Below are 54,270 nucleotides of genomic sequence, written 5' to 3' on the forward strand. Positions count from 1 at the left end.
GCCCGAGCAGGCTTTCCAGCAGTTCCAGCGGTTCTGCCGCACTGATTCCGCTGGCCTCGCACAATCGCCTCAGCTGGTCACTCAGACGATCGGAAAGGGAAACCTCGTCCATCAGTTCTCTCTCCTGATCATGCCGGCGACCAAAATAGACCTTAAGAAGCATTAATCAATAAGGTCAAGATTGATCACAACTTGCAATGACATAACAGGATCGAGACTGGCAAATCGCCCTGATTGATCACTCAGAGTCGCGTACAGGATACGTCACACCGAGTTGACGTCCGTCGGCGAGGTCACCGTTGCGGTCCGACCCCGGCCGCCGGCACCCCATCGGACGGCACGGCCCGACACATTCATGTGCGACACTGGCGGTCACTGTGCCCACACCTGACGGAAGGGCAGGCGATGGCCACCGCTGCGGCACCCTCAGTGCTGATCGGCGCGGTCGTCCGGGTCATGAGGGACCTGGCGGTCCACCCGCTCGCCCTGACGATCGACCGCGCCGGTGCACACGTGCTGGCCACCATGCACGCGGACGCGCTGCGGACCCGCAGCCGGGGCCCGTACCGGCAGGACGACCTGCCGCCCGAGGCCCTGGCGATGATCGACCGGCTCAGCCTGCGGCTGTCCCTCGACCCCCAGCGGGTGGACGTCACCATCGAGGGCGGCGGACCATGGCCCCGCCTGCTGCTGGAGTTGCCCGCCAAGCAGGTCTCCGTGCGGTTCGTGGTGCCCGAGGACGCCCCGCCCGGCTACCAGCCGGACGCGAACAACGTCGGGCTGTCGAGCGACGTGAACATCGCCCTGGAGTTCCTCGCCGGGTCCCTGCGCGCCCTGAACGGGCGGCTGCGCGGCGAGCCACCCGTCACGCTGACCCTGACCTATCCGGACGATCCCCACTACGAACGCAACATCGCCGGGGTGCCGGCGGAGTTCCACGAGCTCATCCCGCCGGTCGTGGCCGACCTCGCGGTCGACCGCCGCCGGTTCTCCCGCAAGCAGCGGGCCGCCCACGACGACGCGCTGCGCGCGGCGGCGTACACCGACCAGGTGATCGAGCCGATGGCCGGCGGTGGGCTCAGCACCCGGCTCGGCTCGGCCCGGCTGCGGATCAGCCCGTGAAGTCGTAGTCCCAGTCCAGCTCCCACCGCCGGATCGCCGGTCGGTTGTCCGTCGACACCAGACTGCGGCCGTCCGCCGTGAAGGCCACCGACGACACCGGCTCCGGATGGCCGTCGCAGGTGTGCAGGCGTCGTCCCGTCCGGACGTCCCAGATGCGCAGCGTACGGTCCGCATCGGCGGTCACCGCGTGCCGCCCGTCCGGGCTCACGTCGAACACGTCCGCCTCCGAGTCGAGTGTGCACACCACCCGCCCGGTCGCCGCCTCCCACGCCGACACCACCCGGGCGTACGACCCGCCGTACGCCCGGACGAGCCCGATACGTCCGTCCCGGCTCAGCGCCATGGCGTCGCCCCGGCTCGGTACGGCGTACCGCTGCCGCCCGGTGTGCACGTCCCACGCGGTCAGCTCCCCCGTCGAGTTGACCAGGAGCAGCCGGCTGTCCGGGGTGAACCGCACCGGCACCCGTCCGCCGAACCCGACGGGGACGGTGAGCACCGGCCTGCCGGTGCCCGTCCGCCACACCCGACACGTCGCGTCCTCGGCGCCGACCGACGCGGCGTACCGGCCGTCGTCGCTGAGTCGGACCGTCCACACCGGCCCCCGGTGCGCCACCATCGTCCGGATCAGATGGGACTGCTGCAGGTTCCACAGGCACAGGTTCCCCTCGGCGTCACCGACGACCGCGTACCGGCCCGCGCCGTCCATCGCGACCGCCCGCACCGCGCCCTGGTCGCCGTGCAGTTCGGCCCGCCGTCGTCCGGTCGTCAGGTCCCACAGGTGGGCGGTCCCGACCCAGTCCGCGCTGACGGCGAACCGGGCATCGGTGGACAACACGATGGTGTGCGTGTTGCCCACCCGCTCCGCGAAGGTGTGCCGTTGCCTGCCGGTCCGCAGCTCCCACACCCGGAGCAGGCCGTCGGTGCCAGCTGTCACCGCCAGGTCGCCGTCGACGCTCAGCGCCGGGGGCAACCCGGCCACGAAGGTGAACTGTCCGCCGCGCAGTTCGTACCGTTGCCAGATGCCCAGGGGCGCGGTCCGCTCGCCCGCCGTCCGCCCCAACCGCTCCCACAGCTCCCGCAGCTGCGGGTGACGCTCGAACCCGACCAGCTCGCGGGCGGCCCGCACCTCCCCGGCCGCGTCGGCCGTCCGGCCCTGGCGGGCGAGCGCCTCCGCACCGGCGATCCGCTGCCGGACCTGCGCCTCGGCCGCCAGCACCGCTCCCGCCGCCAGGGGCCGCTCGTAGCTCCACGGGGCCCGCAGGTCGGGGCGGGGCAGCCGGTGGACGTGCAGCCCCCCGTACTCGTCACCGACGACGGCCAGCGCGCCGTCCCCGCTGACCGCCACGCAGGTGGGCGACACGAGACCGGCCAGTTCCGGGGGCAGCCCGTCGGTGCGCATGGCGACGGTACGCAGGCACCGGCCGGAAACCGTGTCCCAGACCCGGGCCGGTTGGTCGGGGGTGCCGAGCCCGACGGAGACCGCCCGCTCACCATCCCCGCTGAGCACGATCTCCGCGTGCCGGTTCAGGTTGTTCGGCACCGGCCCCCGCACCCGGTTGGGCCGGGTCTCCCACAGGTGCACCATCCGCGTCTGGTGCCCGATCAGCAGGGCGTACCGGCCGGACCCGCCCAACGCCACCTGGTTGACCCCGGTCATCCGCATGTCGGCGGCCTTGACCAGACGGTGCATCCAGCGCCCGGTGTCGACCTCCCAGACCACCACACTGCCGTCACCTGGCGCCGCCGACACCGCTACCGCGCCGTCCTCGCTCAGGCCCAGCACGGTGACCCTGGCGGGACTCTCCCGGATCTCCGGCAGGATCCGGCCCGCCGCGTCCAGGTTCTGGTAGGTGCTCGGCGGATGTTCCAGGGTGCGCCGCAGCCGCCCGTCAGCCGTGTCCCGGATCTCGATCCGGCCGTTGTCGTACCCGATGGCGGCCGTGCCCGCCGCGGTGAGCGCCACCGCGGTCACCGCGGCCCGCTGGTCGGCCGGCACCCGGACACACCCGGCCCGCGCCAGGTCCCAGCACTCGACCCGGTCCCCCTCGCGGACGACGAGCGCGGCCCGGCCGTCCCGGTCGACGGTCAGGGCCGTGACGGCGGCACCCGCCCCGTCCGCACCGAGTTCGCGGACCCCGGGCTGCCCGGTCGGCGACCACACCCGGAGGCTGCCGTCCGCGCCGCCGCTGACGATCACCCGACCGGCGTGGTCGACGGCGACGGCTGCCACTGCGCCGCGGTGGCCGGGCAACCGCCGCGATCCGGGTTCCGTGCCGCGCCGGGCCACGGCGGCGGCCACCTCGGCGACCTCGGGGCCGGTGGGCGCGGCGGCCAGCAACGGCCGGGCCGCCTCGTCGTCACCCCGTTCGGCGTGCACCAACCCCAGCAGGTGGTCGGCCCGCCAGTCCTCCCCCGCGATCTCCCGCGCCGCCTGCAACTCCCCGAGCACCTGTTCGTCGGTGATCCGGCCGTGCCGCCACCGGTACAGCGCCCAGTTGTAAACGGCGGCAGGATGGTGCGGGTCGACGTCGGCGGCGGACCGCCACAGGTGTTCCGACTCCGCCGGCCGGTCGAGGTCGAGCAGCGAGAGCGCCTGGTTGGAGAGGCTGCCGGCGAGCAGGCCCGCCGCCGACGGCGGCACCCGTGGATAGTGGACGCCGAGGACGTCGGCGTACGTTCCGACGAGAGCCGTGGCCAGGTCGGCGAGGCTGTGCGGGCGGGTCGACGGGTCGACGTCGAAGCACTCCCGGAGCAGGTCGACGACCCCCTGCGGCATCGGCTGTGCCGCCGGCCCGGTCTGCCCCGCGGCCAGGTAGTCGGCGAACGCCTCCCGCGCCGCCTGACCGTAGCGGCAGGGGCGGCGACCGGCGAACATCTCCCACACGCACAGCGCCCACGACCAGACGTCGGTGGCCCGGGTGAGGGTGACCCGCGCGCCGGCCGCCGCCTCGGCCTGCTCGGGCGAGCAGTAGGCGGGGGTCATGCCGCCGAAGCTCGCGCCCAGGCTGGCGTCCACCGCCGTGCCGGTGTCCCCGTCGGCGGCGGCGCGGGCGCCGGCCAGCCCGAAGTCGGTGACCTTCGCGGTCCAGTCGCGGTCGAGGCCGACCATGATGTTCGCGGGTTTGACGTCCTGGTGGATCAGGCCCTGCCGGTGGGCGTGGTCGATGCCCCACGCCGACTGCACCGCGAGGTCGAGGGCACGGGCGAGGAACCCGCCGTCGGGGGCGTCCGGTCCCTCGTGCAGCCGCCCGGCCCGGACCAGGTGGTCCAGTGACCCACCGGCGACCCACTCGGCGAACACGCAGGGCAGCCCGTCGACCCGGCGCACGTACGCGCAGCTGACCACGTGGGGGTGCAGGCCCAGCCCGACCCAGGTGCCCGCCTCGGCCTCGAACCGGGCACGGTGCGCCTCGGTGGACAGTCGCCCGGGGCGCGGCACCTTGACCGCGAGATCGATGTCCCAGCCGGGGTGCCGGACCCGGTAGACCAGGCCCATGCCACCGGCGAGGGGCTCGTCGAGCACCTCGTAGAGATCCAGAATCCGGTCCCCGGGACGCCACGGCATGGTCTGAGCCTGGCACCCGCCGGCGTACGGGACAACTGCCGGTTGGTCGCGGACGGTAACCTCGGGGGTCGGACCGCGTCGTCAGGGAGTGACCGTGAGTTTTCGTTACTACCTCTATGTCAGCGACGCCAAGGTGGACATGCTGCTGTCCCAGATCGACCCGGGTCACCAGCGCAGGCGGGCCGCCGAGTTCAGTGTGAACCTCACCGTCGTCGGGGTGAAGCGCAGCGTCGAGAACCCCGGCACCGACCGGTTGGCCCGCCTGGAACGGGTCACCCGCTACCTGGACGAGCACGCCGACGTCGGTTCCGTTGACGAGCCGGGGCAGTTCTTCAGGGGGTTGCTGCCGATGCGGTGGGGAGTCGTCCCGACCACGGGCGAGCAGTCGCTGGTCTACTTCGGTGGCCGCACCGACGACACCGTCGTCGGGCTCGGCGGGTCGCCGTTCCACCTCGTCGGCGCGACCTCGACGGCCGAGTCCGCCGCCCGCGGGTTCGCGGGATCGTCCACGATGCCGGCGCTGCTCGCCGGGCTCGTCGACGAGGGGGCCGCACCGGTGCCTGACACCCCGCACGACACGGTGGACGGGCCGGACCCGGCCGAGGCGGCGGCGCTGGCCTCGGTGCACCAGGCCGGCAGCCGCCTGCGCGGGCCCACCCAGAACGTCGAGTTCCTCGCCAAACGGTTGCTCCACGGGCCCAGCCCGTACCCGGAACTCGACGGGCGGCCCGGCATGACCGTGCTGCTGGGCAGCCCGCTGTACGTGGCGCTGGTCGACTGACCGGGCAGCCGGGCGTGGGCACCGACGACGCAGCGGCCGGGCGACCCACCGGGTCGGAACCGGTTCCGCCGCCGGTCACGATGACCGTCCGGGCCGGGTCAACCGTCGACACGTACGTCTTCCCCCGGCCCGTCTCGGTCGTGGTGGGGCGGGCCGCCGACTGCGGGATCCGGGTGGACGACGGGCAACGGCGGGTCTCCCGCCGGCACTGCCGGCTCGACGTCGACCCGCCGCACGTGTGGGTACGGGACCTCGGCAGTCGGCACGGCACCTGGCTCGACGGCCGACCCGTCGACGGTGCGCGGCTCCTGTCGGCCGGTGCCGAGGTGCGGATCGGGCTGGCGACGTTGACCGTCGACCCGCCCGACGACGGGTCGTGGGGGGCCGCCGGGCCGGACCAGGACCTGGCGCTGCCGGCGCTGGCGGCGGCCGCCGCGCACGGGGCCCCCGGCATGGAGGGGTTCACCGACCACCGGGTGCTGCGGGAGCTCGGACGCGGCGGTCACGGCGTCGTCTACCTGGCCCGACACGAGCCGTCCGGCCGGCTCGTCGCCCTGAAGACGCTGCTCGCCGACCGGGCGGTGGACCCCGCCGCGCGGGACGCCTTCCGCCGCGAGATCGCCTGCACCCGCGGGCTGCGGCACCCCAACATCGTCGCCCTGCACGGCAGCGGCGCGGCCGACTCCGCGTTCTTCTTCACCTGTGAGTACTGCCCGGGTGGCAGTGTCGCCGAGTTCGTGACCCGGCGTGGTGGCCGGCTCACCGTCGACGAGGCGCTGCCGATCACGCTCGACGCGCTGGACGCGCTGGCCTACGCCCACCGGGCGGAGCTCGCGGTCGTGCTGGCCGACGGCCGGACCCGGACCGCCCATGGGCTGGTGCACCGGGACGTCACCCCGCACAACCTCCTGCTCGGCACCGGGCCCGCAGGTGGGACCGTCACCAAGGTCGCCGACTTCGGGCTGGCGAAGGCGTTCGAGAAGGCGGGCCTGTCCGGGCACACCGGGACCGGTGCGACCGGCGGCAGCCTCGCCTTCCAGCCCCGCGCCCAACTGGTCGACTACCGGTACGCCCGCCCGGAGGTGGACCTCTGGGCGGTCGCCGCCTGTCTCTACTGGATGCTGACGGGGGCGACGCCCCGGGACTTCCCCGCCGGGGCCGACCCGGTCGCGGTGGTCCTGCGGACCCGGCCGGTGCCCGTCCGGCAGCGGACCGGGGCCGTTCCGGCGCGGCTGGCCGAGGTGATCGACGAGATGCTCGTCGACCAACCCCGGGTCACCGCGACGACGGCCACCGAACTCGCCGACGCGCTCCGGCAGGCCCGGTGACGGTCCGCCGTGGCGGCACCCACCGACCTGCCGGGCCCGCCGGGCCGGTCACTCGTGGATGACCTCCTGTTGCAGCACGCCGAGGTAGCCGTGGGCGGCGATCCGCTGCGCGCGGTCGGTGTAGAAGTCCGGGTCGTCAGGCAGGACGGTGGCCAGCCCGTCGACGTAGCGGTTGAACATGCAGAACGCCGCCGCGATCAGCACGGTGTCGTGGATCTCCACGTCGGTGGCCCCTTCGGCCCGGGCGGCGGCCACCAGGTCTGCGGTGACCTCCCGGCCACCGCGCTGCACCGCGCCGGCCACGTCCAGCAACCTGCGCATCTTGGCCGACACCGGCGCGCTGTCGACGTCGTCGTGCACCTGCTCGACCAGGGGCATGCCCTCGGGGAGTTGCGCCGCCGCGTACGCCGCGTGAGCCGAGTAGCAGTACCGGCACTCGTTGAGGCCCGACACATAGGCTGCGATGAGTTCCCTTTCACCCCGAGTCAGGGTGCCCGGGCCACACAGCAGCGCCTCCACCAGGCCGTTCAGCGGCAACGCCGTCTCCGGCCGGAAGCGGAACAGACCGCGAATTCCGGGTTCATCGGTATTGAGCGTGATGTGTGGCATCTGAACTCCTTCGCCGACGCGGGGAAAGCCCGGATCTTTCGACCCGGCCGGCGTCAGATTGAGCCATCGCCATGGTCACCGTCAATGTTGTGCGGATTCTTGCCGATCGGATGGCCGAGTACCGGAAACGCCGCAGCCCCCGGGAGGCGTGACGGGGCGGTGAGCTGCCCGGATCAGGCACGCTAGCCTCTGCCGGCATGTCAGCATTCGGCAACTCGCCCAACGTCCTGTTCGCGACGACGGTGACGGCGACCCGGCGGCTGTCGCCCGGGTTCGTCCGGGTGACGCTCGGCGACGAGCGGCTGCGGGAGATGGCCCCGCACCACCTCGACCAGCGCATCAAGATCATGCTGCCGGTCGACGGCGGCTATCCGGCCGAGCTGCGGGCGGGGCTGCCCGAGCAGACGTGGCGACGCGAGTGGCGGTCCATTCCCGGCGATGTGCGCCCGAGGCTGCGCAGCTACACCGCGTACCGGACCCGGCCGGCGGCGGGCGAGCTGGACCTGGACTTCTACCTGCACCGGCCGCACGGCCCGGCGAGCGGCTGGGCGGCGGCGGCCCGGCCGGGTGACCGGCTGCTCCTGTCGGGCCCGCACGTGGCGGCCGGCCAACCCGGGTACGGCGTGCAGTGGGAGCCGGGGCCGGCGACGCGGGTGCTGGTCGCGGCGGACGAGACGGCGTACCCGGCGGTGCGCGGCATCCTGTCCGGCCTCGGCCCGGGGGTACGGGCGACGGTCCTGCTGGAGGCCGGCGACGCGGCGGACGCCGGCACCCTCGACGACGTGACCGCCGGCCACCGGGTCGAGGTGCGGCTGCGGGGCGACGCCCGGGGCGGGACGACGCTGACCGGGCTGGTGGCCGACTGGCTGGCCGGCGACGGTCGCACGGCGGCGACGGCGGGAACGGACTTCTACGCCTGGGCAGCTACGGAGAGTAGCAATATTGCCGTGTTGCGCCGACTGTTCACCGAAGCGCACATCGATCCGGATCAGGTGCACACCCAGGGCTACTGGCACGACCGACCGGCCCGCGAAGAGATCGATGATTAGGTAATGCTAACCTAAAAATCGCCGTGATTAGTCACTGTCAGTAGCCAGACGGGAACCTGCACCATGCGTACGCCGACCCCTCGAACAATCCGCCGACGTCTCCTCGCCCTCACCGTCGCCTCGGCGGCGGTGCTCGCCGTGGCCGCCTGCGGCTCCGACGACTCCGACCCGGCGGGCAGCGTCGGCGACACCCGAACCGTCGAACACGCACGCGGCAAGACCACCGTGCCGGACAAGCCGACCCGCGTCGTCGTCCTCGAACCGGTCCAGCTCGACACCGCCGTCGCCCTGGAGCTCACCCCGGTCGGCGCGGCCGTGCTCAGCGAGGCCGCCGGCGTGCCCAAGTACCTCGGCGACAAGGCCGCCGGCATCAGCACCGTCGGCACCGTCCAGGAACCCAACGTGCAGAAGATCGCGGCCCTCAAGCCCGACCTGATCATCGGCACCGAGTCCCGGCACTCCGCCCTCTACGACCAGCTCACCGACGTCGCGCCGACCGTGTTCATGGCGTCCCAGGCCGACCCGTGGCAGGACAACGTGAAGTTCACCGCCACCGCGCTCGGCGGCGCGGACTCCGCCGACAAGCTCCTCACCGGCTTCCGGCAGCGGTGCGCGGAGATCGCCGAGAAGTTCGGCACCGCCGGGAAGACCGCGCAGCTCATCCGCCCCCGCGACGGCGTCCTCACCCTCTACGGGCCCACCTCGTTCGCCGGCAGCGCCCTGGAGTGCGTCGGCTTCACCACCCCGAAGCGCGACTGGGAGAACTCCATCTCGGTCGACGTCTCCCCGGAACGGGTGCTGGAGGCCAAGGCCGACCACGTCTTCGTCACCACCGTCGACGTCAACGACCGCAGCACCATCCCCGCCTCGGTCACCGCCAACGCCGCCGCCTTCCCCCGCCTGCACCTCGTCGACCAGTCGTTCTGGATCACCGGGGTCGGCACGGTCGGTGGGCAGGCCGTCCTCGACGACCTCGAACGCATCCTCACCGCGTCGCGTTGACCGCCACCACACCCGCCCGCGCGGTACGGCCGGACACCGGCCGTACCGCGCGTCGTCGTACCACCCGGCGGTGGCTGGTGGGCGCGGTCGTCGTACTCGTGGGGTCGGTGGTGTTGTCGGTCTTCGTGGGCGCGAACCCGGTGCCGCCGGCGGACGTCTGGGCGGCGCTGCGGGGCGCGGGCAGCGACACCGCGCAGTACGTCGTCTGGGGGCAGCGCCTCCCGCGCACCCTCGCCGGGCTGCTGGTCGGCGCCGGCCTCGGCGTCGCCGGCGCGCTGATGCAGGCGTTCACCCGCAACGCGCTCGCCGAACCGGGCATCCTCGGCGTCAACGCCGGTGCCGCCGCGTTCGTCGCCGCCGGCATCGCCTTCTTCGGGATCACCTCGCCGGCCGGCTACATGTGGCTCGCCCTGCTCGGCGCGCTCCTGGTCGCCGTCGCCGTGTACGCCGTCGGCGGTGCCGCCGACCTGCGGGCCACCCCGACCCGGCTGCTGGTGACCGGGGTGGCGACCGGTGCCGTGCTGGCCGGCCTGACCACCGGGATCACCCTCACCCACCCGGACACCTTCGACCGGATGCGCGGCTGGAACGCCGGCAGCCTGCTCGAACGCGACACCGCAGTGGTGCTGCCGGTGCTCCCGCTGATCGTGGCCGGGCTGCTCGCCGCGCTCGTCGCCGCCCGCAGCCTCAACGCGCTGGCGCTCGGCCCCGACCTGGCCGCCGCCCAGGGCGTCAGCCTGGTCCGGACCCGGCTGCTCGTACTCGGCGCGGTGACCCTGCTCGCCGGCGGGGCCAGCGCCATCGCCGGCCCCATCTCGTTCGTCGGGCTCGTGGTGCCGCACCTGGTGCGCTGGGGCGTCGGCACCGACCAGCGCCGCATCCTCGCCGGGTCGCTGCTGGCCGGCGGGATGCTGGTGCTGCTGGCCGACGTGCTCGGCCGGATCGCCGTGCTGCCCAGCGAGATGCCCGTCGGCATCGTCACCGCGTTCGTCGGCGCGCCGATGCTGATCGCGCTGGCCCGACGCCGACGGGCGACCGCGCTGTGAACCGGCCGGTCCGCCGCACCGCCGGAGGTCGCCGGCTGCTGCTCGGCACCGACCACCGGCACGTGACCATCGGCGTACGCGAAGCCGCCGTCTGCGCCGCCGCCGCGCTCGTCGTCGCGGCGCTGGCGGTGGTCGGCCTCTGGCTGGGCGACTTCCCGCTGCGCCTCGACGAGGTGCTCGGCGTGCTCGGCGGCCGGATCGACGGGCTGACCCGCACCGTCGTACTGGAGTGGCGGCTGCCCCGCATCGCCGCCGCCGTCACCTTCGGCGCGGCGCTCGGCGTCGCCGGGGCGATCTTCCAGACCATCACCCGCAACCCGCTGGCCAGCCCGGACATCATCGGCCTGGCGAACGGCTCGTTCACCGGCATGCTGATCGCCCTGCTGCTGCTCGGCGGCGGCTGGCACCTGCTGATGCTCGGTTCCCTGGCCGGTGGCCTGCTCGCCGCGCTGGCGATCTACCTGCTCGCCTACCGGGACGGGCTCTCCGGGTTCCGGTTCATCGTCGTCGGGGTCGGCGTCTCCTCGATGCTCGCCGCCACCAACACCTGGCTGCTGCTGCGCGCCGACCTGGAGACGGCACTCTTCGCCGCCGCCTGGGGTGCCGGCTCGCTCAACACCGCCACCGCCGACGTGGTCTGGCCGGCCGCCGCGATCATCCTGGTGCTGCTGGCGGTCACCCCGCTGTGGGCGGCGGCCCTGGCCCAGCTCGAACTGGGCGACGACGTCGCCGCCGCCAGCGGAGTCGCGGTCGAGCGCAACCGCGCCCTCCTCGTGGTCATCGCGGTCGCCCTGGTCAGCGCCGTCACCACAGTGGCCGGCCCGATCTCCTTCGTCGCCCTGGCCGCCCCGCAGATCGCCCGCCGGCTCGTCCGGGCACCCGGCCTGCCGCTCGCCGCCACCGCCGGGGTCGGTGCGCTGCTGCTGCTCGGCGCCGACCTGATCGCCCAGCACGTGATCCCGCTGACCGTGCCGGTGGGGGTGGTCACGGTCACCCTCGGCGGCGCGTACCTGCTCTGGCTGCTCGTCCACGAGATCAGGAGGACCCGATGGTCGACCAGCTGACCGCGCGGCTACGGGCCGAGAACGTCACCCTCCGGTACGACCAGCGGACCGTCAGCGCCGACCTGTCGTTCGCCGTGCCCGACGGCTCGTTCACCGTGCTCATCGGGCCCAACGCGTGCGGCAAGTCGACGCTCCTGCGGGCACTGTCCGGGCTGCTCCGCCCCGCCGGGGGCCGGGTCACGCTCGACGGATCGGACCTGGTCACCCTGCCGGCCAAGGAACGTGCCCGGCGGATCGCGCTGCTGCCGCAGACCATGACCGCGCCCGAGGGGATCACCGTCCGCGAACTGGTCGGCCGGGGCCGCTACGCCCACCAGCGGGTGCTACGCCGTTTCTCCCACGCCGACGAGGAGGCCGTCGAGTCGGCGCTCGACGCCACCGGCACCACCGACCTGGCCGACCGGCGGGTCGACGAACTCTCCGGCGGGCAACGCCAACGGGCGTGGATCGCCATGGTGCTCGCCCAGGAGACGCCCCTCGTCCTGCTCGACGAGCCCACCACCTACCTGGACGTGGCACACCAGATCGACGTGCTCAACGTGCTGCACCGCCTGGTCACCCGGGGACGCACCGTGGTGGCCGTGCTGCACGACCTCAACCACGCCGCCCGGTACGCCACCCACCTGGTGGCGATGCGCGACGGCCGGATCGTGGCCGAGGGACATCCGGCGTCGACGGTCGACGCCGGGCTCGTCGCCGAGGTGTTCGGGATGTCGAACCAGGTCGTCCCCGACCCGGTCACCGGAGCGCCCATGGTCGTACCGGCCGACACCCGGGAACCGGCTGCCGGGTGAGGTGGGCGACGGGAGCCCGGCCGTCGGGGCTGCCCGTAGGCGTACCCGACCCGGAGGGCGTGGTCGGGTAACCTGTGGGCGAACGGGCCGCTAGCTCAATGGCAGAGCTGAGGACTTTTAATCCTTAGGTTCAGGGTTCGAGTCCCTGGCGGCCCACTCTTCACCGCCTCCGAGCTGGGAACGCGCCAGACAAAGATCATCGGGCACAGCCAGGGCACAACTCAGCTCGAATGTTGGTCGCCGCGAGGTTCCCGCCGGGTGCTGTCTGCGTTCCGCAGGAGGCCACCGACGAGGCCGCGCGGACGGTCCTTCTTAGGCATCCAGTGGACGTAGGTTTCCAGCGTGATCCGCAGGTTGGCGTGTCGGAGCGCGTTCTGCACCTCCTGGGGCTCGACACCATTGCTCATCAGGGTGGTGGCGAAGAAGTGGCGCAGGGAGTGAAAGGTGCCCTCCTTCGGCCAGCCGGCGGCTTCGCGCCAGCCCGCCCACAGCTCTGACCAGTAGTTGTCGGTCAACAGCTTCCCCCGGGACGAGGTGAACAGGAAGGCGACCGAACGAGTCCGCCGCTCCCCCGCAGTGATGTCGGGAAGGATGAACTCGACGGGGCCGACGTCGCTGATATGGGCGGTCAGTTCCTCGGCGACGACCGCGTCCAGGTCGCCGGTGCCGGTGGAACCGCTCTTGGGTGTCGAGAGGTAGAAGCCGCCGAAGTCCCCATCGCCGCCACCGCCGGACAACGTCGCTCGCGTCGAGATCGGTCGCTTCCGCGATGTCCGTCAGGTCCGCGCCCGCCCGTAGAGCGGTGTGGATTGTCGAGGGTTGCCAGCGAGTCCACCAGGACACCATCGCAGCGGACAACGCCAGCTCCGCCAAGACGTCATCGAGTCCGTATGCCGGCGTCCGAGCGACGGCATGGGCATGAAGATCGAGAAGGCGTTGGAACGGGTTGATCTCTTCCGCATCGGCGAACCGCAACGGCGGGTCGGTCGGCCCGGGTTCATCGGGCACCGCCTGACGCCCGTGAGCTGGGCAAAGTCAGCGGTAGCGAATCACCGGCGATCGTGGCGGCGTGGTTCGCATGGTGGTACCTCCGGCCCACCGCATATTCGGTTGTCGCCTGTGCCACCAGTGCACGGTCGAAGGGATCACGGTGATGCGATGGCAGTCGTCCGGCGGCGACGGCGTGGGCGTGGGGCACCGGTAGCTCCCGGAAGCCCATGTCTCTCACCCGCTCGGCAAGGTCGGGAGGTCCACCAACTTTCCCGCCGGGAGCCGCGTGCGGTGCGGTTGGCCCGCCGTTCAGGCGGGCCTCCGCCCGAGCGACGCTTCGCCGGGAACCACGTGGCGGCGACGGCTCGGCAACATCCAGGTCGGGTGCGACATGCTCCAGGCCGCGCCCCGACAGATCAGTTCCTTGACGCGTGCGGCCGGCCGGCCGGTGAGCGCCGACGGTTTGGGCTGGTCGTCCGGGGTCACCCATTGCACGACCGCGTCGCGGCGGCCGAGGCTGACGCACTGCGCGGCGTAGTGGATCGTGTTCGGGGGGACCCGGCGACCGGTCAGTCGCGCGGCGATGACGTCGGCCGCCAACTGGGCGGACGGAATCCCCGAAGCGCAGGACATCCGCAGTGGTGCGCCGTTGACGCCGGGTGCGGATGCGGCATCACCCACGGCGTACACGTCGGGGTGGGAAACCGACCGCATGGTGTCGTCGACGACGATCTGCCCGGTCGCGGAGACCTCCAGGGTCGTGGCCGCGGCGATGGGGTGGACGCCGAATCCGGCGGTCCAGACGGTCACCCGGGCCGGGATCATCCGGTCGCCGTCGGTGACGACGCCGGTCGGCTCGACGCCGACGACGTCGGTGTGCTCGTGCACGGTGATCCCGAGCCGGTCGACGACCGTACGCAGGTGGTTGCGGGCCTTGTCGCTCAGCCAGTCGCCGAGGCCGGCCCGGGTGGCGAGGGAGACCTCAAGATCCGGCCGGGCCCCGGCGATCTCGGTGACGGTTTCGATGCCGGTGAGACCACCACCGACGACCAGCACGGTGGCGCCCGCGGGGAGCTCACCGAGGCGGCCACGCAGTCGGAGCGCGGCCTGCCTGTCCGCGACGGAGTGGGCGTTCTCGGCGACCCCGGGAACTCCGTGGTCCGTGGCGGTGCTGCCGAGGGCGTACACGAGCTGGTCGTAGGCGATCTCGCCGGGACCGTCGGCCTCGACGAGGGCGACGGTCCCGCGTTCGGCGTCGACGGCCGTGACCTGTGCGATCCGCACCTGCACGCCGGTGCCGGCGAAGACGTCGGTCAGCCGGCGGGGCCTCAGGTGCTGGCCGGTCGCCAGCTGGTGCATGCGGACCCGCTCGACGAACTCGGCGTCCGCGTTGACCAGGGTTATCTGGGTGTCGGAGGGGTGCAGCCGCTTCGCCAGGCGTGCTGCGGCGTTGGCTCCGGCGTACCCGGCTCCGAGAACGACGATGCGGTGCTTCATGGTTCCGCTCCTGTCCGGTCGGTGTTGCTTCCTGAACCGGACGGCGGGGCGAAACCTGACAGCTGCCGTACGTGACCCCGGTCACCAGTCGCCGGTCAACGGCTCCCCGGGCCGGGCCAGGGCCCACTGACGGGTCGCCCGCTGGAGCTTCTCCGGGTTCACCTGGGCGTGGACCGCCGCGATGCCGTCGGTGGTCACGTCCAGCGACAGGATCCCGACGACCCGGTCGTCGACCACCATCACGAGCGCGGGCACACCGTTGGCGAGCGCGGCGAACACGTCGGGGCGACCACCCACCAACTCCCACTTGGCATCGCCGGGCGTGAACAGCGTGCGCAGGAACCTCGCCACCCGCAGGCCACCGGTGATCGGCTGGCGCACCGCGAGGACCGTGCCGCCGCCGTCGCCGATGCTGACCGCGTCGTCGGTCAGCATCCGTACGAGCGAGTCGGTCCTGCCACTGAGCGCGGCGGCCAGGAACTCCTCGACGACCTTGCGGGCCGCGTCCGCGTCGACCGCCACCCGGCGTCGGCCGTCGGCCACGTGCTGCTTCGCCCGCCGGTAGATCTGCTGACAGTTCGCCTCGGTGAGGTCGAGCACCTCGGCGATCTCGGCGTGCGGGTATCCGAACGCCTCGCGCAGGACGTAGACGACCCGTTCCCTGGCCGAAAGCCGCTCCAGCAGCGTGAGCATCGCGATCGACACCGACTCCCGCTGCTCGACGGTGTCGGACGGGCCGAGCATCCGGTCACCGGCGAAGACCGGCTCGGGCAGCCACTGACCCACGTAGGTCTCGCGCCGGGCCCGTGCCGAGGTGAGCCGGTTGAGGCAGATGTTGGTGAGCACCTTCGTCAGCCACGCCTGGGGCGTCTCGATCAACTGCCTGTCGGCGGACTGCCAGCGCAGGAACGTGTCCTGCACCGCGTCCTCGGCGTCGCTCGTCGACCCCAGCATGCGGTACGCGAGCGCCTCCAACCGGGCCCTGGCTTCCTCGAAAACCTCGACCTCGTGCTCCCCCACCGGCATGGCCCCCAGTCAACCATCCACACCCGAGGGCGCTACGAGCCGACAGCCGGCGGGGGCGCGGCGGGGACCCGGCAGGTCGGCAGGGAGTGTCGCGGTTGACGCGGACGGGGTGTCGTGGTGTGCTCACCACGTTAGCGCTAACGACAATCATAATCGTTATCAGCTGAGGAGCACCCATGTCTCTCACCGTGCCATCCGCCCTGCTGGAAGCCGCCGAGGCGGGCCCCGTCGACGACCGGGACTTCGTCGCCTGCGTACGGGAATCGCTGCCGTACGCCTGGCAGACCGTGAGTCGGGTCGTCGCCGACCTGGAGTCGTCAGGCGCGGACCGGGCGGACAACGTCGTACCGCCGCCCGGTGACGCGGAGCGGGGGCAGTTGCTGCGCGCGATGGCCAGCGACGCCATCCGGGCCAGCCTGGAGCGCCACTTCGGGGTGAAGCTGGCGTTCCAGAACTGCCACCGGGTCGCCGCGTTCCGGCCGGCGGCTGTCGACTCGGAGCCCTACCGCCGGTTCGTCTCCACCCGGGGTCAGCTCCTGAACCAGTCGCCCGAGCTGCGCAACTGCTGACCCGTCGCCCGGGTGCGCCGGAGCGGGAAGAACCCTCCCGGTCCGGCGCACCCGGCGGCCCTGGTCGTCAGCGGGCGCACTCCGCGCAGGTGCCGAAGATCTCGAAGGTGTGCCCGACCTCGGTGAAACCGTGCTGGGCGGCGACCTGGTCGGCCCACCGCTCGACCGCCGGCCCGGCCACCTCGACGGTGCTGCCGCACCGGCGGCAGACCAGATGGTGGTGGTGGCGGCTCTGGCTGCACCGCCGGAACAACTGCTCGCCGCCGGGCAGCCGGGTGGAGTCGATCTCCTGGGCGTCGACGAGCAGCTGGAGGGTGCGGTAGACCGTAGTCAACCCGACCCGGGCCTTGCGGGCCAGCAGCATCTGGTGGAGCTGCTGCGCGGTGTGGAAACCGTCGACCTCGCGCAGCAACGCCAGCACCTCGCCGCGCTGACGCGTGTTCCGGGTCACGTTCGGCATCGCCTGGGTCACCGTACCGCCGTCTCCGCTCGTCGCCCCGGCCCCGCCCGGCGGCCGTCGCTGCTCCCCACCCCCACCGGTCCACGCGGAGGCCGTACCCATTATGCGCTGCGGATACGGGCACCCCACGACCCGTGCGGGCCCGGGCGGCGCGGACGGCGAGCAGTCCGCTGCGCACCTGTTCGGTGGCGGCGAAACCCATCCGGGGGTGCTGCGGGCGCTGCCGCGACGCAACGAACGGGTCGGCCGGTTCTGGTTGGCCTCCGACCAGCCCGGCCCCGGGGCGTCGTACCCGGGCGGTGGTGTCGGGACCCGGCCGGGGTGACCCGCGCGACGGGGCCGATCCGCGGGTACGGCTGCGAAGCTAACCAGGACGTGTAATATCCTGGTTATGCGGATGAGCGAGCAGGTCGAGTGGGGGCTGCACTGCTGCCTCACCCTCGCCTGGATCGGCGGCGAACACCCGATGCCCGCCGTCCGGCTCGCCGAGTGGTTCGAGCTGCCCCCGGCCTACCTCACCAAGTGCCTCCAGGCCCTCACCAGGGCCGGCATCCTCCAGTCGGTGCCCGGCGCGCGCGGCGGGTTCCGGCTGGCCCGCCAACCGGCGGACGTGACCGTGATGGACGTGACGGTGGCGATCGAGGGCGCCGACAACCCGTTCCGGTGCACCGAGATCCGCCAACGCGGCGCGGGGGTCGACCCCTCCGCGCCGGAGTTCCGCACCCCGTGCGCCATCAGCACCGTCATGCACCGCGCCGACCTGGCCTGGCGACGCGAGCTGGCCGGCCACACCCTGGCCGACCTGCTCGCCTCGGCACCGGCGGAGGCGGCTGAACGCACCCGCCGCCGCTACGCGCTGCTGCGCGGCTGACGCCCCGCCCACCCCCTCCGCGGCCGCCGACCGACCGTCGGCCCACGCACCCGCCGGCCACCGGTCCACCCGCGACCGGCCGGAGGCCACCCGCGCCCGCACCACCGGCCGCCGGACCGGACCGACCCCCCGCCGCCCGCACCCGGTGGTCGTCCACACCCGAATCCGTGCCCGGCGTACCCCGCCGCGCCGCCGCATGCCGTCCCGCATCCGGAGACCTCATGTCCCACCTGCACACCCGTACCGGCCCGGGGCCGGACACCGCCGCCAGGCCCGGCCGGGGCCTGCGCTTCACCCTGATCCTCGCGGCCGGCACCTTCGCCGTCGGCACCGACGCGTTCGTGGTCGCCGGGCTGCTGCCCGACATGGCCGCCGCGCTGCGGGTCTCCACCGCCGCCGCCGGGCAGTCGGTGACGGTCTTCGCCATCTCGTACGCGATCCTCGCCCCGGTGCTGTCCACCCTGACCGCCCGGCTGCCGCGCCGTACCCTGCTCGTCGCCGCGCTGCTGGTGCTCGCCGCCGGCAACCTGGTCTCGGCCGCCGCCGACACGCTGCCGGTCCTGATCGTCGGGCGGATCGTCGCCGCCGCCGGTGCCGCCGCGTACACCCCGAACGCGGGTGCGGCAGGCGCCTCCCTGGTCCCCCCGGCGCTGCGCGGGCGGGCGCTGGCGGTGGTGATCGGCGGGCTCACCGTCGCCACCGCGCTGGGCGTCCCGTTGGGCGGGCTGACCGGCCGGTGGCTCGGCTGGCGGGCCGCGCTCGTCGCGGTGGCCCTGCTGGCGCTCGCCGTCGCGGTGGCCGTCCGGCTGGCGATGCCCGCGCTGCCCGGCGCGGCGGCGGTGCCGCTGCGCGCCCGGTTGACCGCGCTGCGCCAACCGGCCGTGCTCGCCGTGCTGCCGCTCACCGTGATCGGCATGGCCGCCTGCTACACGGTGTACGCCTTCGCGGTGCCCACCCTCGGCACGCTCGGCGTCGGCGCGTACCAGGTCAACCTGATGCTGCTGCTCTACGGGCTGGGCGCGGTCGCCGGCAACGTCGCCTCCGGCTACGCCACCGACCGGTGGGGTGCGGTGCCGGTGCTGGTGGTCGGGTACGCCGCGATGGTCGTCGCGCTGGGCGTGCTCGGCGCGCTCAGCACCGCCGGGTCCGCGCCGATCCTCCTGGTCGGACTGCTGGTCGCTGCGTGGGGCGCGGCGAGTTGGTGCCAGACCCCGGCGCAGCAGCACCGGTTGATCGCCGCCGCGCCGCAGCAGGCCCCGCTGGTGGTGTCGCTGAACTCGTCGGCCATCTACCTCGGCATCGGCCTGGGCACCACCGCCGGTGGGGCGGCCCTCACCTCCGGCGTGCCCACCATGTACGCCCTCGGCGCGGCCGGGGCGGTGCTGGCCCTGCTGGTGCTCCACCTCGGACGGCGGATCACCGGGCGCACCCCGGCGGTGCCGTCGTGACCTGCTGCCCACCCCACCCTGACCACCACCGGAGGGCCGGGTGGGGCGGCAGCCCGGCCCGGCCGGGCGTCGGGCGGGGCGGCCCGGCGGTCAGCGGCGCAGGCCCATCCCGGCGTAGCCGTGGGAGATCCGCTCCCGGGGTTCCCCGTCGGGCCGCCACTCGGCTACCCGGACCAGTCCCGGGTCGACGAGGTCGTAACCGTCGAAGAAGCGCAGCACGTCGGCGTGCGGACGGGGCACCAGCGGGGCGCTGCTGCGTTGGTAGACCGCCCGCCCCTGCTGGGTGGGCAGCGGCGGGGCCCCGTCGGTGGTGAGATGGGAGATGACCAGCGGGCTACCGGGGACGGTCGCGTCCCGCAGCCGGGCGACCGAGGCCCACGGCTGCTCGTCGTCGGTGACGAAGTGCAGCACCGCCACCAGCAGCACGGCCACCGGGCGGTCGAAGTCGATCGCCGCCCGCACGTCGGGGTGGGCCAGCAGTTCGTCCGGCCGGCGCAGGTCGCCGTGGACGACGGTGGTCCGCCCGTCGGCCGGCAGCAACCGCCGGGCGTGGGTGACCGCGACGTCGTCGTAGTCGACGTAGACCACCGTCGAGTCGGGGGCGACCTGACGGACGATCTCGTGCACGTTGCCCTGGGTGGGCAGCCCGGCACCGATGTCGAGGAACTGGCGTACGCCCAGCTCGGCGGCGTGCCGGACGGCCCGGCGCAGGAAGTGCCGGTTGGCCTGGGCGGCGATCCCGGTGTCCGGGAAGATCCGCAGGATCTGCTCGGCGGCGGCCCGGTCGGCGGCGAAGTTGTGGCACCCGCCGAGGTAGTAGTCGTACATCCGGGCCACGTTCGGCCCCTGCTCGGCGTCGGTCGGCGCGGTCACCGGCCTCTCCCTCCACTCGGTTCGTCGCTGCGGGGCGTCCCGCCGCCGGGCGACGGGCACCCGCGCCCCGATTTCTAGCACCCGGGGCGACGACATGTTGACCCCCCGTGTCGGCGAGCCGGCAGCACGCGGGGGCCACCTGCCGGTATGACGGTGACACCGACTGTCGGCGAGGAGGCACCCGATGAACCCTGCCCGGGAGACCGTGGAGGTGGACCCGGCCCTGTTCCGGGCCGTGTACGACTCACCCGCCTCGCTGCCGGGGCGGCACCGCTGGACCACCCCGGAACACGACGTACGCCGGCTGGAGAAGCTGCTCGGCATGCCGGCACAGAGCATCGGCGCACCACTGTGGGTCAGCGGCGACCAGCCGGACTGCCCCAAGTGCGGACGCCGGACCACCTGGCTGGACATCGTCGCCTCGGCCCTCAAGGGGGTGCACGACCCGCTGATGATCGCCACGGTGATCCTCGGCGAGCGCCGCTACGTCAACACCGAGATTCCCGACGCGATCGCCGGGGTGCACTGCCTCGACTGCCACACCCCGGTCACCGGCCTGCGCAGCTTCAAGTGCCACAACTGGGCGTACGCCTTCGAGGAGCTGGCGGTGGTGCGGGAGCGGATGCGTAGCGGGTCAGGCCCGGCGGGCGGGCCGCCGACCGGGCGGTGACGGCGGTTCCGGCCCCGGGTCGGGCACCTGCGGCAGCGGCCGGGTGACCGCCGCCGCGCCGGTGACCGTGACCGGCTCCCCGGCGTGCCGCAGCGCGACTGTCGTCTCCGGGTCGGCGTCGGGCAGCTCGTAACGGGCCCCGTCGCGGGTCAGCGTGACCCGCAGCCGCTGCCCGTGCCAGCGCAGGTGGAACGCGAGCCGGTCGATCCGGGCCGGCAGCCGGGGGTCGAACGACAGCTCGCCGGTGTCGTCGCGCAGCCCGCCGAAGCCCTCCACCACCGCCGTCCACGTCCCGGCCAGGGCCGCCAGATGCAGCCCGTCGCTCGTCTTGTCGCCGAGGTCGGCGAGGTCGTGCAGGGCCGCCTCGGCGAACAGGTCGTACGCCAGGTCGAGGTGGCCCAGTTCGGCGGCGAGCACCGCCTGCGAGCCGGCGGACAGTGACGAGTCGCGGACGGTGCGGGCCTGGTAGTAGGCGAAGTTGCGGGCCTTGTCCTCGGCGGTGAACTCCCCCGGGCAGCGTTGCATGGCCAGCACCAGGTCGGCCTGCTTGACCACCTGCCGCCGGTACAGCTCCAGGTAGGGGTAGTGCAGCAGCAGCGGGTAGTCGTCGTCGGTCATCGCCGCGAAGTCCCACTCGGGTTGCTCGGTGAAGCCGGCCGCCTGCTGGTGCACCCCGCGCTTGCGGTCGTAGGGCAGGTGCACGGCGTCGGCGGCGGCCCGCCAGCCGGCGATCTCCGCCGGGTCGACGCCGAGCGCGGCGGCCCGCTCCGGGTGCCCCTCGGCGGCGTCGGCGGCGCCCCGCAGGTTGCGCCGGACCATCAGGTTGGTGAAGACGTTGTCGTCGACGAGGGCGGCGTACTCGTCGGGGCCGGTGATGCCGGTGACGTGGAACGCGCCGTCGTCGGACCAGTGGCCGTAGCCGGCCCACAGCCGGGCCGTCTCGACCAGTAGTTCCAGCCCGGTGTCGGCGAGGAACTCCTGGTCGCCGGTGACCGTGACGTAGCGCAGCACCGCGTCGGCGATGTCGGCGTTGACGTGCAGGGCGGCGGTGCCGGCGGGCCAGTAGCCGGAGCACTCCCGGCCGCCGATGGTGCGCCAGGGGAAGGTGGCCCCGGTGAGCCGCAGCTCGGCCGCGCGTTCCCGGGCCTGCGGCAGGTGGGCGTGCCGCCAGCGCAGCGCGCCCCGGGCCACCCCGGGCAGCAGGTACGTCAGCACCGGCAGCACGTAGCTCTCGGTGTCCCACAGCACGTGCCCGTCGTAGCCGTTGCCGGTGAGTCCCTTCGCCGCGATGGTCCGGTCGCCGTCGACCCGGCCGGCCTGGAGCAGGTGGAACACCGAGAACCGGACGGCCTGCTGGAGTTCCGGGTCGCCGTCGATCTCCACGTCGGCGGTGCGCCACCGCTCGTCGAGCACGGCCCGCTGGTCGGCCAGGAGCGCGTCGAACCCGTGCCGGCGGGCGGCGTCGGCCTCGGCGGTGACCAGGTCGGCCAGTTCGTCGGGGGTGCCGTCGTCGACCGGGGCGCACTCGTACGCGGCGTACTTGGTCAGTCGGAGCCGCTGCCCGGGGGCGAGCCGCCCCTCGAGGGTCGTGCGCAGCCGGTCCGGGGTGTGGTCGTCGCCGTCGGTGAACCCGGCCGGCGCGTCCGTGTCGTGGGTGACCGCGACGGCGACCCGTTGGGCGCTGCGGTCGGTGCGGTGCACCAGCACGCCCCGGTGGCCGTCGGGGCGGTGCAGTTCGGCGTCGAGCGGGTCGGGCACGATCGAGGCCGCCCGGGGATCGTCGGCGCGTTCGGGCACCCGCTCGTTGGCGAGCACGTCCGAGCAGACCCGGATCTCGACCGGCCGGTCGTCGAGCGGTTCGACCTCGTAGCGGACGGCGGCGACGGCGTGCCGGGTCAGGGAGACCAGCCGGGTGCTGCGGACGCGTACCCCGTGCCCGGCCGGTGAGATCCACTCGGTGCACCGGCGTACCACGCCGGCCCGCAGGTCGAGGGTGCGCTCGTGGGCGCGGACGGTGCCGGTGCGCAGGTCGAGGGGCTCGCCGGCCACCCAGAGCCGGATCAGGGCGGCGTTGGGCGCGCTGATCACGGTGTCGCTCTCCTGCGGGAAGGCGTACCCGTCCTCGGGGTAGCTCTGTCGCCGCCGTTCGTGGAACCCGTTGAGGTAGCTGCCCGGCATGCCGTAGGGCTGGCCCTCGTCGAGCGTGCCCCGCCAGCCCACCCAGCCGTTGGACAGGGCGAAGACCGACTCGGTCTCGCCGAGCCGGTCCAGGTCGGTGGCGGTCCGCCGGAGCTGCCAGGTCTCGTCCGTCTGCACGGCGGGGAGGTACCCGGCGGCGGTGGGCGGCCAATCGCGGGGACCGCTGTGAACTCGCTGTGACGGGGGCGGGGACCCGCCGCGGTGTCACGCACCATGTGACCGGTCAACCCGGTTCCTACACCTCGATGCGACTAAAAGAGGTATGACACTTTGGTGAGGTGAGTGATGAGTCAGACGATTACCACAGACATTCCCGATATCAGCAAGGAGTGGTACCGCGACGTCGTCGACGTGGCCGATGCCGCCCCGGCCCCGGTGCAGTGGTTCGCGGTGCACTTCACCGAGGCGGTGATCCTGCTGCTCGGCCTGCTGCTGGTGGCCCTCGCCGTGCCCCGGCTGCGCCGTGCCGACCCGTGGAGCCGGGCACTCGCTCTGGTCGCGCCGGCCACCGTCGTCCTGGCGTACGGGTGCAGCGAACTGCTCAAGTCGCTGCTCGACGAGGAGCGCCCCTGCCGGGGGGCGGTCACCATCCTGGCCGCACCCTGCCCGCCGCCAGGCGACTGGTCCTTCCCGAGCAACCACGCGACGATCGCCGGGGCGCTGGCCACCGCAGTGCTGCTGCTGTCCCCCCGGTGGGGTCTGTTGGCCGCCCCGCTGGCGCTGCTCGCCGCGTTCTCCCGGGTCTTCGTGGGCGTGCACTACCCGCACGACGTCCTCGCCGGCCTGCTGCTCGGCCTGGCGGTGACCCTGCTGGTCACCCTCCCCGCGGCCCGGTACCTCGCCGGGATGCTGCGCCGGCACTCCGACCCGGTCAACCGGCAGGTCGACCGGGGTCAGCGGGTCGGCTGAGCCGGATCAGCCGACCAGCAGGAGCGTAAGACAGGTGCCGGCGACCAGGAACGGCCCGAACGGCAGGTGACTCGACCACCCGACCCGGCGACTGGCCAGCAGCACCACCCCGACCAGCGCCGACAACAGGAAGGTCAGCACCAGCCCGGTGACCAGCACCCCCCACCCCTGCCAGCCGAGCAACGCCCCCATCCCGAGCGCGAGTTTGGCGTCGCCGAGGCCGAAGCCCCGCCGGCCGAGCAGCAGCGTGGTGGTGGCGAAGGCCAGGCCCAGCACCACCCCGGCGGTCACCGCCCGCAGCCACGCCCCGGCACCCGCCCCGGTCACGGCCGCCACCCCGAGCAACGCCCAGGTGCCGACGGCGGCGGGCCAGGTGAGCCGGTCCGGCAGCCGGTGCACCGCCAGATCCACCAGCACGAGCGGGACCGCCCAGCCGAGCCACCAGGCCAGCGCGACCCGTTCGGCCACCGGGCCGTCGACCAGCGCCAGCACCGCCACGGCCACCACCAGCAGCGCCTCGACCGCGAACGGCGCGGCACCGACCCGGCCCGCGCAGGCCGGGCAGCGGGCCGTCGGCCCGAGCGCCGGCAGCGGCCGGTCCAGCCCGACCGGCGCGCCGCAACCGTCGCACCCGGCCCGGTCGGCCACCCCCGGGGGTACGGCGTACCTGGCGACCGCGAGCCGCAGCACCGGGGCAACCGTCAGCACCCCGGCCAGCCTTCGGACGACAGACACGGAGCGTGACGTCCGGACGGGGGCGACGTAACGGTCCGATATCAGGTCGGTGTCCGTAGTGGAGAACTGAGCGTCCCCCACCCCGCCGGGCGTCTGCGGGGCATCGACAGTGACCTTCCCGGAACGGATCGGACCAGCCCGCTCCACCCGTCCCATATCCTCCGGCGACGCTGGCGGTTCGCCGGCCGGGCCGACCCGATCGGCGGGCACCGCCCCACGATCGGCGGGCACCTGTGACACCGGCCGGACACCCTGGACATCGCCCACCTTCGGTCACTCCTGCCCGTCACGGTGAGTGCTCGGATGAATTGCCTCTGTTGCATCGGCGCACGTCAGCCTATGCTCCCCCCTTGGGTACGACGCAACCCCGCGCAGCCGCGTCGGACGCCACACCCACCCGTTCACGCAAGATCCACACAGGTAAATGCCGCAGCACCCGGAACTGTCCGATCGACAACATCCCGGAGTACCGCCGCAGGCCCGGAAGCCGCCACGATCGTCGCCACCGGGCGCTACCGAGGAGGGCACGGCAATGCGTACAGGGCGATCCCGCCACTGGACCAGCTGCCTGGTCGTCGCCGTGGTGGCCGCCCTCGCCGGCTGCGCCGACCCGCCGGAGACGACCTCCGCCCCCGCCCCCCGACCGGCCAGCGACGACCGCCGGCCCACCGAGGCGGAGCAGGCGGCCGAGCGGGCCGCGCTGGCCGCGTACGCCGGATATCTGGAAGCCTCCCGGGAGGCGAGCCGGGACAGCGACCCCCGCCATCCCAAGCTGACCCGGTTCCTGGGCGACCCGCTGCTCACCCGGGTCCGGGTGGCGATCGACGACGCCCGCCGGCACGGCGCGGTCCGCACCGGGACGTTGACGTCGCAGCCCTCCGTCACCTCGGTCAGCCTCGACAGCGACCCGCCGACCGTGGAGATCCAGGACTGCCTGGACGCCACCGGCTACCGGCTGGTCTACCGCAAGGACAAACGGGTGGTGCCCGGCTCGGCCGGCACCCGGCACCTGGCCACCGCCACCGCGACCCGCTACCCGGACGGCCGCTGGCTGATCAACTCCGGTGCCGCCCACGAGGACCAGCCATGTTGACCCGGGAAGGAACGCCCGTGCCGACCCATTCCGCCACCGTTTCCCGGACCGGCCCCGAGCCCGCCGCCCACCGTCCACTGCGACCCGTCGGTGGAGTGCCCCGCCGGGTACTCACCGGTCTGCTGCTGGCCGTGCTGGTGGCCGTGGCCGCGCCACCCGCCCCGGTGCAGGCCGCCGGCCCGGGGGTGGAGTGCCCGCCGGGCCAGAACGACTGCAGCGTCTGGGACGACGACCCGGGCACCCCCGGCGACCCGGGCGGTGGCACCGGGCCGGGCAGCCCGAACAGCCCCGGCGCGGCCCCGAAGTGCCAGTGGAACGGCAAGCCGCTGCCCTGCTACAACCCGAACCTCGGCTGGTTCGACAACTCCAGCGGCTGCTACTACAAGGTCGCCGAGCCGCAGGAGGAGGCCCCCGAGGGTCAGGTGTGGTACGTCCGGACCTGCAACGGGGGTGACCTGGGCGCGCAGTCGATGGTGCTGCTGGACGGGCCGCCGCCCGGCTTCGGCACCCCGCCCGACCCGGAGGAGTTGGCCCGTCGGGCGCTCGCCTCGATCAGCCTGCTGCCGCCCCGCGCGTCGGTCGCCCCCCGGCGCAGCCTCGGCCCCGGCCTGGTCGGCCTGCCGGTCTGGATGTGGGCCAGCAGCGGCGAGAACTACTTCGGCCCGCTGCGCGCCTCGGCCAGCGACCGGGGTCTGACCGTGGAGATCACCGCGCGGGTCCAACGGATCGTGTGGGACATGGGCAACGGCAGGAAGATCACCTGTAGGGGCCCCGGCACGCCGTACAAGGCGACCGGTCCGAACGCCGGCAAGAAGTCGCCGACCTGCGGCTACGACGGCTACCCCAAGGTCGGCAACTACCGGGTCAGCGCCACCACGTTCTGGAACGTGCACTGGGTCGGCGGCGGCCGCAGCGGCGACATCGCGCAGACCCGTACCAGCGGTGTCGTCGACATTCAGATCAAGGAACTTCAGGTGGTGACCCGATGAGCGCCCGTGCCGAGCTGATCTTGCGAGACCCTCAGTCGCGAACGGAGACGTACCAGTGAGTCTGGCCACCCGCGATGGCGCCCCGGTGGACGCGCCGATCGCCCCGCCCAAGGTGGTCCGGCAGCGCCGTACCCGGCCCGGCCTGCTCGGGCTCGCCGTGCTGCTGATCGCGTTGGGCGGCCTCGGCGCGGCCTTCGCGGTCACCTCGGTACGGGCCACCGGCAGCTACCTGGCGATCGCCCGCCCGGTCGAGGTGGGCCGCATCCTGACCGCCGACGACCTGGTCAGCGTGCAGGTCTCCGGGGGTGCCGGGCTGTCCCCGGTGCCGGCGAAGAAGCGCGACGAGGTGGTCGGCAAGCGGGCCGCCGTGTCGTTGGTCCCCGGCTCGCTGCTCACCATGGCGCAGCTCACCGACGCCCCGCTGCTCGGCCAGGGGCAGCAGCAGATCGCGCTCGGCCTGGAGCCGAGCAGGGTGCCGGCCCGCAAGCTGCACCCCGGTGACAAGGTGCTGCTGGTCAGCACCCCGGACGAGGACTCCGACAGCTCGCCGTCGTCCACCCGGTTCACCGCCACGGTGATCGACACCCTCACCCCGGAGAACGACGACGTGGTGATCTACCTGGCGCTCGCGGTCCGGGACGTCCCGGCGGTGGTGGTGCTGGCCGCGCAGGAGCGGATCGCCCTCGTGCTGACCGAGGCGGCCTGACCATGGCCATCATCGCGCTGGTCTCGGCGAAGGGGTCGCCCGGCGTCACCACCACGGCGCTGGCCTGCACCCTGAGCTGGCGCCGGCGGCTGGTGCTCGCCGAGTGCGACCCGGCCGGCGGCTCGGTGCTCGCCGGTTACCTGGGCGGCCAGCTCGACGGGCCGCGCGGCATCGGCGAGCTGGCCGTGGGTGAGCTGCGCGACGGCAGCCTGGAGTCGACATTCTGGTCGCAACTGGTCGACCTGGACGCGCCGCGGCGGGAACGGCTGCTGCTACCCGGGGTGGTGGACCCGGCGCAGGCCGGCAGCGTAGCCCCGCTGTGGCAGCGGTTCGCCGACTTCTTCCGCACCCTGGAGAAGGGCCGCCCCGGCTACGACGTGATCGTCGACTGTGGACGTCTCCAGGTCTTCGGGCCGCCCTGGCCGCTGCTGCGCGCCGCCGACGTGGTGCTGCTGGTGACCCGGGCGCAGCTTCCCGGCCTCTCCGGCACCCGGTCGATGATCCGGGCCATCGAACGGGACTTCACCCACCACCGGGTGCCCCCGGGCACGCTGCGGCTGGTGGTCGTCGGCGACGGGCACGGCAAGGCCGAGATCGGCAAGGCGTTGGGGGTACCGGTGATCGCCCGCTTGCCGGAGGACCCGCGTACCGCGCAGGCGCTCAGCTTCGGCGGCACCGTCCGCGCCGGACGGCCGCTGATGCGCGCGGCGGCCGGGTTGGAGGCCCCGGTACGGGAACTGCTGGAGCAACGGCGGGCCCGGTTGGCCTGGCCGACCCCGGCGCAGGGGGTGCCGGATGCGGTTTGAGCCGGTCTCCCACGACCCACGAACCCCGCCGCCGGGAGTCACCTCCACGATGCCGCCGCTGGCCCCGGTGAACGGCCGGCACCACACCCCCGCGCCACCGCCGGCCGCCGCCCCGCCGACGCCCGCGCCGGTCGTGCCACCCCGGCCGAAGGTGGACTTCGCGGTGGTCCGCGAGCTGCGCCGGGAGCTGAGCGAACGGCTCACCCAGTGGCAGCGCGGCCGGGAGTTCGACGCCGACGCCGAGGAGGTCGAGCGGGCCCGGCTCGCCGTCGCCGTGGTCTCCGGCTACGCCGACGCGGTACGCCGGGCCGGCACCCCGCTCAGCGCCGACGAGGAACGCACCCTGCTCGACCAGGTGACCGCCGAACTGGTCGGGCTGGGCCGGCTACAGACCCTGCTGGTCGACGACACCATCGAGGAGGTGCACATCCTCGGCTGTGACCAGGTGCGCATCACCCGGCACGGCGGCGGCGTCGACTGGGGTGAGCCGATCGCCGACAGCGACGACGAGCTGGTGGAGATCCTCCAGGCGGCGGCCCGCCGGGCCGGGGCCACCGAGCGGTCACTGTCCACCTCGAAGCCGACGCTGGACCTGCAACTGCCCGACGGCAGCCGGTTGGCGGCGGTGTTCCTGGTCAGCCACCGCCCGTACGCGGTGATCCGTAAGCACAACACGCTCGACGTCAGCCTCGACGACCTGGCCGGCAGCCGCCCCGACCTGGACGAGATGATCGACCCGCTGCTGCGCGACTTCCTCCGGGCGTCCATGCGGGCCGGGTTGAACATCATGGTCGCCGGGCTGGCCGGGGCCGGCAAGACCACGGTCATCCGGGCGTTGATGGACGAGATCCCGCCCGACGAGCCGTACGTGCTGCTGGAGGAGAGCCGGGAGTTGCTGCCGGCCCGCCGCGGCGACAAGCACCGGGCGGTGATGAGCTTCGAGGCCCGGGAGGGGCACGGCGAACGCGGCCTGGACGGTCGGCCCGCCGGCGAGGTGAGCATCGCCGACCTGATCCCGCTGTCGCTGCGGATGGGCGTGCTGCGGATCATCGTCGGTGAGGTCCGGTCCCGGGAGATCGTGCCGATGCTCCAGGCGATGACCACCAGCCGTGGGTCGATGTGCACCATCCACGCCCGTACCCCGGCCGGGGTCAGCGAACGGATCATCGAGCTGGCCCTGGCCCACGGCCGGGAGATGACCGTCGACCAGGCCCGCCGGATGGCCGGCAACGCCCTCGACCTGATCGTCTACGTCACCGTCGAGGACGAGACCGCGATCGGCGGACGCAAGCACCGGTTCGTCTCCCACGTGGAGGAGGTGATCGGCGTCGGCGACGCCAACCGGATCACCACCACCACCGTCTTCGGGCCCGGCCCCGACGGTAGGGCCATCCCCCGCCACCTGCCGGAACGGGTCCGTGGGCAACTGCTGCGGGTCGGCTACGACGCCCGGCTGCTGTCCCGTTTCATCGAGGCCGGCGCGGGCGCGTGGCGTCGGCCCCGGCACAGCCGCCTCGCCCCGGCGGTACGCCGATGAGCACCATCGAACTACTCGCGGTGGTCTCCGGCGCGGCCTGCGTCGGCGGGATCGTGCTGGCCGTGGTGGCGCTGTTCGGCACCACCAAACCGACCCGACCGGCCCGGAGCTCGACCACCGGGCTGCGCCGGCTCTGGCTCGGCTCCGGCACCAACCGGCGGGACCAGCGGGCGCACCAGATGACCCTGGGCGCGGCGGCGGTGGCGGGGGCGCTGGCGTTCCTGCTGACCGGGCTGCCGGTGGTGGGGCTGATCGTGGCGGTGGCGGTGCCGGGCGTGCCCTGGCTGTTCGCGGTGGGTCGGGCCGAGGAGCGGGCGATCACCCGGATCGAGGCGGTAGGCGAGTGGACCCGCCGGCTCAAGGACGTCTCCAACACCGGACAGGGCCTCCAGCAGGCGATCGTCACCACCATCGCCACCGTCCCGGAGGAGATCCAGGAGGAGGTACGGCTGCTCGCCGCCCGCCTCCAGGCCGGCTGGACGGCCCGGTCCGCCCTGCTGGCGTTCGCCGACGAGATCGGCGACCCGGTCTGCGACCAGGTGGTCGCCGCGCTGATCCTGCACCTGACCGACCGGGGCGAGCGCCTCGGCGACGTGCTCGGCTCCATCGCGTCGGCCGCCTCCGCCGAGGTGGCCACCCGGCGCGAGGTGGAGGCCAAACGCACCCAGCCCCGGTTCGCGGTCCGCTTCCTCACCGGGATGACCCTGGCCGTGCTGGCGTACGGGCTGGTCAACACCGAGTACGTCAGGCCGTACGGGACGTTCTTCGGTCAGGTGCTGATGGCGGTGCTCGCCGCAGCGTTCATCGCCCTGCTGGCCTGGGTACGCGCGATGAGCCAGCCCCCGCCGCCGCCCCGGTTCCTGCCCAGGCCCGACCCGGCGGAGGTGGTCGCGTGACGCTCAACTGGCAGCTCACCATCGCGGTGCTGGGCGGGGCGGCCATCGGGCTCGGCCTGTTCCTGCTGGTCCGGGAGGCGCTGCCGGCCTCCCCGGCGCTCGGCCCGGCGCTGCGCCGGCTGCACCAGCCAGCGGGCACCGCCGTCGCCGCCGGGCGGGGGCCGGACTGGTTGGGGGGCTTCTCCCGCTGGCTGCGCCCGCCGCACCGCCAGCTCGCCCTGCTCGACCAGACCCCCGAGCAGTACACCATGTCGATCCTGCTCTCCGCCCTGGTCGGGTTAGCCACCCCGACGGTGGCGGGGGCGCTGCTCTTCCTGGCCGGGGTGAGCATGCCGGTGGTCGTACCGGTGCTGGGCAGTCTGGGGTTCGCGCTGGTCTGCGCGCTGCTCGCGCACCGGTCGGTGCTGGCCAAGGCGGACACCGCCCGGGAGGAGTTCCGCGCCGCGGTCTGCACCTACCTGGACCTGGTGGCGTTGCAGCTGTCGGCGGCACACGGCCCGGTGCAGTCGCTGGAACGCGCGGCGGCGGTCTGCGACGGCTGGGTCTTCGCCCGCATCCGGGAGTCGCTGCGGATCGCCCAGATGCAGATGCACTCGCCCTGGGACGAGTTGCAGGAGTTGGCCGAGAAGATCGGCATTCCGGAGCTGGGCGACGTCGGGGCGATCATGCGGTCCTCCGGCAGCGAGGGCGCCCAGGTGCACGAGACGCTGCGCAGCCGCGCCGAGTCGCTCCGGGACCAGATCCGCACCGACAACCTGGCCCGCGCCGAGGGCGTCACCAGCCGGCTGGACATTCCCGGCTCGCTGCTCGTCTTCGTACTGCTGTCCTTCGTCCTCTATCCGTTCATCGCCCGCCTCTGATCAAACCCTCCCCAAGGAGTCCCGCCATGCACCTCGTCACCTTCCTCTACGTGGCCACCGTGGCCCGCCTGGCCGAGCTACGCCGCGAGGCGGATCGGGGCGACAGCCCCGTCCCGACCGCCGTGATCATCGCCGGTCTGGTCGCCGCCGGCATCGCCGTCACCGGCATCGTGTTGACCAAGGCCGAGGGCTGGATGAACGGCATCCCGACCAAGTGACCCGCGTACCCCTGGTCGGCTCGCGCCGGGACCGGACGGCCCCCACCGCCCGGTCCCGGCGCGCACCCCGGCGCGCACCCGACGCCGGGCGTGCCGTGCCGGCCCGGCTGCGTGCCGCCGGCCGGGCCGCCCACCGCCGGCTCACCGCCGGGGGTACGGACCGGGGGGCCAACCCCGTGGAACTGGCCGTGGTGATGCCGGCGGTGCTGGTGCTGCTCTTCGGCTCCGTCCAGATCGCCGCCTGGTTCGTGGCCCGGTCGACGGCGATGCACGCCGCCCAGAGCGGGGTGAACGCGCAGCGGGTCCTGGAGGCGCCGGCCGGGGCGGGTGAGGCCCGCGCCAAACACTTCCTGGGTGCCGCCGGGGACTGGCTGGTCGGCGCGAAGACCACCTGCGCCACCACCGCGACCGAGGTGACCTGCACGGTCACCGGGAAGTCCCTGAGCGTCATCCCGGCCGTTCGGTTCGACGTCCGGCAGACCGCCCACGGCACCGTCGAACGGTGGACCACCCCGTGACCGCCCACCCGCCCCGGCGCACCTGGCGCGACGTGCTGACCCGACCCGCCCGACGGCGGGTCCGGGGCGACCGGGCCGTCGTCCCCGCCCCGCGACCCGGCTACCCCGACGGGATGGTCGGGCGGCCCGCCGGGCGTCACCGGGACGACGTGTCGGTGGACCGGGCGGCGGGGCGTACCCGGGGATCGGTGTCGGTGGAGGTGGCGGTGCTGGCCCCGGCCTTCCTGGCGCTGCTGATGCTGGCCGGGGTGGCCGGCCGGGTCGCGGTGGCCGACGAGGCGGTGGAGGCGGCGGCGCACGACGCCGCGCGGGCCGCCTCGATCGCCCGCGACGCCGGCACGGCGGAGAGCGCCGCCCGGTCGGCCGCCCGCCGTCAGCTCGACTGGCGGGGCCTCAACTGCGCCAGCGCACCCCAGGTCACGGTCTGGGGTTCCACCCGCAACTCCGACCACACGTCGCTGAGCACGGCGTTCCGGCAGCAACTCGGCGAACCGGTGAGCATCTGGGTCCGGGTGAGCTGCACGGTCTCCTTCGCCGGGATGCGCTTCCCCGGCCTGCCGATGGGCGACAAGCGGGTCGAGGCCACCTTCGGCTCCCCACTGGACCGTTACCGGAGCCGGCAATGACCGCCCGCCCCACCGGTGACGAGGGCCGGATCAGCCTGTTCCTGGCCGTCACCATGATCGGCGTGCTGGCGATCATCGGTGTCGCGTACGACGGCGCGGGCCAACTGCGTACCCTGCAACGCGCCGACGACCTGGCCGCCGAGGCGGCCCGCAGCGGCGGCCAGGTGATCGACCGGGCCGCCGCCATCGAAGGCCGGCCCAAGGTGATCGACGAGCCGGGTGCCCGCGCGGCCGTCGCGCAATACCTGCGGGGCAACTCCGACGTGACCGGCCAGCAGGTCAGCTTCCCGGTGGTCGCCGGCGAGAAGCAGATCAGGGTACGCGTCACCGTCGTCTACCGCCGGCACCTGCTCGGTCTGATCGGCATGGACCGCACCGTCACCGTCGCCGGCGAGGCGACCGCCCGCACCCTCACCGACCGACCATGAACCCGCTGGCCCGGCGGACCCGTCGGCCCACGCACCCGGTGCCCCCGCACCGGCAGACCGTAGGAAGGAGGGCAGCATGACCACACCGCGTGGCTCCACCGCCCGACGTACCGGCCAGTTGCTCACCGGCTTCGGATCACTGGTGGTCCTGATGGCGTTGCTGGTCGGCGCACCGGTGGCGCTGCTCGCCTTCGCCGGCAACCCGCTGCCCGACCACCTGCCCACCCTCACCGAGGTCGGCACCGTACTGACCAGCCGGGACGACGGGCAGCTCTTCATCCGGGCGCTCGCGCTGGTCGGCTGGTTCGGCTGGGCGACGTTCACCTTCTCGGTACTGGTGGAGATCGGTGCCCAGCTGACCCGCCGGCAGACGCCCCGGCTGCCCGGTATGCGCCGGCAGCAGCGGGCGGCGGCGGCCCTGCTGGGCTCGGTCGCGCTGATCATCGCGGCCAGCCCGGCGGCGAGCGCGGCGGTGACCCTGACCCAGCCGATGCCGGCCGCCGCCGGCACCGGGGTGGCGACGACGCTGGACACCTCCCGTACCGGCCTGGGCGCCGCCCCGAGCGCCGGCATCGGTGCCAGCGCCGGTGTCGCCCACGGCGCGGTACCCGGTTCCGGCCTCGGTCCTGTCCCCGGTGCCGAGAAGCCGGCGGCGAAGCCGGTGTACCGGGTGGCCCGGGGCGACTACCTGGGTGAGGTCGCCGAACGTTACCTGGACGACTTCGACCGCTATCCCGAGGTGGCCCGGCTCAACGACCTGCGCGACGCCGACCGGATCCGGCCGGGTCAGCTCATCAAGCTCCCCACCGAGGCCGACGACACGGGTGCCCGTCGGCACGCCAGCGGCCACCTGGTCCCGAACACGCCCCGCAAGCCGTCCCCGCGCCCGCCCGCCACCACCCCCGGTGGCCAGGCCGACCCGCAGCACCAGGGTGCGCCTTCCACCCCGGGCAAGCCGACCGGGCCCGCCGCCTCGAAGCCGACCGGTCCGGCCACCCCGAAGCCGGGGAAGATCGGGCCGGCCACCCCACGGACGGCCACCCCGCAGACCGCCCAGCCCCCGGCCGAACGGCCGGTCGGCGTGCCACCGGCGATGGCCGCCGGGGCGTCCCGGGCCACCCCGGCCGACGCGATCAACAGGCCGCTGGCCGTGTCGGCGGTACTGGCCGTGGCGAGCATCGTCGGCGCGCAGATCGGTGCGGTGCTCGGCCTGCGTCGCCGCCCCGTCCGGGTGACCGCCGGCCGCACCTCGGCCGCCCGGATCGCCGCCGCCCGGATGTCCACCAGCCGCACCACCACCGGTCGTACCCCGGGCCGTTCGATGGGCAGCCGCGCCTCCGCCGCCCGAGACCTGGTAACCGGCCGCCACCGCCGCGACTGACCCGATTCCCCTCCGCACCCCCACTCGCCCCACCCCGGGCCGCCCCGACCAGCTCGCCCCGGCGAGCGCCGACCCGACCAGCTCGCCCCGGCGATCAAGAGGTTTGCGTCAAGTGATCAAGAGGTTTGCGTCAAGTTGGAGATCAACTTTGACGCAAACCTCTTGATCAACGCTGAGGGTGGGTGGGTGGGGTGGGGCGAGGGGGGTGGGGGGGTTAGGGGAGGCGGGTTTGGAGGGTGCCGTTGACCACGCGGGTGGGGAGGATCTGCTGGTCGGTGGCGGAGGGGCCGTGGACGACCTCGCCGCCGTTGAGCCGGAACGCCGAGCCGTGCCAGGGGCAGACCACACAGGCGTGCCCGTCGATCTCCTGCACCTCGCCCTCGCCGAGCGGGCCGCTCTGGTGCGGGCAGCGCTCCAGCATGACGGTGACCTCGTCGCCGTGCCGGTAGAGGATCACCGAGACGTCGTCCACCTCACGGGTCACGAGCTTGCGCTGCGGCAGCCCGGCCAGGTCGGCCACCGGCCGCCACCCGTCGCCCATCCGGTGCAGCTCGGAGACGCTCTGGCTGACCTGTGCCCCCTGCTTGTACGCCAGGTGCCCGCCGAGGTACGCCCCGGCGCTCGCCGCCCCCAGCCCCAGGTAGGCCAGGGCCCGCCCGACGCCGTGCCGGCCGGTCAACCGGGCCGCGAGGGAGCCGGCGTAGAGGGTCAGGCCGACGGTGTTGGCGGCGGCGTGGACCAGCCCCACCCGACGCTGGTCCCGGGAGAGTTCCGCCCAGTCGTTGAGCCCGGCCACGGCGGCAGGAACCGCGCTCACAGTGCCCAGCGCGACCAGCGTGGTGGCCGCCCGACGCTGCCCGGGGAGCAGGTCGACCACCGCGGCGCTGATCCAGGCGCCCACCGGCACCTGCACCATCGCCGGGTGCAGCGGATGGCCCAGGAAGACGCCGTGCAGCAGGTCGCGTACCCGCTGCGGGCGCAGGGTCGCCTGGACGGCACGCTGCAACCGGTCGCCGGTACGGTCCAGCGCGGTGGCCTGTTCGAGTTTCGTCATCAACGCTCGCACCCCGTCCGACTTCCCGCCTGACCGGGTCGCAAACCGGGCGACTGGCACCAATCCGGGTTCCCGCCCCGATCGACTCGACAGCGCCCAGGCGACACCATCGACCCCGCAACATCCCGCCACCGGCGTCGCGCATGCGTCGTTTCGGCCCAGAAGATCCACTCAACGGAGTCCCGACAGCGGCATCAGCGCCCCGGGACACCGCAACATCGCCCCACCAGCGCCACGACCCACGGGCGCGGCGCGTGCGGGATGCTGGAGGGATGGCGGTGCATGTTGTCCGGGACGGGGCGGTGACCACGGTGATCCTCGACCGGGCGGCGTCCCGCAACGCCGTCGACGGGCCGACCGCGCGGGCGCTCGCCGACGCGTTCCGCGCGTTCGAGGCCGACCCGGACGCCCGGGTCGCGGTGCTCTGGGGCGCGGGCGGCACGTTCTGCTCGGGCGCCGACCTCAAGGCCATCGGCACGCCGAGCGGCAACCGGGTCGAGCCCGACGGCGACGGCCCGATGGGTCCGACCCGGATGGCACTGTCCAAGCCGGTCATCGCGGCGATCTCCGGGTACGCGGTGGCCGGCGGCCTGGAGCTGGCGCTCTGGTGCGATCTGCGGGTCGCCGAGTCGGACGCGGTGTTCGGGGTGTTCTGCCGACGCTGGGGGGTGCCGCTGATCGATGGCGGCACCGTACGGCTGCCCCGGCTGATCGGCCGGAGCCGGGCGATGGACCTGATCCTCACCGGCCGTCCGGTGCCCGCCGACGAGGCGTACGCGATGGGGTTGGTGAACCGGGTGGTCGCGCCGGGTGAGGCACGGACGGCGGCCGAACGGCTGGCCGCCGAGATCGCCGGGCATCCGCAGACCTGCCTGCGCAACGACCGGGCGTCGGTGCTGGCCGGGGAGGGCCGGCCCGAACCGGAGGCGCTCGCCATCGAGCTCGCCTACGGGATGGACTCGCTCGCGTCCGACGCGCCGGCCGGCGCGGCCCGCTTCGCCGCCGGTGCCGGCCGCCACGGCGAGTGAGTCGGCCCGCCCCCGGCCACCGCGCGATCAGGGGCCACGCAGCGGTCCCGGCCGGGCGTACCGCCGGGCGGGGGCACCGGATGCGGGCGGGCCGGCCGGCGCGGCGGTGAGCCGGGCCGGCCGGTGCGCCGGGTTCAGCTCAGATCGTCCAGGGCGCTCTGGATGGCCCGGTGGAACGTCGGGTACGCGTAGATCATGTGCCGGAGCTGGCTGACCGGTACGGCCGCGTGCACCGCCACCACCAGCGCCGAGAGCACCTCGCCGCCGGCGGGGCCGACCGAGGTCGCCCCGATCAGCACCCCCTGGTCGGCGTCGGCGATCACCTTGATGAAGCCGCCCGGCTCGCTCTTGTGGATCCAGCCCCGGGTGGACGACGACAGCTCGGTGAACCCGACCTGCACGTTGATGCCCCGCTCGCGGGCCTGCCGCTCGGTGAGCCCGACCGCGCCCACCTCGGGGTCGGTGAAGGTGACCCGGGGCAGTGCCCGGTAGTCGGCGCGGGGCACGGTGCCGGCTGCGCCGCTCGGGCCGGCCGCGCCCATCGAACCCCCGACGGCGCTGGCCGCGCCCATGGCGCCACCGACCACGCTGGCGGTGCCGCTGGCGTCGGGGCCGGCCTCGGCCCGCCGGACCCGGTCGAGCACGTCGGCGACCACGATCGACGCCTGGTACATAGCGATGTGGGTGAACGCGCCCTCGCCCGTCACGTCGCCGACCGCCCAGATCCCGTCGGTGACGTGCATCCGGTCGTCAACCGGCAGGTAACGCTGCCCGGCGTCGATCCCGACGGTGTCCAGCCCCAGTTCGTCCAGGTGGGCCCGGCGGCCGGTGACCACCAGCAGTTTCTCGGCGCTGAACGACCGGTCACCGGCGTGCACGGTGAACGTGTCGCCGTCGTGCTCGACCCGGTCGGCCCGGACCTCGGTGGCGATCTCCACCCCGTCGGCGCGCAGCGCGGCGGCGGCCACCTCGGACGATTCCGGTTCCTCCAGGGCGAGGATCCGACCGGACGCCTCCAGCACCGTCACCGCGACCCCGAACCGGGCGAAGACCTGCGCCAGTTCCGCCCCGATCGCCCCACCGCCGAGGACCAGCAGGCTCGCCGGCAGTTCCGCCACCTCGATCGCCTGGTGGTTCGTCCAGTACGGCGTGCCGGCCAGCCCGTCGATCGGCGCGATCGAGGGGCGGGTGCCGGTGCCGAGGACGATGCCGTGCCGGGCCTGGAACACCTGGTCGCCGACCCGGACCCGGCCGGGGCCGTCAAGTCGGCCGCTGCCGCGCAGGAACCGGCCGCCCTTGCCGGTGAACCGGTCCACCGCGGCCCGGTCGTTCCAGGTGTCGGTGGCCTCCTCCCGGATGCGCTTCGCCACCGGGGCCCAGTCGGCGCGGACCTGCGCCGACCCGGCCAGCCCGTCGACCCGGCGGGCCTCGGCCAGGGCGTTCGCCGCCCGGATCATCATCTTGCTGGGGACGCAGCCCCAGTACGGGCACTCCCCGCCGACCAGGTCCCGTTCGACGCCGACGACGCTGAGGCCGGCCTCGGCGAGTCGCCCGGCCACCTCCTCGCCGCCCACGCCGAGCCCGACCACGACCACGTCCACCAGTTCCGGCTCTGCCATCCCGCCAGCATTCCGCACCGCCCCGCCCCCGGCCACCGGTCCACCCCGGAATTCCCGCCCCGGTGCGCCGACCGCCCCGGGCCGGCGCAGCCGACGACGGCCGGCGGGACCGGACCGGGCAGCGGAGCCGGCCCGGATCAGCGCAGCCAGACCGGGTCGGCGCCGGGCACCTCCAGCGGCGGCGGGTAGTCGATGGTGCGGCGTACCTCGGGGGGCAGCCGCCACGGCTGGTGCACGGCCTTGCCGGCGACCGTCGCCAGCTCCGGCACCCAGCGGCGCACGTACCCGCCGTCGGGGTCGTAGCGTTCGGCCTGGCGGACGGGGTTGAGGCCCCGGTAGGGGCGGCTGTCGTTGCCGGTGCCGGCCACCCACTGCCAGTTGCCTGAGTTGTCGGGCACGTCGCCGTCGAGCAGCCAGCGGGAGAAGACCGCGAGGCCGGGCCGCCAGTCGAGGCCGAGCACCTTGGTCAGGTAGCCGGCGGTGATCAGCCGGGCCCGGTTGTGCATCCAGCCCTCGGCGTGCAGTTGGCGCATCCCGGCGTCGACGATCGGCATGCCGGTGCGGCCGTCGGCCCAGGCGTCCAGCGCCGCCGCGTCGTACCGCCACTGCTCGGTGGCCCCGCGCCGGTACGCCTTGACCGCGATCTCCGGGAAGGCGGCGGTGACCTGGTGGTAGAAGTCCCGCCAGCAGAGCTGCCTGACGAACGGGTGCCCCCGGTCGTCGGCCCGGTTCGCCACCGTCAGCGGGGACAGACAGCCGAACCGCAGGTACGGGCTGAGTCGGGAGGTCTCGTCGGCGGCCAGGTCGTCGTGGATGTCGTCGTACCGGGGAAGGGTGGGTAACCACCTGGTGAGCCGGCGTCGCCCGACGGACTCGCCGCCGACCGCGGCGTCCGGCGACTCGCCCTTCGGTGCCGCCGGGAGCCGACCGACGGCGATCCCGTCCGGCAGCGTGACCCGCCGGGGCGCGGCCAGCTCCTCCCGCCACCGCGCCCCCGACCAGACCCGGTGGTACGGGGTGAACACCCGGTAGTGGTCGCCGCCGCCGGGCCGCAGCTCCCCCGGTTCGACGACGGTGACGCCGGGGAACAACCGCAGGAACAGCCGGTGCCTGTCGCATTCGGCGCGCAGCCGGCGTTCCCGACGGCGGGCGTAGCGGCTGACGTCGGCGGAGAGGCCGATCCCTTCGGCGTCGACCTCGCGGGCGAGCCGGATCGTCTCGGCCACCGGGTCGCCCCGGCGGATCACCAGGTCGCCGCCGAGCCCGCGCAGGGTGTCCCGCAGTTCGGCGAGGCACTGGTGCAGGAACCGGTTGCGGTTGGGCGAGTGGCCGGCCAGGGCCGGGTCGAGGACGTACAGCGGCACCACCCGGTCGAAGGCGGCGCAGGCCGTCGCCAGTGCCGGGTGGTCGTGCACCCGCAGGTCGCGGGTGAACAGCACGACCGCCGTACGGCCGCTCACGACACCGCCGGGCCGGGCACCACGACCGGGGTGCCGGTACGGGTGAGCAGCGCCTTCGCGGCCACCGCCAGCCGTCGCCGCTGGGGCACCACGGCCCGCTGGACGAACACGTCGTAGTCCTGGGCGGCGACCTCGTCGAGGATGCCGCCGTAGAGGGCGTAGGCGGTGCGCATGCACGCCTGGGAGGCGGGGGCGAGCAGGGTGATGCCCGGTGCGGCGGCGGCGTAGTGGGCCTGGGCGCGGGTGACCTCGTACTCGACGAGGTCGCGGATCCGGTCGGTGCTGCGGCCGGCGGCCCGCGCGGCGAGCAGGTCCTCGCGGGTGACGTTGAACTTGGCCAGGTCCTCGTCGGGCAGGTAGGTGCGGCCCCGGTCGAGGTCCTCGGCGACGTCCCGGATGAAGTTGGTGAGCTGGAAGGCGAACCCGAGCTGCCGGGCCGGTTCCCGGGCGGCGGCCGGGTCGGAGCTGCCGAGGATGGGCAGCATCATGGTCCCGATGACCGCGGCCGACCCTTCCATGTAGTCGAGCAGGTCGTCGTAGGTCGGGTACGACATGACGGTCAGGTCCATCGCCATGCTGCGCAGGAACGACGCGAAGTCGGCGCGGTCCAGGTCGAACACGGCGATGGTGTGCAGCACCGCCGGCAGCAGCGGGTCGTCGACCGGTTCGCCGTGCAGGCCGGCGACGAAACGGGCACCCCAGGCGTCCAGCCGGGCGGCGCGTTCGGCGGGCGGCAGGTCCTCGGTGCGGTCGACGATCTCGTCGGCGTAGCGGGTGAATCCGTACAGGGCGTGCACGTGCCGCCGTTTCCAAGCGGGCAGCAGCCGGGTGGCGAGATAGTAGGTGCGGCCGTGGTGTCGGTGCAGCTCCTGGGAGCGGGCATAGGCAGCGGTGAGATCGGTGTCCACCGGGCCTCCTCGGATTCGACGCAGCAATCGACGCAACTCGTAACCCTAGGGTACGCTCCCCCACATGGCCAACGACGCAGTTGCGGGTAATGCGCTCCGCGTCGCACCGGCACAGCCGGAAGCGACGGACGATCCGGTCCGCGGCGTACTGGCCGCTTACGCCCGCGACCTGGTCAACAGCGTCGACGACACGCTGTCGGCGTTCCTCGCCCGTGAGGTCGACGCGCTGACCGAGATCGACGCAGCGATGGGCGGTTTCGCCGCGACGGCACGTGACTGCGTGCTGGCCGGCGGCAAGCGGGTCCGCCCGACCTTCGCCTACTGGGGCTGGCGGGGGGTGGTGGGCAGTGACGAGCCGCTGCCCGCCGTGCTGCCCGCGCTCGCCGCACTGGAACTCCTGCACACCTTCGCTCTGGTGCACGACGACGTGATGGACGCCTCCGACACCCGGCGCGGCCTGCCCACCGCCCACCGGGCCGCCGCCGAGCGGCACGTCACCGCCGGCCACACCGGCGACCCGCACCGGTTCGGCGAGTCGGTCGCCGTCCTCATCGGCGACCTCTGCCTGGTCTGGGCCGACCGGCTGCTCGCCCACGCCACCGTGCCGCCGTCCCGGCTCATGGAGGTGCGGCGCTGCTACGACCAGATGCGGGTCGAGACCATCGCCGGGCAGTACCTCGACGTGCTCGGCGAGAACGACGCGGCGAACTGGTCGGTGGACCGGGCGCTGCGGGTGGCCCGCTACAAGACGGCCAGCTACACGGTGCAGCGTCCGCTGCTCTTCGGTGCCTGCCTGGCCGGCACCGACGCCGACACGCCGCTGATCGCCGCGTACACCCGGTACGGGCTGGCGGTCGGCGAGGCGTTCCAGCTCCGCGACGACCTGCTCGGCGTCTACGGCGACCCGGCCGCCACCGGCAAACCGGCCGGCGACGACCTGCGTACCGGCAAGCCGACCACGCTGCTGATGCTCGCCCGGCAACTCGCCACCGGCAGCCAGCGGCGGGCGTTGGAGCGGGCCGGCGGCGTCACCGGCGGCCGGGAGCTGGCCCGGCTGGCCGAACTCGTCGCCGACACCGGGGCGGTCGCCCGGGTGGAACTGATGATCTCCGACCGGGTCGCCGACGCGCTGGCCGCGCTGGAGACCGCGTCGATCGACGAGACCGCGCGCACCGCGCTGACCGGTCTCGCCACCGCCGCCACCACGCGGCGGGCATGATGGGCAACTTCGTGAAGGAGGTGGTCGCGTGCGGACCGTGACGGGGCGTACGGACCGGGTGGTGGTCGTGGGCGCGGGCCTGGGTGGGCTGGCGTGCGCGCTGCACCTGGCCGGCAGCGGCCGGCAGGTGACCGTGCTGGAACGCGAACCGGTGCCGGGCGGCCGGGCCGGGCGGCTCAGCGTCGACGGGTACGAGTTCGACACCGGCCCCACCGTGCTCACCATGCCCGACCTGATCGCCGAGGCGCTCGGCGCGGTCGGCGAGGAACTGCACGACTGGCTCGACCTGACCCCGCTGGACCCCGCCTACCGGGCCTACTACCCGGACGGTTCCACCCTGGACGTGATCACCGACACCGCCCGGATGGCGGCCGAGATCTCCCGGGTCTGCGGACCCCGCGAGGCCGACGGCTACCTGCGGTTCGTCGACTACGCCCGCAACCTGTGGAACTGGGAGCGGGCCGACTTCATCGACCGCAACCTGGACGCCCCGACCGACCTGCTCACCGGCAACCTGCTGAAGTTGCTGGCGAACGGGGCGTTCCGCCGCCTCCAGACCAAGATCAACCAGTTCTTCTCCGATCCCCGCACCCAGCGGATCTTCTCCTTCCAGGCGATGTACGCCGGGCTCGCGCCGCACGACGCGCTGGCCATCTACAGCGTCATCGCGTACCTCGACTCGGTGGCCGGGGTCTACTTCCCGCGCGGCGGCATCCACGCCGTCGCCAGGGGGATGGCCGGCGCGGCCGAGAAGCACGGCGTCCAGATCCGCTACGACACCACTGTCGCCCGGGTGGAGACCGCCAACGGCCGCGCCACCGGCGTGGTCACCGCCGACGGCGAACTGGTCCCGGCCGACGTGGTGGTGCTCAACCCGGACCTGCCGGTCGCCTACCGCGACCTGCTGCCCGGGGGTCGGCAGCGGAAGCTGACCTACTCGCCATCCTGCGTCGTCCTGCACGTCGGATCGACCCAGGGGTATGGGAAGATCGCTCATCACAACATCCATTTCGGACGGTCGTGGAAGGGCACCTTCGACGAGGTGATCGGGCGCGGCGAGCTGATGACCGACCCCTCGCTGCTGGTCACCAACCCGAGCCGGACCGACCCGTCGGTCGCCCCGGCCGGCCGGCACACCTACTACGTGCTGGCCCCGGTGCCCAACCTCGACCGGGCCCCGTTCGACTGGCGGGGTGACCTGAGCCGGCGCTACGCCGACCAGCTCGTCACCACCCTGGAGGAACGCGGGTACGTCGGGTTCGGCGCCGGCATCGAGGTGTTGCGTACGATCACCCCCGCCGAGTGGGAGGAGCAGGGAATGGCCGCCGGTACGCCGTTCGCCGCCGCGCACAGCCTCTTCCAGACCGGGCCGTTCCGCCCGTCCAACCTGCACCCCGGCCTGCCCAACGTCGTCTTCACCGGTTCCGGCACCCAGCCGGGCGTGGGCGTGCCGATGGTGCTGATCTCCGGCAAGCTGGCCGCCAACCGCATCACCGGCGCGGGTCGGTGACCAGGTGAAATCCCGGGAGGGCCACCTCGTCGAGTTGGTCGACGACACCGGTCAGGTGCTCGGTGAGGCCACCGTCGCCGCCGCCCACCAGGGGCCCGGCCAGCTGCACCGGGCCTTCTCGGTGCTGCTGGTCGACCCGGACGGCCGGGTGCTCCTGCAACGACGGGCCGAGGTGAAGACCCGGTTCCCGCTGCGCTGGGCCAACTCCTGCTGCGGGCACCCGCTGCCGGGCGAGTCCCTGGCCGAGGCGGCCAACCGCCGGCTCGCCGAGGAACTGGGCACCGGGCCGGTGTCGCTGACCGGGGTCGGTGTCTACCTCTACTACGCCGAGGACCCGGCCACCGGTCGGGTCGAGTTCGAGTACGACCACGTGCTCCGGGCCGACGTGCCCGTCGACCTGCCCCTCGCACCCGATCCGGACGAGGTGGCCGAGCTGCGCTGGGCTGACCCGACCCGGTTGCTGGCCGAGATCGACGCCGATCCGCGCGCGTACGCCCCCTGGCTCGGCGGGGTGGTGAGCCGGCTGCTCCACCCGGCTCCGGCCGGCCCCGACGCCCCCGCAGGCGGCCCCCGTGCCGCCTCCGCCACCCCGTCCGGCCACCGGGTGGACCACGCGTCGGAGCGGTCGGGTGGCCGATGAGCCGCTGAGCGCAGGGGCCGTGGCACGCCGCCTGGGTGTGGCGGTCACCACGCTGCGCACCTGGCACCAGCGCTACGGCCTCGGCCCCAGCCAGCACGTCCCGGGCCACCACCGGCGCTACACGCCTGCCGACCTGGCCCGCCTGGAGATCATGCGCAAGCTCACCGCCGAGGGGGTAACCCCGGCGGAGGCGGCCCGCTGGGCGAAACAGGGGCCGGTCGTCCCCGGCCCCGGGGTCACCTCCCGGCTACGGGCCGGCAACGGCCGGGACGGCGGCGGGCAGACCATCCCGGTCGGCCGGGCCGGACCGGCGGCCCGGGGACTGGCCCGCGCCGCCATGCGGCTGGACGCGGAAGTGATCAGCGACACGATCTCGCACGCCCTGGCCGCCGACGGGGTCGTCGCCACCTGGGAGGGGCTGCTCCGGCCGGTGCTGGCCGGCATCGGGGAACGGCACGTCGCCACCGCCGGCCTGATCGACGTGGAGCACCTGGTGTCCCGGTGCGTCTCCGAGGCGTTCGCGGCGGTCGCCCGGTCCGGCCGGGCCACCGGACCGGCCCGCATCCTGCTCTCCTGCGCCGACGAGGAGCAGCACACCCTGCCGCTGGAGGCGCTCGCCGCAGCGCTGGCCGAGGCGGGGGTGGCCTACCGGATGCTCGGTGCCCGGGTGCCGGCGGCGGCACTCGTCGAGGCGGTCAACCGGACCGGGCCGGCGGCGGTGGTGGTCTGGTCGCATACCCGGCCGACCGCCGATCCGGCGCAGTTGTCCGCACTGCTCGCGGTGCCCCGCCGGCCGCTGCTGGTGCTCGCCGCCGGGCCGGGCTGGCGGGCCGACACGCTGCCCGCCGGGGTGGTCCGCCCGGTCGACCTGGCCGAGGCGGTTTCGCTCGCGCTGGCCGTACGGGACTCGCTGGACCAGTCGACGGGGGCCGACCGGGCCTGACATATTTCGCTTTCGTGAACTACCGTCGGGGCCGTCCGCGTACCCCATCCCCCGGAGTGACGATGCGTTCACGCCCCGTTCTGGCGGTCGCCCTCGGCCTGCTCCTGCTGGTCGCCGGCTGCGGCGACCAGCACCGGAACGTCCGGCCGGCAGCGGCGCCCGCCCCGACCACCACCGCACCGGAGCCGGCCCACACCCCGTCCCCGAAGCCGTCGCCCACCAAGCCGAAGCCCCGGCTCCGGCCGAAGCCCAAGACGCTCCCCGCCGGGCTGCGCAAGGCGACCGGGGTACGCGCGGTGGCGTTGACCTTCGACGACGGCCCCGACCCGACCTGGACGCCCCGGGTGCTCAACCAGCTGCGGGCGAACAAGGTGAAGGCGACGTTCTGCGTGGTCGGCACCCAGGTGCGCAAGCACCCGGAGCTGGTGGCCCGGATCGTCCGGGAGGGGCACCAGCTCTGCAACCACAGCTGGCACCACGACGTCGACCTGGGCCGCCGGCCGGTCGCCGACATCCGGGCCGACCTGGTGCGCACCAACCAGGCCATCACCAAGGCGGTCCCGGGCGCGAAGGTGCCGTTCTACCGCCAGCCGGGTGGCCGGTGGACGCCGGAGGTGGTGCAGGTCGCCAAGGAACTCGGCATGCGGTCGCTGCACTGGACCGTCGACCCCCAGGACTGGGCGAAGCCCACGTCCGGGGTGATCTCCGGGCGGATCAGGAGTGCCTCCCGCCCCGGTGCGGTGGTGCTGATGCACGACGGCGGGGGCGACCGGAGCCGCACCCTGGGTGCCGTGCCGCAGGTCATCGGCGACCTCAAGCGCCGTTTCGGCATCGCTCCACCTCGCTGACCTGCTGCTTTGCCGGGCCGCACCCCGGCGGGCATACCGGTTTGGTCGACCGCCGGGGCATGGCATATGCTTCTCATGCCTCCGGCGGGGCCGGATGGGAGCAAGTCCGCTTGAAGTTGCGAGTGTGCAATGATGGCGGGGCCGCCCTCATCGTCTAGCGGCCCAGGACGCCGCCCTTTCAAGGCGGTAGCACGGGTTCGAATCCCGTTGGGGGCACGGTCCGGCTCAGCCGGAGGCAACAGAGCAAGGTCCTGTGGAGCAGTTGGAGTGCTCGCCGCCCTGTCAAGGCGGAGGTCGCGGGTTCAAGTCCCGTCAGGACCGCCAGCGCCGACGCCGCGTGTACCAGTGCGCGGCGTTCTGCGTATCGGGGCGAGGCACCCTGTCGGCGGATAACCCGCCCTCCGGGTACCATGTCCCGAAGCACCAGGCCAGGTAGCTCAGTTGGTACGAGCGTCCGACTGAAAATCGGAAGGTCGGCGGTTCGACCCCGCCCCTGGCCACATAGCCTTTCGCCGGGCTACAGAAAACGGTGACCTGCGGAAACGCGGTCACCGTTTTCGTGTATCCGGCCCTGCCCCGGCATCGACCACCGCAGCAGGCGACCCACCCCGGAAGATCCAGCACCCTCGTTGGGTCGCTGACTGCCCACTGACCGAAAAGAGCCGGTAAGGGGCGCTGCAGAGCGCACCCCCAGCCGGTATGGTCCGGGCCTATGGGGCAGGAGAACGTGAATCCGGAAGGCGTCCGTCAGGACGTCGACCGGTACTCGCTGCGCTCCACGCTCCTCGTCCCCGCCCCCGCCGAGCGGGCGTTCGCGGTCTTCACCGGCTCGTTGGCAGACTGGTGGGTCCGTGAGTACACCTGGTCGGGGCCGGCGGCCCTGGCCGAGCTGGGGATGGAACCCCGGGCCGGCGGCATGCTCTACGAGATCGGCCCGTACGGCTTCCGGGGCGACTGGGGACGGGTGCTCACCTGGGACCCGCCGCGGCGGCTCGTCTTCACCTGGCAGCTCGGCCCCGACCGGGTGCCGGTGCCCGATCCGGCGCGGGCCAGCGAGGTGGAGGTGCTGTTCCTGCCGGACGAGTCGGGGCGGACCCGCATCGAGCTGGAGCACCGCCACTTCGACAGGCACGGTGAGGCCGCCGAGGGCTACCGCGCGGCGTTGACCGCCGGCTGGCACGAGTTGCTCGGCCGCTACCTGGACACCCTCACCCGGGCCGTCCCCGACCCGCGCTGAGCGACGCCACGCGGCCGAGGTCCGCCGGCCCGACCCGGGAGAACCAGGCCGGTCAGCGGGGCGGGCCACCGAGGGGTGTCCGACCGGTCGGGCGGCCGACCGGATCGGGACCGCCGAGGTCGGCCCGGTGGCCGGCCGCCGCGCCCGCGCCGAACCCGGAGCCGGCGAGCCGGCGGGTCGGCGCGGTCCGTAGCCGGGGATAGACCTCGGCGACCCGGCGGGCCACCCGGTCCGAGCGGTCGGCCAGCACCAGCGCGACCGAGGGCGTGCCGCGTTCGGCCGCCGCACCCGCCTCGGCGGCCCGGAGCCGTTCGGCGACCACCCGGGCGAAGCCGGCCAGCCAGGAGCGGCGGAACGCGGCCGGGTGTTCGCCGGAGGGGACCACGGTGCCGGCGAGCCCGTGCGCGGCCTGCACCAGCAACGAGGTGAAGAGCAGGTCGACCCGTTCCAGGTCGCTGGCGAAGCCGAACAGGTGCAGCACGAACCCGCTGCCGTCGGGTCGGCGTACGCAGCGGCAGCGCAGCGGGTCGGCCACCGCGGCGAGCAGCCCGGCCTTGTCCCTGGCGTACGGGGCGACGACGTCGACCACCCGGTCGCCGACCGGGTCGGTGGTCGGGTCGCGGGCGGCCAGCAGGGCCCGGTCGACGCCGTACCGGGCGATCAACTCGGTGGCCTTGGCGGTGAACGCGGCCGACTCGGCGGGGGTGCAGGCCGGGTCCTCGGCCTGGGCCAGGAGCTTGCGCACCTTGCTGAGCATCGCCTCGGACATGCGTCACTGGTACCACAGAAGGTTCACCGGTCTGTCACAGCGGGATCGGAGATCGACAGATATCATCGCCACTCACCGCGCCCTGTCCACGACACAGGGTCCGTCCTCTTCCCTGGAGGCACCACCATGGCATCCCGGACCGCCCGCCTGACAGCGATCGTCGCCACCCTGCCCCTGCTCTGGTACGGCGCACCCGCGCACGCCGCGCCGGAGGCGAACCTCTTCGCGTCGGCCGCCACCTGCTACGGCGGGGCGGTCCGCTCGTACTTCCAGGTCGGCGGGTGGGGTGGAGACGCCGGGCCCTACAAGGCGAGCACCAGGTGCCAGGACGTCAACGTCAAGAACAGCAGCGAGTTCGGCACCGAGGCGTGCGTGGTCTTCATCGACAAGACCAGCAAGTGCAACTACCTCACCTACCTGCCGGCGAAGTCGGACTGGATCACCGTCGCCACCAACGTGCGCGACGGCGCGAACTTCAAGGTCCGCTTCTCCAACCTGCGCTACGAGTACGAGCCGCTGGTGGCGTACCACGCGTACTGAACCCTGCCGTCGGCCCTGCCGCCGTGGGGACGGGCGGTGGGGCCGGGCGGGTCAGCCGGCCCGGCTGCGCAGCGTCGCCACCGCCGAGCCGGCGAGGGTGAGCAGGCAGTCCGGCAGTTGCCCGTCGGCGACCGCCGCCCCGAACAGCGCCTCGCCGGTGTCGGCGTCGTGGTTGGCGTACGCGCTGACGAACCGGGCCACCCAGCGGGTGTCGTACCCTGCCTCGTCGATGCCGGGGAAGTCCAACGCGCAGCTGCCGGGCGGCGGCGGGTCACCGACCATCGTCGCGGCCAGGGTCCAGGCGACCGTGTACGCCCCGGCGAGCCCCGACCGGTCCACCACGGCGTCGAATGTGCCGACCACGGCGTCGCCGTCCCCGTTCAGCGCCGAATGGAGTACGGCGGTAGCGTCGGCGAGCGTCTGATCCGGTACGTCGGTCACCTGCGGCACAGTAGGACGCCAGGTCAAGCGGGCGGACCCCGGAAACGGTGACCACCTGCCGGCACAGCGTGACGGAGCGTGCGTTGCACTGTCGGGCCGGCGACGGGGGCCGCCTCCCTGCTCCCACGGCCCCTGCCGGCACGCTATGGTGCGCACCGGACCTGCGCCGGAGGAAGGACCACCATGCTCGTAACCCGCGGCCCGCGCGCGGCCATCCTGGCGGCCTGTGCGTCGTTGCTGCTCGCCGTCAGCGCGTGTGGAACGACCGACAAGCCCGAGGAGGCGGCCACTCCGCAGGTGCGTCTGTACGGCACCGACGGCAACATGCAGAACTCCTTCGCCGCCGAGTTGAAGGACCGGGCCGACCTCGTCGACGGCATGAAGGGCACCACCCCGCTCACGCCGCTCAGCGACGACTTCAAGCAGCGGCTCCGTACCGTCGACTCGAAGCTGACCGACTACCTCTATGCGGCGGAGTCGTACGACGCGGTCATGATCAGCGCGCTGGCCGCCCAGCTCGCCGGCAGCACCGATCCGGCCGACATCGCCAAGCAGATCGTCGGGGTGACCACCAACGGCCAGCGCTGCACCGACGCGGCGAGCTGCCTGGCCCTGGCCCGCGACGGTCAGGACATCGAATACCGTGGCCCGTCGCTGAACCGGGCCGGCTTCACCGATCTCGGGGAGCCGGCCACCGCCAGCTACGCCACCCTGCACTTCGACAACCAGAAGATCAACGACGCGAAGACCGAGTTCGTCGGTGCCGGGGACGAGTCCGGGGTCAGCACCAAGGCCGCACCGAAGGCGAAGAAGCAGCGGGGCGGGGGCAACGACCGCAGCGACGGCTCCCCGCTGATCATCGGCGGCCTGCTGCCCAAGACCGGCGACCTGGCCCTGGCCTATCCGCCGCTGGCCGCCGGCGTGGCGCTGGCGATCAAGGAGATCAACGCCGCGGGTGGGGTGCTCGGCGATCCGGTGACCTGGTTCGACGGTGACGACGGCACCAACCCGGCCGTGGCCAAGGCCACCGTGGCCTCGCACGTCAAGAACAAGGTGCAGGTCATCATCGGGGCCGCCGCGTCCGGGATCTCCGCCGCCGTGTTGCCTGACGTGGTGGCGGCCGGCAAGATCCTCTTCTCGCCGTCCAACACCGACGCGGGGTTGAGCCAGGCCGACGACAAGGGCCTCTACTTCCGGACCGCGCCGCCGGACAGCCTCCAGGGCCGGGCGCTGGCCGACGTGATCCTCCGCGACGGCCCGCACAAGATCGTGGTGGTCGCCCGTAAGGACTCCTACGGCGAGGGCCTCCAGGAGACCGTCCGCGCCGAGCTGGAGCGGGCCGGCTTCGGCAACGACCGGGTGAAGCTGCTCACCTACGAGCCGCCGGCCGACGCCAAGGCCCCGCCCGTCGACTTCGGCAGCCTGGCCGGCGAGATCAAGAACTACCAGCCGGAGGCGGTCCTGGTCATCGGCTTCGGTGAGTCCGCCGGGCTGATCAAGGCGCTGGCCGACGCGGGCGTGCCGATCCGCCACTGACACCGGCGGGGGCGGCACCGGTCCGGTGCCGCCCCCGCTCCCGGCTCACCGGGGCCGGCGACGCTCCAGGAACTCGGTCATCCGGCGGTGCTTCTCCTCGTCCTCGAAGAGCACCGCCTGGCTGACCAGGTCGAGCTGCGGGTGGGCACCGGGCGGGGCGTCCACCGCGAGCTTGGTCAGCCGCAGCGCCAGCGCGGAACCCTTCGCCATCTCGTCGAGCAGCCCGTGTGCCGTGGGCAGCAGCTCGGCCGGCTCGGCCACCACCCGGTTGACCAGGCCGATCCGCAGCGCCTCGTCGGCGTCCACCCGGCGGCCGGTGAAGAGCAGTTCCTTGGCCCGGCCCTCACCGACCAGGGCCGGCAACCGGTGGGTCGCCCCCGCGCCGGCCAGGATGCCCAGCCGCACCTCCGGCTGGCCGAAGACCGCCCGTGCCGTGCACACCCGCAGGTCGCAGGCGTACGCCAGTTCCGCGCCGCCGCCCAGCGCGGGGCCGTCCACCGCCGCCACGCTCGGCATCGGCAGCGCCCGCAGCCGGGCGAAGGCGGCCGAGTTGATCGCGGCGAGCGCGTCCAGCCGACCCCGCTCGCGGAGTTGACCGATGTCGGCCCCGCCGGCGAAGAGCCCGTCGGTGCCGCCGGTGAGCAGCAGCAACCGGGGCCGGGCCTCCAGCGCGGCGCAGACGTCGTGCAGCGCGCCGATCAGGTCGGCGTCGATGGCGTTGCGTTTCTCCGGCCGGTCCAGCGTCACCACCACCCGGTCAGGCAGCTCCTGCACCCGTAGCCCGCTCACTGCCGGCGACCGTCCTTCCACACGTAGAAGCCCTGGCCGGACTTCTTGCCGAGTTTTCCGGCGGCGACCATCTCGACCAGCAGCGGGGGCGGGGCGAACCGGTCACCGTAGGCGGCCTGGAGGGTCCGGGCGATGTCCAGCCGCACGTCCAGGCCGACCAGGTCGGTCAGCTCCAACGGGCCGACCGGGTGCCGGTAGCCGAGCACCATCGCCTTGTCCACGTCGGCCGGTGCGGCCACCCCGTCGGCGACCATCCGGATCGCCTCCAGGCCGAGGGTCACCCCGAGCCGGGAGGTGGCGAAGCCGGGCAGGTCGCGTACGACGACGGGGTCCTTGCCCAGCCGACCGGCGAGCGCGACCGCCGCCGCGGTGGTCTCCGGCGCGGTGGCCGCGCCGACCACCACCTCCAGCAGGGTCATCGCCCAGACCGGGTTGAAGAAGTGCAATCCGAGGAAGGACTCCGGCCGGGCCAGCCCCTGCGCCAGCTCACCGATGGGGATGCTGGAGGTGTTGCTGCCCAGCAGCGCCGGGCGCAGCCGTTCGGCCTCGGCGAGCACCGACCGCTTCAGGTCGGGCCGCTCGGGCACCGCCTCGACGATCACCTCCGGCGCCGGGGCGACCTCGACGAGCGCGCCGCGCAGGGTGATCCGGGCCCGCTGCGCGGCAGCCTCGTCGGCAGTGAGCTTCCCGCGCTGCACCGCCCGTTCACACAGCTCGTCGAGGCGGACGGCGGCGGCCTCGGCCCGCCCCCGGTCCACCTCGACCAGTTCGACCGGGTAGCCCGCGCCGGCCGCCACGTAGGCGATGCCGAGCCCCATCGTGCCGGCCCCGACGACGACAAGACGACTCATGGACGCTCCCTCACTGCGTACGGCGGCGTGCGGGGTCTCCGGCACGCCCTGCCGCTCGCTCCGCTGGCTCATGGGTGCGACCCTATGCAGCACCGTTCCCGGCGGCATGCGTGGGGGACCGCCGCACCGGGTACTGACGGCCCAACGTCAAGGGAAGGAACCAGTCGACATGAGCCAGGCACCGGAGACCGTGGACAGCGGCACCACCGACGGCACGGCGGTCGTGGAGACGCGCGGCGACGAGCGCGTCGACCTGCTCCGCGCCGACACCAACAACGACGGCAAGACCGACGTGTGGGTGGTGGACACCGACGGCGACGGCCGGGCGGACCTGTTCCAGTTCGACACCGACGGCGACGGCAAGGTCGATATCACCATGGTCGACCTCGACGAGGACGGCACCCCGGACGAGGTGGTCGACGGCGACGGTGGCCTCCCCCCGGAGCAGCTCCCGCCGACCGTCCAGGTCTGACCGGAGGGCGGGGGGCCCGACCGGGCCCCCGCTCACCTGCCACGCAACCGCAGGGTGGCCAGGTAGTACGGGGCGTCGCGGTCGTCCACGTCGGTCAGCTGCCACGGGGTGCCCCGGACCAGCTCGGCCAGTTCCTCGGCGGAGCACACCAGGTAGTCGAACCACTCGGTGCCCAGTTCGCGGTAGCGCAGCCGCAGCCGCAGTTGCCCGCCGAGTCGACCCCGCCGCCGGTTCCGCTCGTGGTAGCCGGTGTGCACCGGATCCGTGGTGCCGTACGGGTCGGTGCCGTGCGCGATGACCTGCGCGCCGGGCCGGGCCAGGGCGGCCAACGCGGCGAGGAACGCCGGGGCCCGCTCCCGCCCCTCGAACAGCCCCAGGTTGTTGCCGAGCAGCAGGAACGTGTCGTAGCGCCGGCCGTCGGCGACGTGCTCGTCGACGGTGCCGAGGACGAGGTCCCGGACCCCCCGGTGCCGGCTGACCCGCAGCGCCCCCGGCGAGGTGTCCAGCCCGGTCACCGGGATGCCGCGCTCCTGGAGCAGCAGCGCGATCCGCCCGCCGCCCACCCCGACGTCCAGGGTGGCACCCCGGGTCCGGTCCACGGCCCGGTGGTCGTACGGCTGCCAGTGTTCCGGCCCGTCCAGGTAGTGCGCGGCGGGGGCCCCGTTGACCAGTCCGTCGTCCCGTTCGATGATCTCGATGACCGGTCGGGGCAGCCGCCCGCCGACCAGCGGCCGGGGGCCGATCCCGGTGTGCACCGCGTACGCGTCGCGCAGCAGTTCGCCGAACACGTCGCCGAGTCGAGGTTCTCCGCTCACGACCTGCACGCTATCCGGGTCCGGCCGCCGTATCCTGGGCGGCGTGACCGACCTGGACCGCCTGGCGGCGGAGAAGTACGTCCTGCTGACGACGTTCCGCAAGGACGGCCGTGCGGTGTCCACCCCGGTCTGGGCGGTCCGCGACGACGACACGCTGGCGGTCTGGACGGTCGCCGACTCGGGCAAGGTCAAGCGGATCAGGCGGGACGGCACGGTGACGGTGGCCCCGTGCGACGTGCGCGGCCGTCCGCTGGGTGAGGCGGTGCCGGGTCACGCGGTGCTCTGCGGCCCGCAGGAGAGCGGCCGGGTACGCGACCTGCTCAAGCGCAAGTACCGGCTGCTGGGGCGGTTGACCCTGCTCGGCAGCCGGCTGCGCCGGGGCGAGGCGGGCACCGTCGGCATCCGGATCAGCCTGACCGCTCCGCCCGGGTGACCGGGTGCCGGCCACGCCGGTGGCACTGCCCGGGGGTGGAGACGACTCAGGGGCGGTGGTACGTCGCTGCTGCGACGTCCGCCCGCCCCTGAGGTCCGTAACGTTCTGACCGGGTCAGTCCCCCTGGCGCTGCTGGGGGATCTGGCCCTGTAGCAACGCCCGCACCTCCGACTCACGGTACCGACGGTGTCCGCCCAGGGTTCGGATCGCGCTGAGCTTCCCCGCCTTGGCCCACCGGGTCACCGTCTTCGGGTCGACACGGAACATCGACGCCACCTCGGCCGGCGTGAGTAGCGGCTCTGGTTCGTGCGTTCGCGATGCCATCGGTCACTCCTCCACATGGATAGACATCGGCCGGGGTCCCGCCGGCCGACGCGTCTCCCATGGTCCGGCTAGTCCCCGATGTCCGACATGGGCCGAACGGCCGAAGGTCCCTAGACGGACGGATGAACCATGCCCGATTTATCTGACTTTTACACGGCAGAAAGTACCT

General features: G+C 73.6%; 57 protein-coding genes, 4 tRNA genes and 2 pseudogenes (1 of these 63 running past the window's edge). 41 read left to right on the plus strand and 22 right to left on the minus strand.

The annotated features are described in order from the left end of the window. Window positions 1-64, minus strand: the 5' portion of a protein-coding gene (locus ACN267_RS23485; protein ID WP_421489668.1) for a tryptophan dimethylallyltransferase family protein. Its footprint begins 1,028 nt before the window's first position; 64 of the gene's 1,092 nt are visible here — the first part of the coding sequence; the start codon lies at window positions 62-64; its stop codon lies beyond the left edge, outside the window. A 392-nt stretch (window positions 65-456) separates the two neighbouring features. On the opposite strand from ACN267_RS23485, the gene ACN267_RS23490 reads away from it, so the two are divergent. Further along, window positions 457-1,122 carry a hypothetical protein gene (locus tag ACN267_RS23490; protein WP_421489669.1) on the plus strand — a complete coding sequence of 222 codons (666 nt, stop codon included), beginning with the start codon at window positions 457-459 and terminating at the stop codon, window positions 1,120-1,122. Here the strand turns inward: ACN267_RS23490 and ACN267_RS23495 are convergent. Continuing rightward, complete coding sequence (locus tag ACN267_RS23495; RefSeq protein ID WP_421489670.1) at window positions 1,112-4,687, minus strand: protein kinase domain-containing protein; 3,576 nt, start codon at window positions 4,685-4,687, stop codon at window positions 1,112-1,114. The two genes, ACN267_RS23490 and ACN267_RS23495, sit on opposite strands and share 11 nt — an antisense overlap. Before the next feature lie 94 nt (window positions 4,688-4,781). Between ACN267_RS23495 and ACN267_RS23500 the strand changes: the two genes are divergently transcribed. Then, complete coding sequence (locus ACN267_RS23500; RefSeq protein WP_204958576.1) at window positions 4,782-5,468, plus strand: DUF7019 family protein; 687 nt, start codon at window positions 4,782-4,784, stop codon at window positions 5,466-5,468. Between the two features lie 14 nt (window positions 5,469-5,482). After that, window positions 5,483-6,796 carry a protein kinase domain-containing protein gene (locus tag ACN267_RS23505; protein ID WP_421489671.1) on the plus strand — a complete coding sequence of 438 codons (1,314 nt, stop codon included), beginning with the start codon at window positions 5,483-5,485 and terminating at the stop codon, window positions 6,794-6,796. A 48-nt stretch (window positions 6,797-6,844) separates the two neighbouring features. On the opposite strand, the gene ACN267_RS23510 is transcribed toward ACN267_RS23505, so the two are convergent. Continuing rightward, on the minus strand, window positions 6,845-7,405 hold the full coding sequence (locus ACN267_RS23510) for a carboxymuconolactone decarboxylase family protein (RefSeq protein ID WP_204958574.1): 561 nt from the start codon (window positions 7,403-7,405) through the stop codon (window positions 6,845-6,847). Window positions 7,406-7,602: 197 nt separating this feature from the next. Here ACN267_RS23510 and ACN267_RS23515 point away from each other — a divergent pair, with 197 nt between their 5' ends. From ACN267_RS23515 to ACN267_RS23540, 6 genes are all read left to right on the plus strand, one after another. Beyond that, entirely contained in the window at window positions 7,603-8,454 is an 852-nt protein-coding gene (locus tag ACN267_RS23515; protein ID WP_204958573.1) for a siderophore-interacting protein, read from the plus strand. A 63-nt stretch (window positions 8,455-8,517) separates the two neighbouring features. Continuing rightward, window positions 8,518-9,456 carry an ABC transporter substrate-binding protein gene (locus tag ACN267_RS23520; protein ID WP_204958572.1) on the plus strand — a complete coding sequence of 313 codons (939 nt, stop codon included), beginning with the start codon at window positions 8,518-8,520 and terminating at the stop codon, window positions 9,454-9,456. Further along, window positions 9,453-10,502 carry a FecCD family ABC transporter permease gene (locus ACN267_RS23525; RefSeq protein ID WP_239485279.1) on the plus strand — a complete coding sequence of 350 codons (1,050 nt, stop codon included), beginning with the start codon at window positions 9,453-9,455 and terminating at the stop codon, window positions 10,500-10,502. The genes ACN267_RS23520 and ACN267_RS23525 overlap by 4 nt, the downstream gene beginning before the upstream one ends. Further along, on the plus strand, window positions 10,499-11,566 hold the full coding sequence (locus tag ACN267_RS23530; protein ID WP_421489672.1) for a FecCD family ABC transporter permease: 1,068 nt from the start codon (window positions 10,499-10,501) through the stop codon (window positions 11,564-11,566). The genes ACN267_RS23525 and ACN267_RS23530 overlap by 4 nt, the downstream gene beginning before the upstream one ends. Beyond that, the gene (locus ACN267_RS23535; protein ID WP_281903284.1) at window positions 11,563-12,360 is read left to right on the plus strand and encodes an ABC transporter ATP-binding protein; all 798 of its coding nucleotides are present in this window, start codon (window positions 11,563-11,565) and stop codon (window positions 12,358-12,360) included. The genes ACN267_RS23530 and ACN267_RS23535 overlap by 4 nt, the downstream gene beginning before the upstream one ends. Window positions 12,361-12,444: 84 nt before the next feature. After that, a tRNA-Lys gene (locus tag ACN267_RS23540) sits at window positions 12,445-12,516 on the plus strand. Between the two features lie 65 nt (window positions 12,517-12,581). Here the strand turns inward: ACN267_RS23540 and ACN267_RS23545 are convergent. The 5 genes and pseudogenes from ACN267_RS23545 to ACN267_RS23565 form a co-directional block, all read right to left on the minus strand. Further along, window positions 12,582-13,097 (minus strand): tyrosine-type recombinase/integrase, encoded by a 516-nt coding sequence (locus ACN267_RS23545; RefSeq protein ID WP_239485278.1) that lies wholly within the window; start codon window positions 13,095-13,097, stop codon window positions 12,582-12,584. Further along, window positions 13,075-13,368, minus strand: a pseudogene (locus ACN267_RS23550) (hypothetical protein); the annotation flags it as partial. The gene ACN267_RS23545 and the pseudogene ACN267_RS23550, both read right to left, overlap by 23 nt. Continuing rightward, a pseudogene (locus tag ACN267_RS23555) lies at window positions 13,358-13,624 on the minus strand (hypothetical protein); the annotation flags it as partial. The pseudogenes ACN267_RS23555 and ACN267_RS23550, both read right to left, overlap by 11 nt. Window positions 13,625-13,659: 35 nt before the next feature. Beyond that, window positions 13,660-14,847, minus strand: coding sequence for an NAD(P)/FAD-dependent oxidoreductase (locus ACN267_RS23560; RefSeq protein WP_421489673.1), 1,188 nt, complete (start codon window positions 14,845-14,847; stop codon window positions 13,660-13,662). A gap of 81 nt (window positions 14,848-14,928) precedes the next feature. Then, window positions 14,929-15,873, minus strand: a complete 945-nt coding sequence (locus ACN267_RS23565) for an RNA polymerase sigma-70 factor (RefSeq protein ID WP_204958569.1) — start codon at window positions 15,871-15,873, stop codon at window positions 14,929-14,931. Window positions 15,874-16,049: 176 nt separating this feature from the next. Here ACN267_RS23565 and ACN267_RS23570 point away from each other — a divergent pair, with 176 nt between their 5' ends. After that, window positions 16,050-16,442, plus strand: a complete 393-nt coding sequence (locus ACN267_RS23570; protein ID WP_088642005.1) for an SCO5389 family protein — start codon at window positions 16,050-16,052, stop codon at window positions 16,440-16,442. A 67-nt stretch (window positions 16,443-16,509) separates the two neighbouring features. Here the strand turns inward: ACN267_RS23570 and ACN267_RS23575 are convergent, their stop codons facing one another. After that, on the minus strand, window positions 16,510-16,902 hold the full coding sequence (locus ACN267_RS23575) for a Fur family transcriptional regulator (protein ID WP_145917370.1): 393 nt from the start codon (window positions 16,900-16,902) through the stop codon (window positions 16,510-16,512). A gap of 103 nt (window positions 16,903-17,005) precedes the next feature. Between ACN267_RS23575 and ACN267_RS23580 the strand changes: the two genes are divergently transcribed. The 3 genes from ACN267_RS23580 to ACN267_RS23590 all read left to right on the plus strand — a co-directional run bounded on the left by ACN267_RS23580 (window position 17,006) and on the right by ACN267_RS23590 (window position 19,221). Beyond that, window positions 17,006-17,227, plus strand: a complete 222-nt coding sequence (locus ACN267_RS23580) for a hypothetical protein (protein ID WP_421489674.1) — start codon at window positions 17,006-17,008, stop codon at window positions 17,225-17,227. 72 nt (window positions 17,228-17,299) lie between these two features. Further along, complete coding sequence (locus tag ACN267_RS23585) at window positions 17,300-17,773, plus strand: RrF2 family transcriptional regulator (protein ID WP_204958567.1); 474 nt, start codon at window positions 17,300-17,302, stop codon at window positions 17,771-17,773. A gap of 221 nt (window positions 17,774-17,994) precedes the next feature. Further along, window positions 17,995-19,221: an MFS transporter gene (locus tag ACN267_RS23590; protein ID WP_421489675.1), complete on the plus strand. Its 1,227-nt coding sequence runs from the start codon at window positions 17,995-17,997 to the stop codon at window positions 19,219-19,221. Window positions 19,222-19,311: 90 nt separating this feature from the next. On the opposite strand, the gene ACN267_RS23595 is transcribed toward ACN267_RS23590, so the two are convergent. After that, on the minus strand, window positions 19,312-20,094 hold the full coding sequence (locus ACN267_RS23595; RefSeq protein ID WP_421489676.1) for an SAM-dependent methyltransferase: 783 nt from the start codon (window positions 20,092-20,094) through the stop codon (window positions 19,312-19,314). 184 nt (window positions 20,095-20,278) lie between these two features. Between ACN267_RS23595 and ACN267_RS23600 the strand changes: the two genes are divergently transcribed. After that, on the plus strand, window positions 20,279-20,764 hold the full coding sequence (locus ACN267_RS23600) for a hypothetical protein (RefSeq protein ID WP_421489677.1): 486 nt from the start codon (window positions 20,279-20,281) through the stop codon (window positions 20,762-20,764). On the opposite strand, the gene ACN267_RS23605 is transcribed toward ACN267_RS23600, so the two are convergent. Beyond that, a complete protein-coding gene (locus ACN267_RS23605; protein WP_421489678.1) occupies window positions 20,729-23,080 on the minus strand; it encodes a glycoside hydrolase family 65 protein in 2,352 nt (783 codons plus the stop codon). The genes ACN267_RS23600 and ACN267_RS23605 overlap by 36 nt on opposite strands. A 168-nt stretch (window positions 23,081-23,248) precedes the next feature. Between ACN267_RS23605 and ACN267_RS23610 the strand changes: the two genes are divergently transcribed. Beyond that, entirely contained in the window at window positions 23,249-23,872 is a 624-nt protein-coding gene (locus ACN267_RS23610; protein ID WP_204958562.1) for a phosphatase PAP2 family protein, read from the plus strand. A gap of 6 nt (window positions 23,873-23,878) precedes the next feature. Here ACN267_RS23610 and ACN267_RS23615 read toward each other — a convergent pair whose 3' ends face one another. Continuing rightward, complete coding sequence (locus ACN267_RS23615; RefSeq protein WP_421489679.1) at window positions 23,879-24,607, minus strand: prepilin peptidase; 729 nt, start codon at window positions 24,605-24,607, stop codon at window positions 23,879-23,881. 532 nt (window positions 24,608-25,139) lie between these two features. Between ACN267_RS23615 and ACN267_RS23620 the strand changes: the two genes are divergently transcribed. From ACN267_RS23620 to ACN267_RS23675, 12 genes are all read left to right on the plus strand, one after another. After that, a complete protein-coding gene (locus ACN267_RS23620) occupies window positions 25,140-25,700 on the plus strand; it encodes a hypothetical protein (RefSeq protein WP_421489680.1) in 561 nt (186 codons plus the stop codon). Further along, complete coding sequence (locus ACN267_RS23625; RefSeq protein ID WP_372445974.1) at window positions 25,694-26,689, plus strand: hypothetical protein; 996 nt, start codon at window positions 25,694-25,696, stop codon at window positions 26,687-26,689. The genes ACN267_RS23620 and ACN267_RS23625 overlap by 7 nt, the downstream gene beginning before the upstream one ends. A 55-nt stretch (window positions 26,690-26,744) precedes the next feature. Beyond that, on the plus strand, window positions 26,745-27,395 hold the full coding sequence (locus tag ACN267_RS23630) for an SAF domain-containing protein (RefSeq protein WP_281901349.1): 651 nt from the start codon (window positions 26,745-26,747) through the stop codon (window positions 27,393-27,395). 2 nt (window positions 27,396-27,397) lie between these two features. After that, window positions 27,398-28,201 carry an AAA family ATPase gene (locus ACN267_RS23635; protein ID WP_281901351.1) on the plus strand — a complete coding sequence of 268 codons (804 nt, stop codon included), beginning with the start codon at window positions 27,398-27,400 and terminating at the stop codon, window positions 28,199-28,201. Beyond that, window positions 28,191-29,738, plus strand: coding sequence for a CpaF family protein (locus tag ACN267_RS23640; protein ID WP_204958558.1), 1,548 nt, complete (start codon window positions 28,191-28,193; stop codon window positions 29,736-29,738). The genes ACN267_RS23635 and ACN267_RS23640 overlap by 11 nt, the downstream gene beginning before the upstream one ends. Then, a complete protein-coding gene (locus tag ACN267_RS23645; RefSeq protein WP_204958557.1) occupies window positions 29,735-30,634 on the plus strand; it encodes a type II secretion system F family protein in 900 nt (299 codons plus the stop codon). The genes ACN267_RS23640 and ACN267_RS23645 overlap by 4 nt, the downstream gene beginning before the upstream one ends. Further along, window positions 30,631-31,494: a type II secretion system F family protein gene (locus tag ACN267_RS23650; RefSeq protein ID WP_421489681.1), complete on the plus strand. Its 864-nt coding sequence runs from the start codon at window positions 30,631-30,633 to the stop codon at window positions 31,492-31,494. The genes ACN267_RS23645 and ACN267_RS23650 overlap by 4 nt, the downstream gene beginning before the upstream one ends. 26 nt (window positions 31,495-31,520) lie before the next feature. After that, on the plus strand, window positions 31,521-31,712 hold the full coding sequence (locus tag ACN267_RS23655) for a hypothetical protein (RefSeq protein WP_421489682.1): 192 nt from the start codon (window positions 31,521-31,523) through the stop codon (window positions 31,710-31,712). Between the two features lie 95 nt (window positions 31,713-31,807). Beyond that, window positions 31,808-32,230 (plus strand): TadE family protein, encoded by a 423-nt coding sequence (locus tag ACN267_RS23660; protein WP_421490482.1) that lies wholly within the window; start codon window positions 31,808-31,810, stop codon window positions 32,228-32,230. 155 nt (window positions 32,231-32,385) lie between these two features. Then, a complete protein-coding gene (locus ACN267_RS23665) occupies window positions 32,386-32,856 on the plus strand; it encodes a TadE/TadG family type IV pilus assembly protein (RefSeq protein ID WP_307821229.1) in 471 nt (156 codons plus the stop codon). Next, entirely contained in the window at window positions 32,853-33,284 is a 432-nt protein-coding gene (locus tag ACN267_RS23670; protein WP_204958554.1) for a hypothetical protein, read from the plus strand. Before ACN267_RS23665 ends, ACN267_RS23670 begins: the two co-directional genes overlap by 4 nt. A 76-nt stretch (window positions 33,285-33,360) precedes the next feature. Beyond that, the gene (locus tag ACN267_RS23675) at window positions 33,361-34,665 is read left to right on the plus strand and encodes a LysM peptidoglycan-binding domain-containing protein (protein ID WP_421489683.1); all 1,305 of its coding nucleotides are present in this window, start codon (window positions 33,361-33,363) and stop codon (window positions 34,663-34,665) included. 214 nt (window positions 34,666-34,879) lie between these two features. Here the strand turns inward: ACN267_RS23675 and ACN267_RS23680 are convergent, their stop codons facing one another. Further along, a complete protein-coding gene (locus ACN267_RS23680; RefSeq protein ID WP_421489684.1) occupies window positions 34,880-35,719 on the minus strand; it encodes a Rieske 2Fe-2S domain-containing protein in 840 nt (279 codons plus the stop codon). A 272-nt stretch (window positions 35,720-35,991) separates the two neighbouring features. On the opposite strand from ACN267_RS23680, the gene ACN267_RS23685 reads away from it, so the two are divergent. Then, on the plus strand, window positions 35,992-36,747 hold the full coding sequence (locus tag ACN267_RS23685; protein WP_421489685.1) for a crotonase/enoyl-CoA hydratase family protein: 756 nt from the start codon (window positions 35,992-35,994) through the stop codon (window positions 36,745-36,747). Between the two features lie 134 nt (window positions 36,748-36,881). On the opposite strand, the gene ACN267_RS23690 is transcribed toward ACN267_RS23685, so the two are convergent. The 3 genes from ACN267_RS23690 to ACN267_RS23700 form a co-directional block, all read right to left on the minus strand. Next, entirely contained in the window at window positions 36,882-38,366 is a 1,485-nt protein-coding gene (locus tag ACN267_RS23690) for a dihydrolipoyl dehydrogenase family protein (RefSeq protein ID WP_421489686.1), read from the minus strand. Window positions 38,367-38,503: 137 nt separating this feature from the next. Continuing rightward, complete coding sequence (locus ACN267_RS23695) at window positions 38,504-39,826, minus strand: cryptochrome/photolyase family protein (RefSeq protein WP_281901367.1); 1,323 nt, start codon at window positions 39,824-39,826, stop codon at window positions 38,504-38,506. After that, window positions 39,823-40,734, minus strand: coding sequence for a phytoene/squalene synthase family protein (locus ACN267_RS23700; RefSeq protein ID WP_281901369.1), 912 nt, complete (start codon window positions 40,732-40,734; stop codon window positions 39,823-39,825). Before ACN267_RS23700 ends, ACN267_RS23695 begins: the two co-directional genes overlap by 4 nt. A gap of 64 nt (window positions 40,735-40,798) precedes the next feature. Between ACN267_RS23700 and ACN267_RS23705 the strand changes: the two genes are divergently transcribed. From ACN267_RS23705 to ACN267_RS23745, 9 genes are all read left to right on the plus strand, one after another. Next, window positions 40,799-41,953 carry a polyprenyl synthetase family protein gene (locus tag ACN267_RS23705; protein ID WP_204958546.1) on the plus strand — a complete coding sequence of 385 codons (1,155 nt, stop codon included), beginning with the start codon at window positions 40,799-40,801 and terminating at the stop codon, window positions 41,951-41,953. Between the two features lie 28 nt (window positions 41,954-41,981). Then, the gene (crtI, locus tag ACN267_RS23710) at window positions 41,982-43,463 is read left to right on the plus strand and encodes a phytoene desaturase family protein (RefSeq protein ID WP_421489687.1); all 1,482 of its coding nucleotides are present in this window, start codon (window positions 41,982-41,984) and stop codon (window positions 43,461-43,463) included. A gap of 4 nt (window positions 43,464-43,467) precedes the next feature. Continuing rightward, window positions 43,468-44,103, plus strand: a complete 636-nt coding sequence (gene idi, locus ACN267_RS23715; protein ID WP_421489688.1) for an isopentenyl-diphosphate Delta-isomerase — start codon at window positions 43,468-43,470, stop codon at window positions 44,101-44,103. Continuing rightward, window positions 44,093-45,046 (plus strand): MerR family transcriptional regulator, encoded by a 954-nt coding sequence (locus ACN267_RS23720; protein WP_204958543.1) that lies wholly within the window; start codon window positions 44,093-44,095, stop codon window positions 45,044-45,046. Before idi ends, ACN267_RS23720 begins: the two co-directional genes overlap by 11 nt. A 62-nt stretch (window positions 45,047-45,108) precedes the next feature. Next, window positions 45,109-45,894 carry a polysaccharide deacetylase family protein gene (locus ACN267_RS23725; protein WP_204958542.1) on the plus strand — a complete coding sequence of 262 codons (786 nt, stop codon included), beginning with the start codon at window positions 45,109-45,111 and terminating at the stop codon, window positions 45,892-45,894. Window positions 45,895-46,037: 143 nt separating this feature from the next. After that, a tRNA-Glu gene (locus tag ACN267_RS23730) sits at window positions 46,038-46,110 on the plus strand. Between the two features lie 31 nt (window positions 46,111-46,141). Next, a tRNA-Asp gene (locus ACN267_RS23735) sits at window positions 46,142-46,218 on the plus strand. A gap of 102 nt (window positions 46,219-46,320) precedes the next feature. Continuing rightward, window positions 46,321-46,394, plus strand: a tRNA-Phe gene (locus tag ACN267_RS23740). Between the two features lie 212 nt (window positions 46,395-46,606). Continuing rightward, the gene (locus ACN267_RS23745; protein WP_204958541.1) at window positions 46,607-47,131 is read left to right on the plus strand and encodes an SRPBCC family protein; all 525 of its coding nucleotides are present in this window, start codon (window positions 46,607-46,609) and stop codon (window positions 47,129-47,131) included. Between the two features lie 52 nt (window positions 47,132-47,183). Here ACN267_RS23745 and ACN267_RS23750 read toward each other — a convergent pair whose 3' ends face one another. Next, on the minus strand, window positions 47,184-47,900 hold the full coding sequence (locus tag ACN267_RS23750) for a DUF2786 domain-containing protein (protein WP_421489689.1): 717 nt from the start codon (window positions 47,898-47,900) through the stop codon (window positions 47,184-47,186). A 126-nt stretch (window positions 47,901-48,026) separates the two neighbouring features. Between ACN267_RS23750 and ACN267_RS23755 the strand changes: the two genes are divergently transcribed. Continuing rightward, window positions 48,027-48,440 (plus strand): hypothetical protein, encoded by a 414-nt coding sequence (locus ACN267_RS23755; RefSeq protein WP_281901377.1) that lies wholly within the window; start codon window positions 48,027-48,029, stop codon window positions 48,438-48,440. A gap of 51 nt (window positions 48,441-48,491) precedes the next feature. Here the strand turns inward: ACN267_RS23755 and ACN267_RS23760 are convergent, their stop codons facing one another. Further along, window positions 48,492-48,881, minus strand: a complete 390-nt coding sequence (locus tag ACN267_RS23760; protein ID WP_281901378.1) for a hypothetical protein — start codon at window positions 48,879-48,881, stop codon at window positions 48,492-48,494. A gap of 183 nt (window positions 48,882-49,064) precedes the next feature. Here ACN267_RS23760 and ACN267_RS23765 point away from each other — a divergent pair, with 183 nt between their 5' ends. After that, complete coding sequence (locus tag ACN267_RS23765) at window positions 49,065-50,417, plus strand: ABC transporter substrate-binding protein (RefSeq protein ID WP_204958537.1); 1,353 nt, start codon at window positions 49,065-49,067, stop codon at window positions 50,415-50,417. A 45-nt stretch (window positions 50,418-50,462) separates the two neighbouring features. Here the strand turns inward: ACN267_RS23765 and ACN267_RS23770 are convergent, their stop codons facing one another. Further along, window positions 50,463-51,206: an enoyl-CoA hydratase/isomerase family protein gene (locus ACN267_RS23770; protein WP_204958536.1), complete on the minus strand. Its 744-nt coding sequence runs from the start codon at window positions 51,204-51,206 to the stop codon at window positions 50,463-50,465. Then, window positions 51,203-52,057, minus strand: coding sequence for a 3-hydroxyacyl-CoA dehydrogenase family protein (locus tag ACN267_RS23775; protein WP_421490483.1), 855 nt, complete (start codon window positions 52,055-52,057; stop codon window positions 51,203-51,205). The genes ACN267_RS23770 and ACN267_RS23775 overlap by 4 nt, the downstream gene beginning before the upstream one ends. 169 nt (window positions 52,058-52,226) lie before the next feature. Between ACN267_RS23775 and ACN267_RS23780 the strand changes: the two genes are divergently transcribed. Further along, a complete protein-coding gene (locus tag ACN267_RS23780; RefSeq protein WP_204958535.1) occupies window positions 52,227-52,529 on the plus strand; it encodes a hypothetical protein in 303 nt (100 codons plus the stop codon). A 32-nt stretch (window positions 52,530-52,561) separates the two neighbouring features. Here the strand turns inward: ACN267_RS23780 and ACN267_RS23785 are convergent, their stop codons facing one another. After that, entirely contained in the window at window positions 52,562-53,344 is a 783-nt protein-coding gene (locus tag ACN267_RS23785; protein WP_204958534.1) for a class I SAM-dependent methyltransferase, read from the minus strand. Between the two features lie 43 nt (window positions 53,345-53,387). On the opposite strand from ACN267_RS23785, the gene ACN267_RS23790 reads away from it, so the two are divergent. Next, window positions 53,388-53,777 (plus strand): PPOX class F420-dependent oxidoreductase, encoded by a 390-nt coding sequence (locus tag ACN267_RS23790; protein WP_204958533.1) that lies wholly within the window; start codon window positions 53,388-53,390, stop codon window positions 53,775-53,777. A gap of 114 nt (window positions 53,778-53,891) precedes the next feature. Here the strand turns inward: ACN267_RS23790 and ACN267_RS23795 are convergent, their stop codons facing one another. Continuing rightward, on the minus strand, window positions 53,892-54,101 hold the full coding sequence (locus ACN267_RS23795) for a BldC family transcriptional regulator (protein WP_007073996.1): 210 nt from the start codon (window positions 54,099-54,101) through the stop codon (window positions 53,892-53,894). Window positions 54,102-54,270 lie beyond the last annotated feature (169 nt).

The organism is Micromonospora sp. WMMD734 (assembly GCF_049178975.1).
Taxonomy (GTDB): Bacteria; Actinomycetota; Actinomycetes; order Mycobacteriales; family Micromonosporaceae; genus Micromonospora; species Micromonospora wenchangensis.

Coding starts and splice junctions, on each gene's coding strand:
- ACN267_RS23490 (WP_421489669.1), top strand. CDS start 457: ATGAGGGACCTGGCGGTCCACCCGCTCGCCCTGACGATCGACCGCGCC.
- ACN267_RS23495 (WP_421489670.1), bottom strand. CDS start 4,687: ATGCCGTGGCGTCCCGGGGACCGGATTCTGGATCTCTACGAGGTGCTC.
- ACN267_RS23510 (WP_204958574.1), bottom strand. CDS start 7,405: ATGCCACACATCACGCTCAATACCGATGAACCCGGAATTCGCGGTCTG.
- ACN267_RS23515 (WP_204958573.1), top strand. CDS start 7,603: ATGTCAGCATTCGGCAACTCGCCCAACGTCCTGTTCGCGACGACGGTG.
- ACN267_RS23520 (WP_204958572.1), top strand. CDS start 8,518: ATGCGTACGCCGACCCCTCGAACAATCCGCCGACGTCTCCTCGCCCTC.
- ACN267_RS23560 (WP_421489673.1), bottom strand. CDS start 14,847: ATGAAGCACCGCATCGTCGTTCTCGGAGCCGGGTACGCCGGAGCCAAC.
- ACN267_RS23565 (WP_204958569.1), bottom strand. CDS start 15,873: ATGCCGGTGGGGGAGCACGAGGTCGAGGTTTTCGAGGAAGCCAGGGCC.
- ACN267_RS23570 (WP_088642005.1), top strand. CDS start 16,050: ATGTCTCTCACCGTGCCATCCGCCCTGCTGGAAGCCGCCGAGGCGGGC.
- ACN267_RS23575 (WP_145917370.1), bottom strand. CDS start 16,902: ATGCCGAACGTGACCCGGAACACGCGTCAGCGCGGCGAGGTGCTGGCG.
- ACN267_RS23580 (WP_421489674.1), top strand. CDS start 17,006: ATGCGCTGCGGATACGGGCACCCCACGACCCGTGCGGGCCCGGGCGGC.
- ACN267_RS23585 (WP_204958567.1), top strand. CDS start 17,300: ATGAGCGAGCAGGTCGAGTGGGGGCTGCACTGCTGCCTCACCCTCGCC.
- ACN267_RS23590 (WP_421489675.1), top strand. CDS start 17,995: ATGTCCCACCTGCACACCCGTACCGGCCCGGGGCCGGACACCGCCGCC.
- ACN267_RS23600 (WP_421489677.1), top strand. CDS start 20,279: ATGAACCCTGCCCGGGAGACCGTGGAGGTGGACCCGGCCCTGTTCCGG.
- ACN267_RS23610 (WP_204958562.1), top strand. CDS start 23,249: ATGAGTCAGACGATTACCACAGACATTCCCGATATCAGCAAGGAGTGG.
- ACN267_RS23620 (WP_421489680.1), top strand. CDS start 25,140: ATGCGTACAGGGCGATCCCGCCACTGGACCAGCTGCCTGGTCGTCGCC.
- ACN267_RS23625 (WP_372445974.1), top strand. CDS start 25,694: ATGTTGACCCGGGAAGGAACGCCCGTGCCGACCCATTCCGCCACCGTT.
- ACN267_RS23635 (WP_281901351.1), top strand. CDS start 27,398: ATGGCCATCATCGCGCTGGTCTCGGCGAAGGGGTCGCCCGGCGTCACC.
- ACN267_RS23640 (WP_204958558.1), top strand. CDS start 28,191: ATGCGGTTTGAGCCGGTCTCCCACGACCCACGAACCCCGCCGCCGGGA.
- ACN267_RS23645 (WP_204958557.1), top strand. CDS start 29,735: ATGAGCACCATCGAACTACTCGCGGTGGTCTCCGGCGCGGCCTGCGTC.
- ACN267_RS23655 (WP_421489682.1), top strand. CDS start 31,521: ATGCACCTCGTCACCTTCCTCTACGTGGCCACCGTGGCCCGCCTGGCC.
- ACN267_RS23670 (WP_204958554.1), top strand. CDS start 32,853: ATGACCGCCCGCCCCACCGGTGACGAGGGCCGGATCAGCCTGTTCCTG.
- ACN267_RS23675 (WP_421489683.1), top strand. CDS start 33,361: ATGACCACACCGCGTGGCTCCACCGCCCGACGTACCGGCCAGTTGCTC.
- ACN267_RS23680 (WP_421489684.1), bottom strand. CDS start 35,719: ATGACGAAACTCGAACAGGCCACCGCGCTGGACCGTACCGGCGACCGG.
- ACN267_RS23685 (WP_421489685.1), top strand. CDS start 35,992: ATGGCGGTGCATGTTGTCCGGGACGGGGCGGTGACCACGGTGATCCTC.
- ACN267_RS23690 (WP_421489686.1), bottom strand. CDS start 38,366: ATGGCAGAGCCGGAACTGGTGGACGTGGTCGTGGTCGGGCTCGGCGTG.
- ACN267_RS23705 (WP_204958546.1), top strand. CDS start 40,799: ATGGCCAACGACGCAGTTGCGGGTAATGCGCTCCGCGTCGCACCGGCA.
- ACN267_RS23725 (WP_204958542.1), top strand. CDS start 45,109: ATGCGTTCACGCCCCGTTCTGGCGGTCGCCCTCGGCCTGCTCCTGCTG.
- ACN267_RS23745 (WP_204958541.1), top strand. CDS start 46,607: ATGGGGCAGGAGAACGTGAATCCGGAAGGCGTCCGTCAGGACGTCGAC.
- ACN267_RS23750 (WP_421489689.1), bottom strand. CDS start 47,900: ATGTCCGAGGCGATGCTCAGCAAGGTGCGCAAGCTCCTGGCCCAGGCC.
- ACN267_RS23755 (WP_281901377.1), top strand. CDS start 48,027: ATGGCATCCCGGACCGCCCGCCTGACAGCGATCGTCGCCACCCTGCCC.
- ACN267_RS23765 (WP_204958537.1), top strand. CDS start 49,065: ATGCTCGTAACCCGCGGCCCGCGCGCGGCCATCCTGGCGGCCTGTGCG.
- ACN267_RS23775 (WP_421490483.1), bottom strand. CDS start 52,057: ATGAGTCGTCTTGTCGTCGTCGGGGCCGGCACGATGGGGCTCGGCATC.
- ACN267_RS23780 (WP_204958535.1), top strand. CDS start 52,227: ATGAGCCAGGCACCGGAGACCGTGGACAGCGGCACCACCGACGGCACG.
- ACN267_RS23795 (WP_007073996.1), bottom strand. CDS start 54,101: ATGGCATCGCGAACGCACGAACCAGAGCCGCTACTCACGCCGGCCGAG.